This window comes from Acinetobacter sp. ANC_7682, from assembly GCF_056779795.1.
Map to the genome: position 1 here is coordinate 1 of NZ_JBWYIQ010000003.1, position 57,135 is coordinate 57,135.

Consider the following 57,135-nt stretch of genomic DNA (forward strand, 5'->3'; position numbering starts at 1 on the left):
TTGCATGTAACTTTTTAAGATCAATGGGGGGTTCTGATGGAGCTTTTGATTGATCGAAAGCTTGCGAGGAAGCTGAGATCAATTGATTTTTTCAGTCAATAATTTGGTTTTGATGAACATCAAACTCAGAACTCAATTCAGCAAGTGTTTTTTCTGCTTTGATCGCAGCAAGTGCTACCTTAGCTTTAAAGTCGTTTGAATGATTTCTTCTTGGTCTACGTGCCATAAAATACTCCATATATTGATGTTTATAACATCATTTGAGGAGCAGAATATCACTTATAGGAGTTGTTCAAATTTCCGGATCCATCTCTCAATATGCTAGAATTAAAACGACTCCGAAAATTAAAAAAAGAACCTTATAGTGAGTTTGTTAAGGTAAAAGATTTAAAACCTCGTGATATTGAAAAGATGTTCAATATTTACAGTAACTATTATTCAAATACAGTCTTTGAAATTTTTGAAAGAGACCTTTTGGAAAAGACTGGTGTGTTTATCATTCGAGAACCCAAAAAAGATTTTTTAGTGGGTTTCTCAACTGTAATGGAGCGAAATTTTACCGTGAACGGTAAAACTGCCCATGCTTTTTTTAGTGGTGATACCATTATTGAGGAGGCGTATTGGGGTAGTCGAGCATTACAACGTGCGATGTTCCGTTATGTAATGACCTTCAAATTACGTCATACGGGTGTACCGATCTATTGGATGCTGATCTCAAAGGGCTTTAAGACCTACTTACTTCTTGCAAATAATTATTATCACTATTATCCAAATCCAGAAAATAAAGATGAATATTTAAAAGATTATGTTGAAGCATATTGTCGTGAGTATTTTGCAGAATACTATGATGATGAATCAAAGCTGATTGATTTTGGAGAAAACTATCAGTGTCTGAAACCTGATGTGGCCCCAATAACAGAAGAAATGCGCCAGAAAAATCGTAAAATCGAGTTTTTTGAGGAATGCAATCCATCTTGGGTTCAAGGTACTGAATTACCGTGTATTGGTGAGCTGCGTTGGGTTGATATTTTGCAAACAGCGGTAAGGTTTGTGAAAAAATCATCGCTCAAAAAAAATAAGTCGAATCTGAATAAAGATAAATTATCTAAATCGGCTCAAACCAAAGATCAAGATCAAGATTCTAAGGTGGCCTAATGTCTGTGATATTTGCAGCTCATCAAGTTTTAAATTTGGCCTGTAAAAAATCATTTAAAGACTTTTATCAATACGCTGATCAATTGGAAAAAGTTCAGCGTGATAAATTAAAAGTTATATGTGATGATCCAAAGATGGAATATGAGTCGTTTGCTCAACACTTTCCAGTAACACGTTATGCTGATTGGAAGCAGAAAGTTGAAGCATCACGTAATCAAGGCGTAAATTTACTTAATAAAAGTAAAATTATCCGATTCCAGCCTACAAGTGGTTCAAGTGAAGCACTCAAATTTATTCCTTATACCCAACAATTTTTAAGTGAAATAGATCAGACGATTGGTTTATGGCTCACGAGTTTATATCGTCGTTATCCTGAACTAAAACGTACAACACACTATTGGTCTGTATCTTGGTTGCCTGAAAGCCAGCGTCAACTGACGACCACTCATAATTTAAATGATGATAGTGCCTTACTTTCTTTTTCAAAACGAATTTTAACTCAAATTACGCAAGCAGTCCCTGCTGACATTGCTTTGGCAGAAACTGCTGAAGATGCGATGTTCGCTACGGCTGTATATTTAGTCAGAGATGAAAATCTCGGCATGATTTCAGTGTGGAGCCCAACTTTTGCACTGCAACTGATCGAAATTATCCAAGAAAATAAGAGTGAAATCGTTGAGGTTTTATCGACTGGTCAGTGGAGTCGTCAAAGTTTAGATTTTTTAAAAATCAAAAAATCAGTAAAACGTAGCCAGATTCTAGAACAATTAGATTTGGAAGATCCGACTTGTTGGAAAAAATTGTGGCCAAAGCTATTTTTAATTTCATCTTGGGATACCGCAAGCGCTCAGCACTGGGCACAAATTTTAAAAACCAAAATTAAGGGTGTAAGTTTTGAAGGTAAAGGGCTTTGGGCCACTGAAGGCGTAGTGACTATACCTTTAGATGATCATTATCCCTTGATGTATCAAGCTCATTTTTATGAGTTTCAAGATTTAGATACTCAGCAAATTTTCCCTGCTTGGCAGCTTAAACCAGGTCAAATCGTGAGTCCGATTATTACGACAGGGTCTGGCCTAAAACGCTACATTATTGATGATGAATTATTGGTTGATTCTTTTTATCAGGGCATTCCGTGCTTTAAATTTCTCGGTCGAAAGATGACAGTTGATTTGGTCGGAGAAAAGATTGATCAATCTGTTGCTTTGAGTGTGATCGATACATTTAAACAAAACGGTTTTTTACCCATTAGTTTACTCGGTATAGAACAGACCGAATCGAAACCTTATTATGTTTTGCTTTCTGAGGGTAGTGTGAGTGGGCAGCCGTCCGATCAACAGTTAGATCAATTGCTAAAACAAAATTTTCACTATGAATTGGCACGTAATTTAGGGCAATTGGATGAAGCACACGTGATGCATGTGGAAGATGCATGGCATGAATATAAGACAATCGCAATGCGCAATGGCATGATTGAGGGGAATATCAAGCCAGAACCGTTGAAGAAAATGAAATTTATTTAAGAATTTAAAAATGACAGAGCAAAATTTACTATATCGATCAAAAACCTCGCCTGAATTTTATCTACGTTATGCTGCGGAGCAAGATGATCCTCAATTGATTGAGCTGATTTCTGAAAGTATGCCGAGTAACGGTATGGTGATTTCATTTGAGCGGAAACCGAGTTATTTTCGGGCTACACATGCACAATATAATAAGCCTGAAATTTTGGTTGTCGTACATCAAGATCAGCCTGATCAAATTATTGCCATGATGAACATCGGTTGGAAATCGTATTGGATCAATGGCGTCACTGAACAATTACGCTATGTATCAGATTTACGAATCAAACTTACAGCTCGGGGTAAAAAAGCGTTTAATGTATTTATGGAATACATTTTTGAATGTTTCCCTCGTGAAATTATCTTTCAAAGTGTGATTTTAGAAGATAATAAAGTAGCTCGTAATATGATGCATCGTGAAAGAGAAGGATATGCTTTACCTTATATCTTTGATTCGATGACCACTTTTACCATTTCTAAGGTGCCTAAGTTTAAGCAGTCTGCTGAACTTCGCCTTGAAACAATGACCATAGATAAGATTGATGCGGTCAATGGTTTTATACAAGAAATGGCTTCCCATTATAATTTTTTACCTGATTATGACTTTAGACAGTTATTGGAAGCTAATCATCCTTTTTGGTATGGGCTGAGATTAGAAGACTTTCATTTAGTGCTCAATTCAGATCATAAAATCGTAGGTTTATTTGGTTTGTGGGATCAAAAAGATTTCAAACAAACTAAAGTGGCGAGTTATTCTACAACGTTAAAACTGTTAAAACCTGTCTATAACACTTATGCTCGTATTACTGGACAGTTAACGCTTCCCAAAGAAGGGCAATCCTTTGATTATCTCATGACGCATAGTTTCCTCTGTGATCCAAGTGCGTTAGACGTACTAAAGTTTATGCTGACCAATGTCAACACATTAGTGAAGGCTCAGGGTAAAACATCATTTTGTGTGACTGTGGTTGAGAATGACCCACGTAAGCAAGTTCTAGAGCAGTGTTCATCACATAAAATGAAAGCAGTTCACACGCTTCATAGTTATGAAAGTAAACCCTATGACGTGATTGATCGTTCTAAATACTCTTACTTTGAAGTGAGTCGTATTTAAGAATATGGTGCGTTCATCGGAATGCGGGTGAACGCACTTGATTAGCTGTAATTAATAAATATATAAATAAAATTACAATAATAATTCTCGAGATAAAAAATGGAATTTATAAGTGTTACTTTTCGACGGTCAATTTTAATTTCTAGCATGCTGATGTGTGGTTTCCAATGGACAACTGCACAGCAATTAGATGAATCTGAACTCATCGAACAGCAAGTGATTGATCAGAATTTGAATGAAAATTTAGTACAAGAATTAAAAAAAGAAGTATCACAGAGCGCTGAGGTACAAATACAGAATCAACAATATTTGGCTCAGACTCAAGCAGAAGAATTTAATCAGAAGCAATTGGTTTCAAATGCAGTTTCTGATTTTGAATTGAGCAAAAAAGCAGATCCTGAGCAGATTAGCAAAACCATTAAACCACTGACGTATTATCCTTATGATACGCTACCACGTACTGTCTATGTTTCAACAGATCCAACCATTATTGTGACAAAGGAATATTCACCTTCAAAAAATTTAAGAAAATAAAAAAGGGCAAACGAATTGCCCTTTTTTTATTGGTCAAGCTCTCTAGTCATTAGGCTTGAAGGTGTCTAATTTTCCATGAACGATGAATTTTAGTATTACGTTTAAAGTCTAGACCAATTGTTTCATGGGTGAGTTCTTCAATGTCATAGAACGCTTTGATTTCGTCATCTAATTCAAAACCACGATAGTTATTTGAGAAATACAGTGTACCACCAGTGGTTAAACGATTCATTGCACGCTTAATCAGGGATAAGTGATCACGTTGAACGTCAAACGTACCATGGAATTTTTTAGAGTTCGAGAACGTTGGCGGATCGATAAAGATTAAGTCATATTGTTCATGACCTTCTTTTAACCATTCAAAACAATCACTGGCAAAGAACTGGTGTTGTTGGTCGGCATGATCAACCGTTAAACCATTTAAGACAAAGTTTTCTTTAGACCAGTTCAAATAAGTATTTGAAAGGTCGACACTGGTCGTGCTCGCAGCACCACCTAACGCAGCATGTAAACTTGCAGTTGAGGTATAACTATATAGATTAAGGAAATGTTTACCTTTCGCTTCAGCAGCGATGCGTAAGCGAATTTGGCGATGATCGAGGAAAAGGCCAGTATCCAAATAATCTGTGAGGTTAACCAAAATTTTCGCTTTGCCTTCTTGAACGATAAAGCGTTTAGAGGCAGTACTTTGTTTGGTGTATTGGTTTTTACCTTCCTGACGAGCACGAGTCTTGATAAAAATGGCATCACGGCCCAAACCTGTGACAGCACGGATTGCTTGCAAAGCAAGATTAAAACGTTTTTTCGCTTTTTCAGGATCGATTGATTTTGGTGGGGCATATTCTTGAACATGCAGTCGGTCACCATATAGATCTACAGCGACATTGAAGTCTGGTAGATCAGCATCATAAATTCGCAAACAATAGATATTTTCTTTTACAGCCCATTTTTTCAAATTCTGCATATTCTTTTGCAAACGATTTGTAAAATCTTCAGCACCTTCAATTTTATCGAATTGAAGTGGTTGCCAATTGGCTAAGAAAGGTTGTGTCACAACAGGTGGCTTAATCTTACCTGAGCGAATATAAATAGGTAGCTTACCATTCATTAAGCGAAGCGTTTGAGTTTCGCTAAATGCCAACACGTCTGCTTGTTCAATTTGAGCTGCAATAACTGCGGCAGTTTGGTTGGCAAAGTTCTTTTGAAGTAAGCCAGATAGACCAAGATAGAATGAACGGCTAGAGCCTTTATCCCCAAGACGCTCACCATAAGGTGGGTTAGTGACAACGACCACAGATTTACCTTCTGCCTTAAAATCTGGCCAATCAGAAAGGGTGCGCTCTTCGATTTGAATTTGATCTAGCAATGCCTCAAATCCTGCAGCGCGGATATTATTTTTGGTTGCTTTTACTGCTTCCCAATCTGCATCAAAGGCATAGAATTTTGGAAGCGGTTTTTCTAAGGCAACCTTGTGACGTTCCGCAGCTTCACCTTTAATTTGCATCCAAAGATCATGATCATGACCATTCCAGCCATTAAAGCCAAAACGACGAACCAAACCAGGCGCGCGGTCAGTTAACATCATTAAAGCTTCAATAATGAATGTTCCTGAACCACACATTGGATCAAGAACAATATCTGGATTATTTTCAATTAATTTTGCATGTTGAAGAATGGCTGCAGCCAAGTTTTCTTTGATCGGTGCATCAGTCATATAGTGGCGATAGCCACGTTTATGCAATGAATCGCCAGACAAATCTAAACAGAAAGTATGTTCTTTTTTACCAGCCAAAGCGTATATGGTTATTTCTGGTTGTTTGATATCGATGCTTGGACGCTTACCGACAGCCTCCATGAAGGAATCTACGATACCGTCTTTCACACGTAAGGTGGCGAATTGGCTGTTGACTTTGATCTCACGTTCGACATGTAAACGCACAGCAAATGTACTTTGAGGTGCAAAAATAAGCGACCAGTCAAAACTATTTGCACCTTCGTAGAGTTCTTCAGCTACATCGCGTGCATCGTGAGTAAATTCAACTTCAAACGTATGGATAGGCGTCAAAACACGTGATGCAAGACGAGACCACATACAAATCCGGTAGGCATCAGCCAATTGACCTTTGAAAACCAATCGCCCAGGGAAACGTTCAACGTTTTGTACTCCTAAACCTTCAATTTCTTCTTGAAGTAAGGTTTCAAGCCCATCTGCACAGGTAACCCAATATGTAGAAAGACGAGGTTTAGAATTCATGAACATTCCCAAAGACAAATAAAGCAATCGCGTATTTTAACTTATTTTTGATTTTAAAACTGCTTTAATGCGCTGATACAACCATTTTAAAAATAATTTAAATTTAAAGATTGATTGAAACTGGTTGATATAGCCTCATAAAACTAAAAACACTAAAAGATAAAAATATGCTGGCTTTAATTTTCTCTATGTTTACTTTTTCATTATCGATGTCTATCTCTCCTGGACCTGTTAATTTAACTATTCTCAGTAGCAGTATGAACTTTGGTGTTCGAAAAACTTTTGCTTTTATTTCAGGTGCAACCATTGGATTTACTGCTTTACTTGCAGCAGTTTGCTTTGGTCTATATCAGATTATTTTATCGTATCCGGTTCTTTTGGATGCTATTGCGCTGTTAGGAACGGCTCTATTGGTTTGGATTGGCTGGAATATTTTAAGCGCTAAAGGCGAAAAAAATCGAACAGATCACAAAGATCTAGAGAAGATTCCAAATTTTACGCAAGGTGCGTTAATGCAGTGGCTGAATCCAAAAGCTTGGATTGCCGCCGTTTCAGGTACAGCCCTATTTTCAGCTTCAGAGAATAGTGTTTATTTAGCGCTTTTTGTTTTGATTTATTTTATGGTCTGCTATGTCTCTTTATGGCTTTGGGGATATGCAGGGGAAAAATTGGCTCAGTTTCTTAATGTGGCAAATCGAGCAAGAATTTTGAATAGGGTGATGGGAAGTCTTTTAATCGTGATTGCTATACAGATGTGTCTCACTCATTTTTTAACATATCCATAAAACCATGAGTAGATCATTTGTTGAAATTTCTATTTTTAAAATCTAACTCACTATTTCAGGGAAATTTGATTGAATATATGTATGAAAATAAAGATAAACAAGCTTTTATCTAGGAGTTATGAGCCTTATTTTTAAGGATTTAGACGATTTCAATCAAATGCTTTTGGTTAAATTAAGTTTTTGAAAATTTTTATGAAACACCATAAGTCGTGATTAAGTTAGTTATTGATCAGCTGCGGTGTGGGTCACTGCCAAATCATTTTAGAATCTGTATAATACGTTGACTTAACGTATAAGGAATCTCTCATGCACTTCGCTGCATTGCATACACCGAGCCAGATTCAACTCAACCAAGATGGGAATCTCAAACACTTCCTCACCATCGAAGGCCTTTCAAAAGAAACTCTTACAAAAATATTGGACACTGCACAGTCCTTTTTTAATGACCAAAATCAGCTCATTACCAATAATTTGCTTGAAGGCAAAACGGTAATGAATCTGTTTTTCGAAAATTCGACACGTACACGAACGACATTTGAAGCAGCGGCAAAACGTCTTTCTGCCAACGTACTCAATATTGATATTGCTCGCTCAAGTACTTCAAAAGGCGAAACACTGAGAGATACACTGTGGAATTTAGAAGCAATGGCGGCCGATATCTTTGTGGTTCGACATTCTTCATCAGGTGCTGCACATTTTATTGCGAAGGATGTTTGTCCAACTGTTGCCATTATCAACGCGGGTGATGGACGTCATGCGCATCCAACTCAAGCAATGTTGGATATGCTTACAATTCGCCGTGAAACCAATAAAAAATTTGAAGATATTTCCATTGCGATCATTGGGGATATTAAACATTCACGTGTTGCACGTTCTGATGTGGCTGCATTGCAAACATTAGGTTGTAAAGATATTCGTGTGATTGCGCCGAATACGTTACTTCCTTATGGCTTTGATGAATATGGTGAAGGTGTTCGCCTATTTAACAATATGGAAGCTGGGATTAAGGATTGTGATGTCATCATTACTTTACGTATTCAAAATGAACGTATTGATTCTCCTGCATTATCTTCACAAGCTGAATTTTACAAAATGTATGGTTTGAACAAAGAGCGTTTGGCTTTGGCCAAACCTGATTGTATCGTGATGCATCCAGGGCCGATGAATCGTGGTGTTGAGATTGATTCAAGTATTGCAGATGGTCCTCAATCAGTGATTTTGAATCAGGTGACCAATGGTATTGCGGTGCGTATGGCAGTTCTCGCTCTGGCGATGCAGGGTCAGTTACAAGAACAAGGTTTAATTGAAGCAGTTGCGGTATAAGGAATCAGTCATGTCTATTGTTAAAGTCGAAAATGTACGCGTCCTAGATCCAATTGCTCAAACTGATCAAATAGAAACTATTTTTATTCAAGATGGAAAACGCATCGAAGCGACTTCAGAGGTTCATGAGAGCATCGATGGGCAAGGCAAATGGCTGATGCCAACGATGGTTGATTTGTGTGCTCGTTTACGAGAGCCAGGTCAACAACAGCATGGAACGTTGAAATCTGAAGGTAAAGCAGCACGTGAAAATGGCATTTTACATGTATTTACCCCACCAGATTCAAAACCTATCGTTCAGGACAATGGTGCGTTAATTCATGGTCTTGTTGAAAAGGCAATGTTAGATGGTGGGATTTACCTTGAAGTGATTGGTGCACAAACACAAGGGCTTCAAGGAAATCAACCTGCCAATATGGCGGGTTTAAAAAAAGGTGGTTGTACAGCTGTATCAAATGCAAATGCACCTTTTGCGAATGACGATGTGGTGCTTCGTACGCTTGAATATGCTGCAGGTTTGAATTTAACTGTCGTATTCTATGCTGAAGAGCCTCAAATTGCGAAAGATGGCTGTGTGCATGAAGGCTTTATTGCTTCACGCCAAGGTTTACCAATGATTCCTGCTTTGGCAGAAACGGTCGCGATCGCAAAATATCTATTAATGATAGAGGCGACAAAAGTCCGCGCACACTTCGGATTACTGTCTTGTGGTGCTTCGGTTGAGTTAATACGTATCGCGAAGGAAAAAGGATTGCCAGTCACGTGTGATGTTGCAATGCATCAGTTACATCTTACGGAATCTTTAATTGATGGATTCAATTCCTTGGCACATGTACGTCCACCTTTGCGCTCAGAATCTGATAAAGAGTTACTTCGTCAGGGAGTGAAATCTGGAGTGATTGACGCGATTTGTACGCATCATGAACCACTCAGTAGTTCTGCAAAAATGGCACCTTTTGCAGAGACTTTGCCAGGTTTTACTGCTTTTGATTCATATGTTCCTTTTGGAATCAAATTGATTGAAGAAGGTTTATTTAGTCCATTAGAGTGGGTTGAAAAAGTAACGAGTGCGCCAGCTGCTGTTGCACAAATGACTGAGACATGGAAAGCACAGGCTGGATGGGTGCTGGTTGATCCAGATTTGGAATGGACACTTGATAAATCTTCTATTATTTCTCAAGGTAAAAATACACCGTTGATTAATCAAAAAGTCAAAGGTAAGGTAATTCGTACTTTCATAAAATAATGTGAATTCAATCATTTAAAGGTCGATTAATATCGGCCTTTTTTATTATGGATGATTGAATAATTCATGATTCAGTATATTTTATGAAGATCTGTATTTTTTAATAAAATTTAACTGAGAGCTTCAAGAAGAATAAAAAAAACTAATGAGGTTTGGTATTAAGAGCTTGAGCATGATTGGGGGAGTAGCATGAAACTTCAGATGAAAACATTGACCACATTGTGTATGGTTGGTGTGTTGTCAGGATGCCAACAAGTGTATTCAATCATGTATGCTTTTAATCGTTGTGATCAACCTGAAGTGCAATTAAAACTCGAACAAGTCATCCATAAAGACATCGCGAATATCTCAGCGACTCAACTCAAAAGTATTATAGAAAATGATCAAGTTATTATAGATGGTCAACTCTTACAGCGTAGTTTGAAACCAGTTCAATTTAAAATTGAAAACATTGATAAAATAAAGAAAATGAGATCCTCTGATCAGACGAGATGTGTACAGCAAGAGTCACTGCTGAACTACCATCAAATTATCTGACGGATGCTGATGTATCGCGCGCATTAAATCGAGAGTCAAATGTTTTAGAATCAGCTGCACTTTCTCAATTAAACTTTGAGAACAATCAGATTTCTACTGAGTTAAATTATAGTGTACGAATTTCAGAGCATGAAGTAACTGTACAATTGGTGAATGCACTACATTTCACCAGCTTTATGCAAAAAGTTCTAATAGATGCCCATTTAAAACCTTCACGTTTGACGGCTTTAGCGTTAGATCGTCAAAAGAAACAAGCACTTTTAAATCACCAAAATAAAACCTCAGATGATTATCAATCCATTCTTATTGCTGAAGCACAACTTAAATTAGATCAAGCCAATGAAGATCTAAATTCTGTATGGAGTAGAGCTTCACTTCAAGCACGCCAAAAAATACAATACGAGCAAGAACTGTGGGCAAAAAAGCGTAATTTAGAATGCAAATTTAATAGTGAAGGCGCCGATAATCCTGAAGTTTTTCGATTGAATTGCGAAACAAATATGGCGATTAGTCGAACATCTGAATTACAGCAAAAAATTTTCACTCTAAGTTAGGCATTGATTAAACAGGGTTGTTGAGCATTAGCTTTTACGCATCAAATTTTAAAAAAATAAAAATGTGATGGAGTTGTTGTTTTTAATTTGATTAAATATGTCAAAATTATAAATATGCGGTATAAAAAATGACGTATAAGATTAAATTGGCTTTGATTATCTCTACCATCTTCGTTGCAGGTTGTGATCTGAATAAGAAAAGCAAAGACACCTCACAGAATGTAGAAATTGCTGATTGGAGTTGTACTTCTCCTACGAATGTCAAAGAAATTGAACGCTTTGCGCAACAGGAATATAACAACATTTTAGATCGTCGTTTAAAAGCAACAGATCAGTATGAGTCAGATTTAAAATTACTTTCCCAAATCAACTCATCGCTTAGATTTGAACTCAAGTCGATTACAACAACGAATGATCCTTCAAATGCAACAAACAAACTGACGTGTTCAAGCCAGTTGGTTATCCACCTGCCGAAGGGGCTTCAACGTCGTGCTGAAAATGCATACCTTGAAAAACCTTGCGAATATGAATGTGAACATGACGAAGGTAGTTATACGCTCCAACATTGGATTAATGATGTTCATGGCAATATCAGTTATGGGCAAGATAAGCTCACAGGCACTTTGAATTATGAGATTATCAAGACAGATAAAGAAGGTTTAATGCTAAGTGTGCAACCTGATAATGCATTGTTAGATATTGCTGCAAGTATGACGAGATATGCTGTTCAATTTGAAGCATTTCGTAAAGCAAATCAGAATGAATCAAAAGCTTACGAAGAATATGAGGCAGTACAACAAAAACAAAAGGCCTTGGCACTCAAAGCCATGCAATTGAGAAAATCTGATTTAGATAAAGAGCAAGCACGAGCTGTCGAGCGACTTAATTTAACTTGGGATAATTTGAGCGGCGAACAAAAAGAACAGCTAAAGAGCGATCAAACTGAATGGTTCGAACGTCGTGACGTGGATTGTAAAGTGGTCTCTCAAAAGTCAATTGAAAGTATCCCAGAAAAAGAACGCGAAACTTATCAGCAACATTATCAATATTGGGACAATGAAATGAATCAAATAAATGTTGAGATGCAATATTCTAAATGTTTCATTCAAAAGACCAATGAGAGAATTGTGTACCTAAACAATGTGTTTAATTAATTCATTACAATATAGCAAAAGGGCGAATTGATTCGCTCCTTTTTTATCGGCATGCTTAGGTATACAGAATATATGTGGAAGCGATATGCGTATTAGTGTGATTGGAGCAGGGCGCGTAGCTCATCATTTGGCTCAGGTATTGAGTCAGCATCATGAGATTGTCCAAGTGTTTAGTCGAGAGCAATCTAAAGCCAATTTGTTGGCGGCTTTAGTAAGAGCTAGACCATGCAATGCAATTGAAGATCTCGAAGACACTGTTGATATTGCATTATTGGTGGTGAGTGATAAGGCAATTGAAGAAGTTGCTGAAAAAGTTGCAAAACAGCTTCCTCAGGCTTTAATTGTACATACGTCTGGCAGTACACATATCTCGAAAATCACGCAATATCATGAGCGTGCAGGTGTGTTCTATCCACTACAAACCTTTAGCTTTGAAAGTCAAATTGATTGGTTGAGTACGCCAATATTTGTTGAAGCGATGAGCGACCAGGATTTAGCATCCTTGACTCAAATGGCAAAAGAGTTGAGTCAAAAGGTTTATCAATATGACTCAACACAGCGCTTGAGTTTGCATTTAGCAGCTGTCTTCGCGTGTAACTTTACCAACTACTGCTATGACGTCGCTAAGCAGCTTGTAGATGCACAAAAAGTCGATTTTAATTTATTGTACCCATTGATTTTGGAAACTGCGAAAAAAGCGACTTTAAATCCCCCAAAACAGGTGCAAACTGGTCCAGCGATGCGTGGTGATCAAAACATTATCCATATGCATCAAGAGATGCTGGCGCAGGCTGGACGTACGGATTTAAGCCAAGTGTATAGTGTGGTGAGTGATCAAATTTATAAAAGACAATCAGAATAAAAAAACAGGACTTAAGTCCTGTTTTTTTATTATTGAATCTTTTTAAATAAGAAGTCGTTAATTTTATGGCCTTCTTCAATTCCACGACGTTCAAACTTAGTTTGAGGACGCCAGTCAGGACGAGGATAACTGTTACCTTTACCCGCCATATTTTCTAAACGAGGGCGGTTATCTAATACATCTAATATCCATTCTGCATAGGGTTCCCAATCGGTTGCAGCATGGAATGTTCCACCCATTTCAAGTTTTTCTTCAACTAAAGGCATACGATCGTGTGAGACAAAGCGACGTTTATGGTGACGTTTTTTCTGCCAAGGATCGGGGAAATAAAGTTGAATTGCATTGATACTGTTATCTGGCATTTCACGCAAAACTTGAATTGCATCCGCATCAAGTAAACGTAAGTTTGTCAAACCAGCCATACCCGCTTCATATACACATTGTGCAATGCCAGGAACATGTACTTCAATGCCGACATAATTGCGTTCAGGATTGGCTTTTGCCATAAGTACAAGAGAGCGCCCCATACCGAAACCGATTTCAACCGTCAATGGACGTTCAGGATGCTCAAATTGCTGACGTAAATCACCAACAGGATATTCCAAAATTAAGTGACCATATTGTTTAAGCGCAGTTCGTTGAGAAGTATTCAACGGAGATGAACGGCGCATAAATGTGACAATTTCGCGATGCTCGTTCAAGTTGTCTAATTCTACAACTTGCGGGTCTAATTGATCGTTCGACATAACTTTGGCAAATGAGAAAAAATTCGAATGCGGTATTTTAAGACCTGAGACTCCTAAGTCAAACCTTTTTCTACCTGAAAGCGCTACGTAGCTATCAATGATTTGTCGATCTATTCATGAACTTTTTCAAAATGTCATGAATTGTTCATCTACTTGTCATGCCTGTACACTAGGCTTGGAAAATAATATGAACAATGAATAAGACTTAAAATGAATAAACTCATATTATCTTTATGTATGATCGGATTTAGTTCAACGCCGTATGCTGAACTCATGATCAGCCAGTATGTGGATGGTAATAATAACAAGAAAGGTATTGAACTATACAATCCAGATGGAGGTGTTGTTGATTTATCCGCATATCAATTAAAAATATTTCCGAATGGTCAAACCACTGCGAATTTGATGGTCAAGCTGCAAGGAACTTTAACAACTCAGCAGCACTTTTTAATTGGACATTCAAATTTAAAAACTGAATTGGGTGAAGCTGTTCAGCAAACTGCTAACCTTTCATTTAATGGCGATGATGCAATTGTTCTCTATAAAAACAATGTGGCTGTCGACCGTTTTGGTGCGATTGGAATGCAGCAAAACTGGGCAACCGGTTTAAGCTTTGAACGTACAAAGAAAACACATGATGTCGTTTCGATAGATCCATCTGCACCCTTTGAAATTCAAAAAGAGTGGGCTAAATGGTCGGATCGCAATGCTTTTAACCAGTATTTAGCGATTAGTACAAATGAACCAATAGAGCCATCTCCGACGACTCTAAGTTGTAACTCTGCGAATACACCTATCGCTGAACTCTCACAAGCAGCTAAGAATCAAAACTATACTGTGAAGGGGGTGATTACTGCGGATTATCGTTATGCGAATGGATTCTCAGGTTTCTATATCCAAACCCCTGATGCCAAAGCAAAACCCGATCTAACTAACGCGATTTTTGTATATGCTCCTGCTTCAAGTCCTATAAAAGGAGGAAAAGTCGGAGAAGAAGTCGTTCTTAAAGGTCGATTAACTGAATATCAAAATCAGTTACAGATTGATAATTTATCCGAAAATATTTTAACTTGTAATCAAGCGGCAAGCGCTTGGATAACGCCATTATCAATCGAGTTACCATTTGAGAGTTTAACTAACGCTTCAGGGCATGCGCCAAAGCGTTATCAAGGTATGTTGGTTAAAATACCTCAAACATTAACGGTAAGTGAAAATTACAATTATGGTCGCTACGGACAACTGTCATTAAGTCTAGGACGTTTGTTTATGCCGACCAATATTTATCCAGCTAAATCAGCAGAAGCAACGGCATTGGCGCAAAAAAATCTTTTGTCCAAAATTGAACTTGATGATGGATATAATGCACAAAATTTAACGCCTACATTGCCAAGTCAGTTTAGTGCTTTAAATACCCTACGTGCAGGTGATCAGTTAAATGCTGTTGAGGGTATTCTAGAATATCGATTTAATTCTTGGCGTATTCAACCTGTACAAGGTCGTACTCAAATCCAAATTAAAGCCAATAACCCGCGGCCACCAATGATTCAGAAAAATTCAAACCAAACCCGTGTCGTGGCTTTCAATGTTTTGAACTATGATAATGGTTTAAATGGTTTTCCAACTGAGCGAGGTGCTAGCAGCAAAGCTGAGTTTGAGAAGCAACATACCAAAATAGTCAGTGCAATGAAAGAAATCGATGCTGATGTATTTGGTTTAATGGAAATTGCGAATAATGGTTATGGTGAAAATAGTGCGATTGCATATTTAACACGAGCACTTGGATCGGAGTGGAAATATATCACTCCGCCAAATTCAAATCGATTAGGTGATGATGCGATTGCTGTTGCGATTATTTACAACAGTAAGCGTGTAAAACCTGTTAACGCTGCTGCAGTGTTTGATGACCAGTCACAAAGAAATCGAGTGACCCTTGCTCAAAGTTTTCAACCAGTGAGTGGCGGTAAAATCTTTACGGTTATTCCGAATCATTTGAAGTCTAAAGGAAGTTGTCCTTCAAATGATCAATCTGCTGATGCGGATCAAGGTGATGGTCAGGGGTGTTGGAATGCGACACGAGTTAAAGCGGTACAACAACTCATGCAGTGGATTGCAAAGAATCCAATGCAAATTACAGGTCATCCGAATACGCTCTTGATTGGAGATTTAAACAGTTATGCAAAAGAAGATCCTATCTTGGCTTTAGAGCGTGCTAATTATACGAATGTACTGGCGGACAAAGTTGTAGGGCTCGGCGAACAGGCGTATACCTATGTATTTGGTGTCGACAGTAACAAAGCTGGATTTGGTGGAGCCGGTAATTTGGATCATGCTTTAGCTGATGCTTCGTTATTTCCTGCGGTTAAGCGTGCATTTGTATGGCACATCAACGCTGATGAGCCAACGAATCTAGATTATAACGAAGAATTTAAGACTACAGAGCAGAAGTCGCTCTTTTATGCTGATCATGCATTTAGATCATCTGATCATGATCCAGTGATTGTCGACTTAGAGCTCAACAGCTCAACAAATGCTGAGCAGCCACAGCGTGACACTAAGTCAGGTGGTGGTTCGTTGAACTGGCTATCCATTTTAGGATTAAGCCTGTTAGCCTTGGTTGGTTGGAGACGCAGAAACTATTCCTAAAACTTAGCAGTAAAAAAAAGAGCCATTTGGCTCTTTTTTTAAGTGTTTGAGATACGTTCTATCAATGTTACGCTCGCTTGGTTTAAACCAATCACACGTACCTGAGTCCCTTGAGCTTCAAATTTAGCTACGACATTCGCTAACATATTGACAGAAGTGATGTCCCAAATATGAGCATAGCTGAGATCTATTTCTACTTGCTTGATATCTTCTTTGAAATCAAAAAATGCATAAAAAATTTCTGCGCTACTGAAAAATATTTGACCTTTCACCGTATAGTAGCGCACGTGATTTTCTAATTCAGATTGAACTTTTACTTCACTCTCGAGTTTATTAATGAGAAATAGGGCTGACAGAATTACACCAATCAATACGCCTAGAGCAAGGTTATGTGTTGCAAGAACAATCATCACGACAGTAAGCATGACAACATTACTTTGCACGGGATGTTTGCGGAAATTTTTTACTGAATCCCAATTAAATGTCGTGAACGCGACCATGATCATAATGGCGACTAAAGCAGCCATAGGAATATAAGCCAACCAATCTTTAAAGAAGACCACGAGACATAGCAAAAAAACACCAGCCACTAATGTCGATAATCTTGTTCTTGCACCTGAGCTGACATTGATGATGGATTGCCCGATCATTGCACATCCAGCCATCCCCCCCATAAAGCCACTTACCATGTTCGCGATCCCTTGACCGCGACATTCTTGATGACGATCTCCTTCAGACTCAGTCATTTCATCAATCACAGTCGTAGTCATCATGGTCTCAAGCAAACCAACTGTGGCGAGCGTGAGAGAGTACGGTAAAATAATAAGTAAAGTGTCGAGATTGAATGGAATTTCAGGAACTAAAAATACAGGTAAGGTATCTGGGAATGCACCTAAATCACTAACTGTTCTCATGTCAGCGCCAAGTAGAAGTGCCAATACACTGAGTACAATAATACACACTAATGGCGATGGTATGATTTTTCCGATTTTGGGTAAATAGGGAAATGCGTAAATGACCAATAAACCAATCGCTAAAAATATATAGCCTAAGCTATTCATTTGAGCAATTTCTGGAAATTGAGCGATAAAAATGAGAATCGCTAAAGCATTTAAGAAACCATAGACCACTGACTGGGAAACAAAACGCATGAGTTTTGCGACTTTGAGATATCCAGCGATAATTTGAATTACACCTGTCAGAATCGTAGCTGCCAATAAATATTGTAATCCGTGTTCTTTAACAAGAGTGATCATCAGCAGCGCCATCGCACCTGTAGCAGCCGAAATCATAGCAGTCCTACCACCAAAGAAGGCGATCGTAACAGCTATACAGAATGAGGCATACAGACCTACCTGAGGATCAACGCCAGCTATCGCCGAAAATGCGATTGACTCTGGAATCAAAGCTAAGCCTACGACTAAGCCTGCAAGTACGTCAGTTCGAATGTTAGAAAACCACTGATCTTTCTTTAAATAAATCACAATTTGCCTTTCACAAAGATGTAGCAGCGCTATGGTAAAACATCACACAAATAAAAGCTGAAAAAAGCTTGAAAATTAATTCAATCTGCACAATATTCATAAGGAGATCATCGATGTTTACGCTTGCTTGCAATTTAAAAAACAGTTCTTATTGAAAAAAAGCGTGAAGCAATTTAAAAATGATAGTAGTTAGATAACAAGGAAAAAGTATGAAGTTGTATTATTCGCCAGGTGCATGTTCACTCGCAGCGCATATTATTTTAAATGAAATTAATGTTGATTTTGATTTGGTTCGTGTTGATCTTAAAACTCATACCACTGAAAAAGGCGAAGATTACTTCGCAATTAATCCTAAAGGCTATGTGCCGGCGCTAGAAATTAATCCTGGCTTAATTTTAACGGAAAATGTCGCAATTTTACCATTTTTGGCACAGCATGATCCTGCTCAAGATTTAATTCCACCTTCTGGATTAGGTCGAGCAAAAGTACTGGAGTGGCTTGGTTATCTAAATTCTGAATTACACGATGCTTATGCAGTGTTTTTTGGTGCACCACTCACGGAAGATGCTAAACAAAAAGCGTATGCCGAAGTTGATCGTTTACTGACTTTCATTGATAAAACCATTGGTGAATCTAATAATGATTATTTGGTAGATGATAATTTTGGACCTGCAGATGCGTACTTATTTGTACTCACCAATTGGTCTAATCATATTGAACATGACTTGAGTCATTATAAAAATATTATTCATATACGCAATAAAGTTGCAGAGCGTCAGTCTGTACAGATTGCGATGCGAGATGAAGGATTGATTCCTTAACAGGTAAGGTTTCGTTCCGTTTGTTTCGAGAAAGAGCCGAAAGGCTCTTTTTTTACTCTAAAATTTTCAAAGAAATTTCACAAATATTTTTCAGAAATAGAGAGCATTAAAAAGACAAATTTTTCATCATAATTCGTTTCAGATTCAGTGGTAATTCATTAAATAAGATATCGTTATTCATGATATTTTTTGAACTAAACATTATTTAAGTTGCTGATTTAAATCTGATATTTATATTTTGTATTTAAATCGTTGGACTAAAAAATGAGTTTGAAATTATATTCTTACAACGAATCAGGTAACAGTTATAAAGTACGTCTGTTAGTAGCATTATTGAAAGTGGATCTTGAAATTGTAGAACTAGATTATTTCAGTGATGAACAGCATAGTGAGAAATTTTTAAAAATTAATCCTAAAGGCGAAGTGCCAGCATTAGTAGATGGCGATATTGTTTTAACTGATTCTGCCGCAATTTTGGTGTATTTAGCAGGTAAATATTCATATAAAAACACATGGTGGTCTGAAGATTTAGTAGAACAAGCTAAAATTTTAGATTGGCTTGCCTTTGCTGCCAGTTGGGTGCAATTCGGGGTTTTCACGGCACGCGCGATATTGTCTTTCAAAGGTCCATACAATGGTTTGGGATTAGAAAGTACTGAGCAAACATTTAAAGAGGCGAAAATACGTGGTCACAAATCTTTGGCTATTTTAGATGGTGTGCTCAAAGACCGTGAATGGTTAGCGAATAATAGACCAACTATTGCGGATATCGCAGTGTTTGTCTATGTCGCGTTAGCACCTATGGGTGATATTTCTCTAGAGCCTTATCCAAACGTACGCGCTTGGATTGAAAGAATAAAAGATTTACCTAACTTTATCAAAATTGATGGATTGGATGATCCTTTGTATCGTCGAGTGAGTTAAGAAAAAACCCACTTTAAAAAGTGGGTTTTTTTTATTTAAAAAAGTATCCAGTTTCTGGAGAGCTTGCATTTGCCATACGTTTGCGTGGCATACGACCAGCAAGATAAGCCTCGCGTCCAGCTTCAACGGCTTTTTTCATAGCAGAAGCCATTAGAATCGGATTCTGTGCAGCAGCAATTGCAGTGTTCATGAGTACGCCATCACAACCTAATTCCATCGCAATAGCAGCATCACTAGCTGTACCAACCCCAGCATCCACCAATACAGGGACTTTGGCATTTTCTTTGATGATAGAAATGGTATGTGGATTAAGAATACCTAAACCAGAACCAATTAAACTCCCCAAAGGCATAATAGCGACACAGCCCATACTCTCAAGTTCTTGCGCGACGATAGGATCATCAGAGGTATAAACCATGATTTCAAAACCATCATCGATCAATGTTCTTGCAGCTTTTAAGGTTTCAGTAATATTAGGATAAAGCGTTTTTTCATCACCTAATACTTCAAGCTTGACTAAATTGTGACCATCTAAAAGTTCACGTGCGAGCATACAAGTGCGAATGGCACTATTGGCATCAAAGCAACCAGCTGTATTGGGAAGAATGGTGTATTTTTCCGGTGGAATCACTGAGAGTAGGTTAGGTTGATCTGGATTTTGACCAATGTTTACGCGACGGATTGCAACAGTAACGATCTCAGCACCACTGGCTTGGATTGCTAAGTCAGTTTCCTGCATATCCTTATATTTTCCAGTGCCCACTAATAGTCGTGAACTAAATGAACGTGATCCTATGATCAACGGACTATCTTCCATATTTACTCCGAGTTAACCACCGCCAACAGCATGAATTATTTCTATACGGTCAGCATCTGAAATAGGGGTATCTGCTAGTTTACTTTTTGAAATGATCATTTCATTTTTTTCAACAGCAAATCGTTTACCTTCTAGCGATAATTCTTGAACCAGTTCTAATAAGTTTTGGCATTGCGTTTGAATCGACTCGCCATTTAAAAAAATATTCATCAGATGACCTTCAAATTAATGTTGAATTTTGAATGCTTGCCATGCTAAAAGTAGCCAGCCAATAATCATCAATGCTCCACCAAGAGGTGTAATTGCCCCTAACCCGCGCGGGAGCCCTAAAGCCATGAGATATAGAGATCCACAAAATAAAATGATACCGAACTGGATGAAGATAAAGCTGAATTGAGTTGAAAAGTTTGGAATTATTTTTGGTATGAGTGCGAGTATTAATAATCCAATTGCATGATAAAAGAAATAATCAGTTGCAGTCTGCCACCATGTCAGTTGGGCTTCGGTTGCACGAGCTTTAAGGCCATGAGCGCCGAAAGCACCTAGCATTACGGCAAGCGCTAAATTAATGGCTGATATTGAGATCCACATCAGGTTATTCCCAATCGAAAATTGCGTCATACGATAGCATACATGACGTACGATTTTTTTAAACTTGCATAGCGTAAATACAAAAAAAGAGCTTATAGCTCTTTTTTTGTAATCGTATTAATTTGATGACATGGCGATCTTGATCTTGTCCATGGCATTTTTTTCAAGCTGGCGAATACGTTCAGCGGAAACATTATATTCGGCTGCTAGTTCATGCAACGTAGACTTATCATCATCTAACCAGCGGCGCTGTAAAATATTGCGTGAACGATCATCCAGCTGATCCATTGCTTCATGTAAAGCAGAGGTGCTCTGAGATTCATAATCTTCTTCCTCTGCTAAACGAGCAGGGTCATAACGATTATCCTCTAAGTAAAGCGCAGGAGCGACATGAACTGAGCTTTCATCATCTTCATCAGATTGAGCTTCGAAGGCTGCGTCATAAGCTGTTAAACGACCTTCCATTTCAAGAACTTGTTCAGCTGTTACATTTAAATCAGCCGCAATAGATTGCGCTTCCTCGAGCGTTAATTTCTTGCTCGATTTTTTTAAGCTTCTTAAGTTGAAGAACAGTTTACGTTGAGCTTTAGTTGTCGCAATTTTAACAATACGCCAGTTACGAATCACATATTCGTGGATTTCAGCTTTAATCCAATGTACTGCAAAAGAAACTAAGCGTACTCCCATATTGGGATCGAAGCGTTTTACAGCTTTCATCAAGCCTAAATTACCTTCTTGGATTAAATCGCCTTGAGGTAAGCCGTAACCTGCGTAACTGCGGGCAATATGCACAACAAAACGAAGGTGGGACATCACCAGCATTTTAGCTGCGTCTAGATCTTGGTCATAAAAATAACGTTCAGCTAACTCTTTTTCTTGTTCAGCTGTCAAAATAGGGATCTGGTTTACAGTACTAATGTAAGCACCTAAATTGACCCCGGGCGCAGACAATGACAGGGGCATCAATTGATTGCTGCTGTCAGTCATGAGTACTCCTTATAGGAAAATAGTTTAAAAAACCAATTACATTCATCTTAATCCTTATAGCATACAGAATTAAGCGAATTTGGGTAGTGAAATGTAAATTTAAATACAATATTTATCCATGATTAATTTAGATGAAAACACCTAAGATTCAATCACGTAATGAAATTCAGAATCCGAAACTTGTTTAAATGCGCATGTCAATTTATGTAGCTGACAATAACGTTGAATATCGATTTGACTGTTCGGATCTGAAGCTTTTAATAAAAATTGCTGAGGTGCACTATTTTGTTTCATCGATTTCTTAAGTAGCAGTAAAGGTAAAGGGCAAGGTTTACCCATCGCATCGATTAACACTTGAGACATAGTAAAACACGAGATTGAATAATAAAGTTGGTCATTATTCTAGCAAAAGTGTGACTTAAGAATAAAATTAAATGATTTAGATGAACTGTTCAAATAAAGTGCAATTTTTGCACTAAATTTGTGTGATTAATATACAAGTTTTAGTTAGATAATTAGCTAAAATTTTTCTATTAATTGTGTTGTACCCATGTTAAGCTCAATGCGTACTTAAGGATTGCGTAGAGAAATTTGTTCTCTAAGCCTTATTTATAATGGATATAACCGGGATTTTGTTAATAGTTTTACAGAATGATTACAAGCTTTGAAATAAAAAATGTTTTAAAATTTGTTTGCTCTGCTGTTTGCAACACCGGGTGGTCCCTTTTCTTACCAACTGAGGATTAACTTATGACAGCTCGCGAACAAGGCGTTGTTAAGTGGTTTAACGATACTAAAGGTTTTGGCTTTATTCAACGCGCAGGCGGTGATGACGTATTCGTTCATTTCCGTGCTATTCAAGGTGAAGGCCACCGTTCACTTCGTGACGGTCAACGCGTAGAATTCAGCGTTGTACAAGGTCAAAAAGGTTTTCAAGCTGAAGAAGTTCAGCCTTTAGACTAATCCTACTTTTCACTGAAAATTAGGTTGCGCTCCAATTTTGATAAATTGGGGCGTTTTTTGTTTATACTATAGACCATTATCAAATATTGATTGTAGAGCCCCTTATATGTCATCAGGTTTCGAAACCCTTAATTTACATCCGCAACTTAAGCAAGCGATTGATGCTTTAGGGTTTAATGAAATGACCCCCATTCAACAGAAAGTATTGAAATATACGTTGGCAGGGCATGATGCAATTGGACGTGCACAAACAGGCACAGGAAAAACCGCAGCATTCTTAATTAGTGTTATTAATGATTTATTGAACAATCCGATACAAACACAGCGTTATCGTGGTGAACCCCGTGCTCTAATTATGGCACCAACGCGTGAGCTTGCGATTCAAATTGAAAACGATGCACGTGATCTGACTAAGTTTACCGACTTAAATGTTGTGACTTTGGTGGGTGGTGTAGACTTCGATAAGCAAAAAAAACAACTGGATGAAAATTTCGTAGATATTCTTGTCGCGACACCAGGTCGTTTGATTGATTTTACTGAACAAAAAGAAATTTGGTTGGATCAAATTGAATTTTTAGTCATTGATGAGGCAGATCGTTTACTAGATATGGGATTTATTCCTTCTGTTAAACGCATTGTGCGATTCTCTCCACGCAAAGAACAACGTCAAACTTTAATGTTCTCTGCTACGTTTAGTTATGATGTACTCAATCTTGCTCAACAATGGTTATTTGAACCTGTTACTGTCGAAATTGAGCCTGAGAAAAAAACCAATGCTGACGTAGAGCAACGTGTTTATGTGGTTGGGAAATCAGATAAATACAAATTGCTGCAAGAAATATTGCGTGATGAGCCCATTGAAAAGGTCATGATATTTGCAAACCGCCGTGATCAGGTCCGTAAGCTGTATGATCATCTTAAGCATGATGGTTACAAGGTAGTGATGTTATCTGGTGAAATCGCGCAAGATAAACGTTTAAAGATGTTGGATCAATTTAAAAATGGCAAACACAACATTATGATCGCAACAGATGTGGCTGGTCGAGGTATTCATGTGGATGGTGTGTCACACGTGATTAATTTTACTCTGCCTGAGCAGTCTGATGATTATGTACACCGTATAGGTCGTACAGGTCGAGCAGGAACAAGAGGGGTGAGTATCAGTTTCTTGTCAGAAGATGATGCTTTTTATTTACCTGAGATCGAAAAAGCGATTGGTCAAAAGATTCCATTGACACGTTTAGATGGTTATTGCTAATTACTCAATAAAAAAAGTCCCATCAAAGGGACTTTTTTTATAGGAAATTTTAGCGGGTTGAATTACAGCTGAAGGTGATTGTTGTTTGGTAGTCAGTGTCTTTTTCGATTGTATTTTTAGTGCCGATCACAGAGCCAAGAACTGATGAAGCTGCAGTAATGAGTTTACCAGTCTGTTCATCCACAACACCTTTTAGTGCGCCGTTATATTCAGTTTTTTCGTCAATTAAGACAGGCGCAGAATTCTTACCACAAGTTTTGTTCGCGGCAGAAATTGCATTATTTTTTGCAAGAACTTGGGTTTTGCCTAATCCTGACACTTCATATTGATTGTTTGGTTTTTGAATAGCAAGTGTTTCAGTAGGTGTTGATGCACAAGCACTCAGGAGAATTGTTGTAGTCGCTACAGAAGCCAATGTCATTAATTTTTTCATTTTATTTTTCCTCTAGCGTTGCAATATTAAGTTTGGAGCTCAGTCATGTATGCTAGGGCTTAAATTCCAAAGAATTAAGCATGTTTTGTATCGATTTTGAAGTGAAATGCCTGATTTATGTTTGATTGTAATTATGCTGCATGCCTCGTGTATAAGTATAACTGTAGAGTAGTTTTCAATGTTTGTGCTAAGCTTAAGTATATAGTGTTAGTTTAAAGATTAGTCTTCAAATGTCAGATCAATTTTCTCAAGTAGTGCATGACAATATTCATCAGCGTCAATCCGTTGGTCATTTGGTAGAACCTCATCCTAACGCAGAACAATTAGAATTAGCTTTTAAAGCCGCTTTAACCGCACCCGATCATCATCGTCTGAAACCGACACAATTTATTGTTGTGAAAGGAGAGCAACGTGAAGCATTTGGTGTTTTACTCAGTGAAGCAGTAGCAGACCTTGGTGAAACTGATTCAATTCAAATTGAACGCGTACGTCATCATCCTATGCGTGCACCTATGCTGATTATCGCTGTAACACGATTTCATGATCATGCGAAAGTTCCATATTTTGAGCAAACTTTAAGTTCAGGCGCTGCAATACAAAATCTTTTGCTCAGTTTACAAGCTCAGGGTTTCAATACCATGTGGCGCAGTGGTGCTGTTGTGGAGTCAGATCTATTTAAAAGAAAGCTGGGGCTACAAACGCATGATTTAATTTCAGGTATCATTTATGTAGGGACTGCTTTTAAGGCGATTGCACCACGCGCTGAGATTGAAACAGATGCATTCGTCAGTTTTTGGCAGCCGTAATTGCAACATTGCAAATTTAACGATTAGAAAAAGAATGTTTAGGATTTAAAAGAATGTCGGAATTAAAGTTTTCAGATTTGGTCGAGCCAGTTGCAATTGATCATAAAACAGCCTTGCGTGTTACGATTCTTGGTGGTGGTAGTTTTGGTACAGCCATGGCGAATACGGCAGTGCGAAATGGTTGTGACACCATGATTTGGATTCGTGATGAGGAAATTGCGAATGAAATCAATCGAACACATGTTAATTCAAGATATTTGCCGGATTACAACCTTGAGCCAGCATTAAAAGCAGAATCCAATCTTGAAAAGGCTGTTCGAGATCGAGACATTATTTTGGTCGCTATTCCGAGCCATTCATTCCGAGATGTACTCAAACAGATCAAGCCCTTTATCACTGCTCAGGCGGTTGTATCACTCACAAAAGGGATCGAAGCTAAAACCTTTAGTTTCATGAGTGATATTATTCGTGAAGAGCTTCCAGAAGTGCCTTATGGCGTCCTTTCGGGCCCAAATTTAGCGAAAGAAATTATGTCAGGAATGCCTGCTGGAACAGTGATTGCCAGCCATTCTGAATTGGTGAGATATGCAGTGCAGCAAGCATTACACAGTGCACTATTTCGTGTATTTGGAAGCGATGATGTACATGGCGTGGAGCTTGGAGGCGCACTTAAAAATATCTATGCTGTCGCAATGGGGATGGCTGCAGCCTACAACGTTGGCGAAAATACCAAAAGTATGATTTTGACACGTGCGTTGGCGGAAATGAGTCGCTTTGCTGTACAGCTAGGCGCAAATCCACTGACATTCTTAGGTTTGTCTGGTGTTGGCGATTTATTCGCAACGTGTAATAGTCCTTTAAGTCGAAATTATCAAGTTGGATTTGCTTTAGGTTCAGGTAAAACCTTAGAGCAGGCAACGACGGAACTGGGGCAAACGGCTGAAGGGATTAATACCATTGTGCAAGTGAATGCAAGAGCCAAAGAGCTTGATGTCTATATGCCAATCACCACAGCACTTTATGAAGTGATTTATGAAGGTGCACCACCATTACATATTGCATTATCTTTGATGAAGAATGGTCATCGAAGTGATGTTGAATTCGTATTGCCGCATCATAAAGTTTAAGATTAATGAATGGTTTATCATCATTGTCATAATGTTTAGATATGATGGATGACACATGGTTTAGGGAAAACAAATGCAACTCACTTTAGTTCGTCATGGTGAAGCCGCTCCACCAATTAATGGTAATGACTCGAAACGACCACTGACTGAGCGGGGTCATATTCAAGCTGAACAAACTGCGCACTTTTTAAAAGACGTAGTAGCACCTGATATATTTGTAGTGAGTACTTTGCTCAGGGCGCAGGAAACTTTAAAACATATACAGCAACTCTTTCCAAATGTTGAAGTTTTAGTATGTGATAAAATTAAACCTGACGATGATGCTAAAGTTGCAGTTGAGTGGTTATCTCAACTACCTTTTGAGAATATTGTGGTTGTATGTCATATGAATGTTGTGGCATATATTGAAGAAATTATTACGTCTGAATTTTTTAATCCTTTTTCGCTTGCTGAAGCGCGGATTTATGATCAGACAGTCATTGCTGCGGGACTTTCCACAAAATTAAAACATTTTGTACCGTCAGCTTAATAACCATAAGTGTTTAATGAATAAAACGGCAGAATAAAATTAATGTTGTATTTATGGATGCCAGTGTCGAATGGGGTTTGGCTCTGGTCAAATGGTGAAAATTGGAATTCATCAACAACGCTAGAAGAGTTGATTCAAGATACTCAACCGTATCATGGACAAGAAGCTGTTGTATTCTTTTCAAGCCATGATGTACAAATTATTCAACAAAATATGCCCAAAGCTCAATTCAAGCAAATTGGAAGCGAAGGCGCTAAATATTTACTTGAAGAATATACCATTCACTCCATTGATCAGATGAAAGTGCTTACTCAATTTGAGGCACCAGACCAATTGTCAGTAATGGGGATCAGTCAATACCAAGTCCAAACAATGCAACATGCTCTGAACTTGATTCCGGTGAAAGTGGTTGCGCTATTACCCGATTTTTTGGTCTTACCAGTGCCAGAACAGGGGCAAACTATTTTAGCTAATATTCATGGGCATTTATTGGCGAGAACAGGATCAAATCAAGGTTTTGCGATTGATGATTTAGCATTGTTTTTGGATCTATTGCCAAAGCCTATACATATTTTGCATGATCGGTTAAATGATGATCAGATGATGAGTTTGATTCATGCAACGGAACAAAATGAGTGGGAAAGCTTTAATTATGTATTTAAAGCTGAAAAAAAATTAAAGAATCATCCATTCAATGTTTTGCCTAAAGCAAAAAACACAGAGGGTGGAATCTCAGGCTATTGGAAAGCATGTGCAGCACTGCTTGTGGGCTTGCTTGTAGTGCAATTCAGTTATGATTTAGTGCGTTGGGTAAAGTTAAAAAAAGTATCTGATCAAACGGCTTTGGTTGCGGTAGAGCAATATCAATCGTGGTTTGGACCCAATAGTCGTCTCAATGAGCAAAATTTGCGAAGCCAATTTGAAAGTAATTTGCGGATGAGTAAACCTGCAAATACTGAGGTCTTACAGTTAATCAGCCGTGTAGGTCCGATTTTAATGCAACATCAAATTATCGCAAATCGTGTTTCTTATGAAGCATCTGGTTTAAGTATGGATTTGGTGGCGGACTCATCCGAAAAATTACAAAATCTAATTCAGCAAATGAATCAGCAAGGCTTCAAAGCTGAACTTGGGAATGTGCAAACTCAGGATAAAATGGTCGTTGGTTTGGTGAAAGTACAATAATGAAAACTTTAGAAAAATTTCAAAATCAATTTGATCAATTATTTGAAAAGATTGATGACTATTTATCGTCATTGAGTGTGCGTGAGCGTGTACTTGTCATCGCTGCAACGATTATCGTTGTCGTCGCATCAATTGGATCTGCTTTGTGGAAAATGCACGAAGCAGCAGATAATCAGCAAAAAAGATTGAATGAACTGAAAGACACATTGGTGTGGATGCAATCCAATGTGGTGACAATGAAATCTTCAACAGATTTAAGTCTAACACCTTCGGATAAAATTCAGCGTGTGGCACAACAAGCAGGATTATCTGTGGTCACACAACCAAGCGATAATAAATTAATGATCAGTGCTGAGCATGAAAACTACGCGATCCTCGCAAATTTTCTTACCCAATTGGTTCAAATGGGTTTAAGTGTTGAAAAATTGGAACTTATTAAGTCTGGAGCTGCGATTAAATTAACAGCATCAGTACAGTAAGTGGTGAAAATAAACCTATGACAGGCATAGCGTTTTGGGCATACTCAGCCTATAATGTGGCAACTTAAAAAACCGCAGTTTTTGAGATATGTTATATTCGCTTGCTCGTCCATTTCTATTTTCATTGGCGCCTGAGCGTGCACATGATTTGACATTATCAATGCTTAAATCGACATATAAGTTTGGCATAATGCGTCAAAAAATAGACCCAAAGCCAGTGACTTGTATGGGTATTCAATTTCCAAACCCAGTTGGTTTGGCTGCAGGTTTAGATAAAAATGGTGCATATATTGATGCACTTGCGAGTTTAGGTTTTGGTTTTATCGAAATTGGAACCATTACCCCTCGACCTCAGTCTGGTAATCCTCAACCGCGTTTATTCCGCCTTCCAGAGGCTCAAGCGATTATTAATCGTATGGGTTTTAATAATGATGGTGTAGATCAGCTGATTGAGAATGTTAAAGCAGCAAATTATAAAGGTGTATTAGGCATCAATATCGGTAAGAACGCCGATACAGCAGTTGAAGATGCTGTAACTGATTATCTCATTTGTTTAGAAAAAGTTTATAATTATGCATCTTATATTACTGTTAATATTTCATCTCCGAATACCAAGAACTTACGTAGTTTACAAAGTGGACATGCATTAACAGAACTTCTTGAAACTTTAAAAAATCGTCAACTTGAACTTGCTGAACAATATCAACACTATGTTCCACTGGTATTAAAGGTTGCCCCAGATTTAACTGAGTCAGATATTGAATTTATTGCATCTCAATTAATTCAATTTAAAATTGATGGTCTGATTGTGACCAATACGACTTTGTCACGTGAGGGTGTAGAAAATTTAGCGCATGGTGATGAAGCAGGTGGTTTATCTGGTGCGCCTGTATTTGAAAAAAGTACACAATGTCTATCTGCATTTTCAAAATTACTTCAAGGTCAAATCCCATTGATTGGTGTTGGTGGTATTCTTAGTGGTGATCAAGCCGCGACTAAACAGCAAACGGGTGCGCAATTGGTTCAAATTTACAGTGGTCTAATTTATACAGGGCCAAAACTGATTAAAGATTGCGTACAAGCTATGACCTAATCTATGAATACCATCGATATCTTTATACTGATTATTCTGCTCATTGGAGGGCTTAACGGTTTGCGTCAAGGATTCGTTAAAGCCTTTGCGAACTTGGTAGGATGGATTTTTGCACTCATTATGGGTGCAAAATTTGCGGGTAAAATTGCGCCTTCAATGTCCGCACTCAGTCAAGATCCTGTGGTTCAAAAAATAGCGGCATTTGCTTTTATTGTTCTGATTATTGTTGTTTTGACTTGGATCGTCACTGCAATATTAAATCGGTTGCTGAAAAGCTTAAAGCTTGGTCCATTAAATCGATTGGCAGGTGGTGCATTTGGCACCTTGAAAGGTCTCTTAATCGTCCTCATTACTATGCAAGGGATTGGTTCATTTGTAGAGAGCTCTCCACATTGGAAACAATCTAAGTTTATTCAAACTTTATTGCCTTACGCGCCTTTAGCGACTGAGTACACCAAAGAGACAGCGTCAAAAGCTTTAAGTCATATGAAATCAGAAGAGTCGAATCAATCATCAGATTCTTCTCGTCAATCATCTTCTGAACAAGATGATTCGTCATCTCATTCAACGAATAATCCTTTTTATTAATCCTAGCTTGTCTGCGAGGTTGCTATGTGTGGAGTTGTTGGTATAGCTGGTAAATCACCTGTTAACCAAATGTTGTTTGATGCATTAACGATGTTACAACATCGTGGACAAGATGCTGCAGGGATTGTGACATGCCATAATGGTCGTCTCTTTTTGAGAAAAGACAATGGCATGGTGCGTGATGTATTTCATACACGTCATATGCGTGCATTGTTAGGTAATTACGGAATTGGTCATGTCCGATATCCAACAGCTGGCTCATCGAGTAGCGCTGAAGCACAACCATTTTACGTAAACTCTCCTTATGGTATTACTTTAGCGCACAATGGTAATTTAACCAATGCTGACGAGATTCATGATGATCTGTTTAAAACAGATTTACGTCACATGAATACTGATTCAGATTCAGAAGTGTTATTAAACGTTTTTGCACATGAATTACAAAAACGCGGCAAACTTACACCGACTGCGGATGATATTTTCCATGTAGTCACTCGTGTGCATGAGCGTTGTAAAGGTGGTTATGCTGTTGTTGCGATGATCACAGGTCATGGTTTAGTTGGCTTCCGTGATCCAAATGGTATTCGACCTTTAATTTTGGGATCGCGTGATACCGATGATGGTGTTGAATATATTCTTGCTTCCGAATCAGTTGCTTTAACAGCGCTTGGTTTTAAAGTTGAACGTGATGTGATGCCAGGTGAAGCAATTTTTATTGATGATGCGGGTAATCTATTCACGAAGCAATGTGCGGCTAACCCACATCATAGCCCATGTATTTTTGAGTATGTTTATTTTGCTCGTCCAGATGCCATCATTGATGGAATTTCGGTATACAAAGCACGTTTGAAAATGGGTGAGAAGTTGGCGCAGAAAATCCTGCGTGAATGGAGTGAGGACCATGACATTGATGTTGTCATTCCTATTCCAGATACTTCGCGTACATCCGCTTTAGAACTTGCCAATACACTCGGTGTGAAATTCCGTGAAGGTTTCATGAAAAACCGTTATATCGGTCGTACCTTCATTATGCCGGGTCAGCAGTTGCGTAAAAAGTCTGTACGTCAAAAGCTCAATCCAGTTGAATTAGAGTTTAAAGATAAGAACGTATTGCTTGTAGATGACTCAATTGTGCGTGGCACAACGTGTAATGAGATTATTCAAATGGCGCGTGACGCCGGTGCTAAAAAAGTTTTCTTTGCATCGGCTGCACCAATGGTGAAATACCCGAATGTCTACGGTATTGATATGCCAGTTAAAAACGAATTAATTGCTTCAAATCGTGATGTTGAAGAAATTCGTGAAATGATTGGTGCTGATCGTTTGATTTTCCAAGATTTGGAAGATTTAAAGCAAGCTGTTCGTACGAAAAAAGTACCTGAGTTAACTGACTTTGACTGCTCAGTATTTGACGGTATTTACGTTGCGGGTAACATTGATGAGTCATATCTCGATGGTTTAGAGCGCAAGCGTAATGACTCTGCCAAGAAAACCAAAGATGGTTATATCGATCTAAATATTGATGCAGCCTCAGTTGATCTGAGTGGTATTAAAGAAAATTAATTTATAGTTTTCTATTTGAAAAAGCGGGTATTTCCCGCTTTTTTAATTTATGATCACAACACAATGTAATGAGGAAATTTTACATTGAAAGATGTTAGTGGTTACTTTATTAAAAACAAAAATATGCTGTGGTCATTAAGCGTATGTTTAATTGTTATTGTGCTCGCAATTATCATTTTAAACACGACGCTCGGATTGTTGGTTCATTATATTGATCCTTCTGAGTCCATTTGGTGGCATTTTCTCAGTCCATATATGATGGTGCTATTGATTAGCATTATCGGTGGTTCTGTCGTTTATGAGTTTTATGTCTTCCGCTCGGGTGGTCATACGCTCGCAAAACAATTGAAAGCACGACAACTCACTTTTATTGAAAGTACTCCAGAAGAAAGTACAGCGCTTAGGCTTGCTGAAAAATTAGCACATCGTTTCTCAATTGATACACCTACACTCTATGTCTTACCCGATGAAATAGGGGTTAATGCACTGACTGCGGGTTTTCATCCCAAAGATACTGTGATTATTCTGACTTGGGGGGCGCTACAAAATCTCGATGAGTTAGAGCTTTATGGATTGTTGGGTCATGAATTCCATAAAATTTTATCGGGTGAAACTCGAGAAAATACTCGTCTTAAAATTTTATACAGTGGGTTAATTACCTTTAGTCAATGGGGCAGTAAAATCGCGAAGCAGGGATTTCGACGTAATCGGGATCAATTGAGAGATAGTTTGGAAACAACTTTTGTGGCGATCGGTGGAGTCATATGGTTAATTGGTAGTTTAGGCGTCTTTATTACGCGTCTGATGAAATATATTACTTTGGGTAGTCGAACATTGTATAACGATGCAATGACAAGACAATTATTGAGTAGTAATGCAAATATTCAAACCTTATTAAGAATCTATGTTCATCACGCAGGATCACAGATTCATAGTGAATATTCTGAAGCTATTTCTCATATGTGCTTTGCTAACTCACTTAGTCCTCAAAGTTGGTTGAATATCCAACCTTGTATTCAAGATCGTATATATGAATTAAATCCGAATTTACTTGAAGATATTCAATTAGAAAATTTACAAAAATTACGAAATCAACCACTATTTAGTTTAATGCGTTCTTTAGAGGAGTCTATTGCTGAAGAATATAATCCATGGATGTCACCACAGCCACTTCCATTATTAAGATTATCACCGATCAGCTTTGCAATTAAGGATGCCATCAAACCCTTAAATAGTGAAGTTAGACAGCAGATGAAACGTCCAGAACTCATTCAAAGGGCTTTGCAAACTTCGACTGGTGCGCGTGAAGTGATGGTTGCGATTTTAATGATTCGGCAGTACCGTGAATTTATTCCTTCTGATGCGCCTGTGAGTCGTGCAATTGTCGACTCACTGTTAAATATAGATGGTCGAGTGCATATTCAAATTTTTCATGAGGCATGTAAGCAGTTGGGAAATATGCCTGCTACAAGTGCGCGTCAGTTTATTACTAAATTGGCTAAAATTATTCAAGAAGATGGTGAAATTGGACTTTTGGATGCTTTGCTGATTGAAAAGGTGAAGTCTCAACTGGATTTATTGCCAATACATCGTCCAACATCAATCGAGGATGCTAAGCCGCAAATTGTTAGGCTAATAGATGCGTTATTACATGTTCAGCAGTTAAATACTGCTAATCAGCTTGAAGTTAGAACCCAAATCTTAGAAAGAATTTTAGCTCGTGATGAAATTGAGTTTTATGAAGAAATTTCAGATGAACCTATCGACTTAGGTGAAATTCTCAATGATATTGCTGGATTATTGTTGAGAGATCGGTTGAGTATTTTGGGTGTTGCTGAATTATGTTTATGGAATGATCGAATCATTACACAAGATGAGTTAGATGTACTTGAATTATTATATTGGCGACTTGGATTTGAAAGTGATGAAATTGTGGATCAAATGCATAAGAAAAATAGCGTTATTATTGTTTAGCTATCAATGCATTCTGAGTTTAAAAGGCGCAAGGATATTAATGCGTCAGAAATGAAATTAAGTTATGATTGTTTGCGGATTAAAAGTTCAGTAAAAGATTAAAAAAGTGGGTAGAATACCCAGCCCTCATGTCAGTCTATCTGTAATGAATGTGAATATGTTAGAGCACCAAAGAAGCCTCTTAGCTGTGATGGGAATCGATATATGGATTCCACAAAATACGGCACAAACACGTCATTACAAACCTTCCTTATATCGCGATCAGGTTGAAGAAAATCATCCAATAGATGTATGTTTTCCTGAATTTGCGCAAGCTCAATCAGAACAGTTCTTCACAAAACCAGCTTCACAAGCTGAACAGCTAAATATAGAGGATTCTTCGCTTCAATTAAAAAGTAATCCAGACGGTGTGCAGCTTCCTCGAGAATCTGTGGAAAATGACAAACAGTCTCAAGATGAGGTTGCTGAGCGTCAACCGCTTGTAATCGATGCTTTTGAAATTCAAGCCATGATCACTAAAACACATACTATTCTGCTAGATGCTACAGCGCTCACCACAGATCAAGAAAACTTATGGGTGAATATCCAGCGTAGTGTGAGTTCACAGTTTTACGATTTAAAATGGCCATTTAATTTCGCACAATTCCAAGATGGAAGAGGTGCTGAGGTATTTATACAGGGTTTTATCGATGCATTATCTGTTGATAAAAAGATATTGAGCTTAGGGTGTTTGCCGCATATATCGACGACTCAGCATATGCAGATTGCAAGTTTACAAGACATGATTAAGCAGCCATTGTTAAAACGTCGCTTGTGGAACTTAATTAAAAATTAAATCGATACTGGATCTAAAGAGGGAGTTTTATGAAAAAAAAGGTTGTGGTATTTAGTCAGATAGATCCGAAAATATTAAATCAATTAGAATCGAAATATCAGGTCGTTCAAATTAATCCAAAACAGGGTGACATTAATGAGCAACTTTTAAGAGAAGTTGCGGATGCAGATGGGATGATAGGCGCTGGGCGTCGTTTAAATCAAGACAACTTACAGACCGCAAAAAAACTTAAAATTATTTCTTCGGTCAGTGTGGGCTATGATAATTACGACGTTGAATATTTAAAACAACAGGGTATTTGGTTGACCAATACGCCTCATGTGTTGACAGAGACGACTGCTGATTTGGCTTTTACCTTATTGATGAGTGCGGCTCGTAAAGTGACACATTTAGATTCTTGGACAAAGCATGGACATTGGACGCGTACCGCTGGTGTTGCACAATTTGGTCAAGATTTTTATGGGAAAACGCTCGGTATCATTGGCTTAGGTCATATCGGTGCTGCGATAGCTCGACGTGGTTTTTATGGATTTAATATGAATATTCAATACCATAATCGAAAACCATGTATAGAGCGAGCTGAGCCTTTAAAGGCGAAATATTGTGATCTTGATACTTTACTTTCAACGTCTGATTTTATCGTCATTGCAGTCGATTTAAATGAGCAATCGAAAGCGCTGATCGGTCAAGCTCAATTTGAGAAAATGCAAAAACATGCTGTGTTTGTGAATATTGCCAGAGGATCAGTTGTGGATGAGTCGGCCTTGATTGAGGCGCTTGAAAATCACAAAATTTTTGCTGCTGGTTTAGATGTTTATCAGAAAGAGCCGCTCCAAGAATCACCATTGTTTCAATTGGAAAATGTAGTGACATTGCCGCACGTAGGTTCGGCGACAGCAGAAACCAGAATGAAAATGGCAAATCTTGCTTATGATAATCTGGTAAAAGCCTTAGATGGGGATGAGCCTCAATATATTGTGAATAAGTAAAGTCTGTTGAGCATGATAATAAACGTAACAGTTCATCATTAATCTTCACATTATTCAATGTTATAGTCGATGAAGTACACGTTTAGGAATACAGGTTTGAAGAAGATCATTTTGGCTTTATTGATAGCGAGTTCGAGTTTTTCAGCGGCGGCTGATGAACTCTACAATGCCAATAAAATTCAATTTGAAGTGCCTGATATTAATAGTGGTGTTGGATTTATCGATCAACAAAAAGAAAAAATGATCGGTGAAAAAGTCTATCGTCAAGTACAGCAACAACTTCCAGTGTTAAACAATGTTTGGTTGGAAGATCAATTTATGGCTGTATTCCGAAAAATTATTGCGCAAACACAGTTGGGTCAACCAATTGCTTTGGTGATTGTAAACGATCCGCAAATTAATGCCTTTGCTGTACCTGGCGGTTTATTTGCATTGAATAGCGGATTAATTACGTCGGCAAAGAACATGGATGAAGTTGCGGGTGTGGTTGCTCATGAGGTGGCACACGTCTCGCAAAGACACTATAGCCGTTCTCAAGAGGCTTTTAAAGGGCAGGGATTGCTTGCACTCGCTGGTATCATAGTGGGTGCTGCAATTGCATCACAAGCTGATGGTAATGCAGGTGCTGCCCTGATGATGGGAACTCAAGCTGCATTGGTGGATCGACAGTTAAGTTATAGTCGTAATCAAGAGCGTGAAGCAGACCGTATTGGAATGCAATTAATGTATCGTGCTGGATATAACCCGTACAGTATGTCTGAGTTTTTTGAAACCATGAATCGTGCGACTCCAAAAATTAGTTATCTTCCTGATTTTTGGTTAACACATCCTTTGACTACTCAGCGTATGAGCGAGGCTCGATTACGTGCAGATCAACTTCCTAAAGTTCCATATAGCAACACACTCTCTGAGTTTGATCAGATCAAGTGGTATACCGCAGTTGTGACCAATCAAACCAACGAGGAACAGTTAAAGGGAGTGGTGAGAGCAAATGCATTGGCTGGAAGAATTGCACTGTCTGCTTTTTATTTAAAGCGTGGTGATTTTGATCTAGCACAAAAAGAAATTGAGCTTGCTAAGAAAGTCCAGCCAAATCATCAGCTTATCGCGCTTATTCAAGCAGATATCTACTTGGCGACCAATCAATTTGATTCTGCGCAGGAAACGATATTGGTGCGCCAACGAATAACACCTGAAAATCGTGCTTTAAGTTATAAATTAGCTGAAATTTATATTCGACAGGGAAATTTTGTTGCTGCTGAAAGGTTGGCGAATAAATTTATCCAAATCAATAATCGTGATACTCAAGCATGGTTCATTCGACAACAAGCGGCAAATTTAGATATTAAAAATCCTTTACGTACTGTAAATGTATTGCGATATCGGGCTGAAGTTGAATATTGGAAGGGAGCGGAAGAGAATGCGATTCGCTCACTTATTCATGCTCAGCGTTTAGCCAAGGAGAATAACTCTATGAGTGCAGTCATCAATCAAAGACTGCGGATGATGCAGGATGAGCGTCAACAAAAATTATAAGAGGTTTAAATGATAAAAGGTCAATGCTTATGTGGAAAGGTGCAATATATTTATCATGGTAATCTTGAGAAAAGTATCTTGTGCTATTGCAAGCACTGTCAGTTGGCTCAAGGCGGTTTTGCTGCATGGAATAGCCCGATCCCGCTTGAAAACTTCGAGTTAATTTCTGGTGAAGATGTGCTTAAGTCTTATTTTCATACCGAGTTAAAGGCAAGAGTATTTTGCGGTGAATGTGGAAGTCCTTTATATTCACATCGGCTTGATTTACCAGGCGTTATACGTTTAAGGCTCGGTTCTGTGGTTGAAGGGAAAATACCGCCACCTTATGAAGAGTTTTTCCAGGAATACAAACCTAACTTTATTGAAACTATTCATTCTTAATGGTTAGATTGTTTTAGAATGATGAATGAATAAATATTTTAAATTATGTGATTGAATCTAATAATGAAATTGCCACTATTTTTTATGATGTTGTTTGGGGTGGGTGTGTTCACTCATGCGGAAACACTTCCTGTTAAATTTACACAAGAGATTGAAGTTGTATCGCAAATATATAATGCCGATATGAGGCATTTTCTAAAAACACTAGCGCCAAATACAACACAGTTTAGTGTTGATCAGACTCAAAGATATTGTGTCATTGTTGGAACTTATGTCGATGGCTTTTATCAGGTGGTGGATAAATATCGAAAGGATTTACCATTTTCCTACTCTAGAATGAGTAAGCAGGATGTTGTTGTGAAAGTGAAGCAATCGAAAGAAATGCAGATTTTACAAAGATATAATATTCAATGTGAGCTTAAATAATCAGAAAGTGAAAAACTAAAAAGTATTGTTGTAATAATATCGGGGATACGTGATTTAGACTGGACTATTTAATGACATTATTAAATAGACCAAATCAAACATAATACGAAAACTTAAGAAAGTTGAGCTTTAATTTTACTCGAAACTTGTGCAGGATCGGCACGTCCGGCTATGATCGGACGTAGAGAATTCATCACCTTACCCATATCTTTCATGCTAGTAGCTTGTTGCGCAGCAATCGTTTGCGCAATAATTGAATCAAGTTCTTCCTCAGTCATAGCTGCTGGTAGAAATTGAGATAAAACCTCAACCTCGGCTTGTTCCTTACTAGCTAAGTCTTGTCGATTAGCGCTTTCAAAAGCTTTAATCGATTCTTTACGTTGCTTGATTTGTTTTTCAATGACCGCGAGAACTCGACTATCATCTAGTTCTACGCGTTCATCGACTTCGATTTGCTTAATTGCTGCTTGGAGACTACGAATCACCGTTAACTTATCCATTTCTTTAGCACGCATTGTTGCTTTCAAAACGTCAGTAATTTGGTTTTTTAAAGTAGTCATTTATATATCCGAGCAGTCAATCACAAATTAATCTTAGTAAAGGCGAGTAGTACGTACTGATTCACGCGCCAATTTCTTTTGGTAGCGTTTAACAGCAGCAGCTTTTTTGCGCTTACGTTCTTGAGTTGGTTTCTCGTAGAATTCACGTTTACGAACGTCAGCTAAAACACCCGCTTTTTCGCATGAACGTTTGAAACGACGGATAGCTACGTCTACTGGTTCGCCTTCTTTCAATTTAACTTGTGGCATGAAGAATCCTCTAGTTTATGGATAAGACTAAGCACCGAATTGCGCTGAGTCACAAGTGAAGGTCAGTATTTTACTCATTTACATCTCATATCACAAGTCTATAATAGCTTTAGCAATATTTTGAAATGGGTTAAAGGCAATTTAATGATCGTTTTAGGCTTAGAAACGTCGTGTGATGAAACTGGTCTCGCACTCTATGACAGCGAAGTCGGCTTAAGAGGACAGGTGTTATATAGTCAGATTAAATTGCATGCTGAATATGGTGGAGTGGTACCCGAATTGGCGTCACGCGATCATGTTCGTAAATTAATTCCTTTAATCAATCAATTGCTTGAAGAAAGTCAAATCAAAAAATCTGAGATTGATGCAGTGGCTTATACACGTGGTCCAGGCCTAATGGGTGCACTCATGACCGGAGCATTGTTTGGTCGTACGCTTGCATTTGCGTTAAATAAACCAGCCATTGGTGTGCATCATATGGAAGGGCATATGTTGGCGCCTCTTTTATCAGCCACTCCACCGGAATTTCCGTTTGTCGCCTTGTTAGTCTCGGGTGGGCATACACAATTAATGGCGGCATATGATATTGGACATTATGAAATCTTAGGTGAGTCAATCGATGATGCAGCGGGTGAAGCATTCGATAAAGTTGCTAAAATGATGGGGCTGCCTTATCCAGGTGGTCCAAATATCTCTAAACTTGCTGAACATGGTGATGCCACTGCTTTTGAATTTCCACGTCCTATGTTGCATCAAGGTTTGGAGTTTTCATTTAGTGGCTTAAAAACAGCGGTTTCTGTCCAAATGAAAAAATTAGGTGATGAAAACCGAGACGCTGATATTGCTGCGAGTTTTCAAGAGGCTATTGTTGATACATTGGTCAAAAAATCAGTTAAAGCATTAAAGCAAACTGGTCTTAAGCGTTTGGTCATTGCTGGTGGTGTGAGTGCCAATAAGCGTCTTCGTGAACGTCTTGAAGCAGATTTAGCTAAAATAAAAGCTCAAGTATATTATGCTGAACCAGCTTTATGTACGGATAATGGCGCCATGATTGCTTTTGCTGGATATCAACGCTTAAAAGCAGGACAGCATGATGGCTTAGCCGTGACAACGACGCCACGTTGGCCGATGACGGAACTCAAAAAACCGACTGAAGCATAGATGTTTGGTCACGAGAAAAAAGAGGCTTATAGCCTCTTTTTTTATATTTACACTATTGAAAGAATTTGCATGTCTTCTGGTGAGAGTTGAAGATTCACTGCATTTGAAAATTGGGTAATTTGTTCAAGGTTTGTTGCACTGGCGATTGGTGCTGAAATATGCTTTTGCGCAAGTAACCAAGCCAAAGCTACCTCAGCAGGTGCCGCATTGTGGCGCGATGCCACTTCTCTGAGCTTATCTAAAAGGTTTAAGCCTCGCTCATCAAAATATTTTACAAGCGTATCTGCACGTTGACGCCCTTGAATATTGTCTAATGACGAATATTTCCCAGATAGAAATCCACTAGCCAGACTATAAAAACTTACGACACCAATTTGATGGCGTTCACAAATGGGTTGCAGTGTTTGTTCGAATACATCGCGATCGTAAAGATTATATTCAGGTTGAAGAACCTGATAATGTTGCACACCAATCTTTTGTGCAGCTTGAATAGAAGCGTCTAATTGATCAGCTGAAAAATTAGAAGTGCCATAGGCGCGAATTTTTCCTTGATCTTTGAGCTTTGAAAATACTGATAATGTTTCCTCATGAGGTGTGTTTTCATCAGGCCAGTGTGCAAAATAAAGATCAAGATAATCTGTTTTTAAACGACTAAGTGAGTCTTCAACTGCTTGCATAATCCATCGTTCAGATAAACCTTGATGTCCGGGAATCCCCATATCTAAACCGACTTTAGTAAATAGCACGATGTCTTCACGTTTACTTGGATTTTGTTTTAACCAATTACCAATGATTGTTTCTGACTCGCCACCATGATTGCCTGGTGCCCAAATGGAATAGAAGTCTGCTGTATCAATGGTGTTAAATCCACGCTCATACAGTGCATCTAAAATTTTGAAACTTTGTTTTTCATCAACCGTCCAACCGAATACATTTCCTCCGAAGATGATGGGTGCGATGAATAAATCAGTTTGTCCAAGTTTTCTTTTTTGCATGAAACATCCTAAGTAGAATAATAAGACTTACTCTAGCTATATAGGATTTGTCTATTTATCGCTATCCAAATAATGTATAAACATTATCCAATGATTTTGACAAAAAAGAGGCAAAAAGCCTCTTATTAATTCTCTATGTATTCAAGCAGAATCAGAAACGATAACCTGCGCTGATGTTGAACCCATCAAATTTAGCCCCATCAACTTTAGTACCTTCATAACCGATATTGATCGCATATTGCGGAGCAGGATTAATATTAATACCAACACCATATGCAAACGCTGTTTCACTTAGATCCATGTTTTCGTATATGTTCAAGGCGCGATATGAGCTTTCAACTTTTGAATGCGCGATCCCGACAACACCATAAACACTGAAATTCTCATTAAGACGATATGCAGGGCCTGCTAGCAAAGAAAAATGCTTTACATCTGTATCTTGGCGTTCACCTGGTTCAATCCAAGTTTCATCACCAGTTTGATACGACATTGTTGCCATAACGCTTAAAGGAGTCTCGAGTTCATAGCGATATTGAGCGTGAACACCACGAATATCAAACGCATTTTCAATTTCAGACTGAGCATAACCCAATGAAACGGTGTGTTGTTGCGCAAAAGTTGTCGTTGTTAAAGTGGTCATCGAGAGGATTAAACCCAATTTTAAAAATTTAGTTATCATGGCGCATGCTCATTATTTGTGATTTATTTATCATTAAATGCTAAAAATGGCGATCATTTTTTGGCAAACTTTATTGTACTGTCTATTTTATTATTGTAAATAAAAACTAAACAAATAATTTTATTTGTATTATAAATGGTGTGAGAATGTATTTATTGACTCGCAATTGAGTTTTTAAATCGTTCTTTTAATGCAATATAGTGGGAATGCTGTTTAGCTTCATCCCATTTCACTTTAAAAATTCGTGCTGCTGCAGCCTTAATAGCGTCTTCTTGTTGGCGTGGTAGTTCTTCACGCCCGTGAGCACCACTTAAACCTTTTTTGTCATTAGGTACAGGACCTTTATATTTTTTTCCACCTTTATGGTTGGCATAACGTCTCGCTCGGGTATAACCCATTTGTAAAAATTTACGAGCCATATCTGCACCGACAAAATCATCGACTGCTAAATATGCAAGAAAGAGTTGATAAATCTTATTAGAACTCTCTCTAGCTTTATCTTCATCTGCAAATTTCCAAAAGGGCAGAATTTCAGATTTGTAGGGTTCGACGAGTAATACACCCTGTTCACCACGACCAATTCGATAGAGTTCTGGTCTTTCTCTGAAATTAATTTTTTTAAAGTCCAAAGAGTAGTCAAAACTTTGAGAATAAACACGAGTGCTTCTATGTGGGATGGTATCAAGGTCGTTATGATTGCGAGTCATCACGTTCTCTTTTGTACTTTTAAAAAATATATTAGGTGATCTGAAATGAAAAACGATTATAGAATTGTGAGTGATATTTTAAAATTGTGATTAGTTGTTTTAAAGAGATGCGCTAAACACGCCGAAAGATTGAAATTGAACTGTACGAGAAATCAAAACAACGAATTAGACTATGGACGATAGCGGGGCGAAATTAAGTTTTAAACTTAAAATCTAGCAGACACAAATGATTAGACATGACGATGCTCAATAAGAAACATTTTGTCATATAAGTTTTATATCTATGAATTAATCTAAGCGATACGTATAAAAATAATTTTGGAAGACTGATTGGATCTTATCATCATCATTTTTGGCTATCTATATGGTCGTAAATTTCATCCCAACAAGTACATTGAACAAGTATTTTTTTTAGCCCTGATTTTATTTATATTTTTTTGCACTGTTTACGCAGCGCCAAACCTACTCGCATTAGAAAATCCTAAAGCTGTTTTGAGCAAGTTAGTTATTCTCGCACTCGGGGTATGCGCATTTACTTACTGGTTTAGTTCACTATTTTATAAGAAGAAACAGCAGAAAAACAGCAAACGTAAATCAATCCAAATTAAGGATATCATTAAAATATTGACAGTATATCTTTTGCTTATTTTGGTGTTTGTAGGAGGGATCTTCACTTATAGAATGGATTTAATAGATGAGCAAATAGCTTTAAGTATTCAAAACGTTCTGATCTACATTATTCTATTTTTGATCGGAGTCTTTATATCAGCATTTAACATCAAAACATTGCAATGGCATGATTTTAAACTCCCAATCATAATGGTATTGGCAAATACAATATTTGCCTGCTTTATGCTGATAATTTGGAAGGAAAGTGCTGTATTGCTTTCTGGATTCGGTTGGGCAAGTCTGTCTGCTGCGATGATTTCACAAAAACTAAATCCCTTATTGGCAGTTCAAGCTTTAATTGTGGATATGATTCGAGGGATGTTTTCCATCATTTTTCTACAGCTTTTTGGAAGACATCAACCACAAGCAGCAATTAGCACCACAGGTGTACTGTCCTGTGATGCATTCTTACCGATGATTAAGCAACATTGTGGTGAGCAATATGTGCTAGATGCGTTTAAAGCGGGACTATTGTTGTCGCTGTTTTGTCCATTGAATATATTTATTGCGATTCATTTTACTCAAAGTGTGACAAGTTAAACGGTAAAACACCTCAAAGACAGTGATTTTGGCAATCACTAACATACCATCACCATTGATATATCCGGCATTGTGATTCAAAAAAAATGCAGCATCCTCATTCATGTTATCGTGTTCATGCTTACAACCGCGTGTTCCTCCAAGGCCATCGTTATAAATAAAAACATGGCCAGATTTTGAAAGTTGATAATTGAATTGCTGAGAGAATAGGGTGCAAAGGTCTTGCATTTCTGTATTGTTATCGAGGTTTAAGCGAGTAGGCCATGTATTTTTTTTGAAAGCATATCGTGTAATTGCACGATAACTTGAGGGATGTAAACACACAGCAAAAAAATACGATGGTGCTGGGTGGCGGAGCATTTGAGAAATAATGAAATAAATGTATTGGAATTTTAACAGATTTGATTTTCGATAGGCGCTAAGAAGACCTGCTTGACCACGAAAAACATTCATTGTCTTGTCATTCTTTTTGACTTCATAACGTTGCATACATAAAAATCCAACAGGTTTTTCTTCATCAAAATAGATCAAAACCCGTTTGCTTGCAGCATCATCAGGGGCATAGGCTTGAGCAATGTCATTCAAATCACAACCCTCTGGTGTCATGAAGATCGCTTGATGAAGCATTTTTAATATATTTTGAACTTCTGGGAATTGTGTATGTTGGTTACTATATTTTTAATTTGAAGCATGGATGCAGCCTTTTTCTATAATTATTTGCGTCCCTCATACTATTTTTGAATTGTTAAGTTTGGGTTACATTAATTTTTTTGAAAACAAAAAATGGTTGTTATGTTATATTGTTTTAAATTATTTTTTTTAATTCTTATTTAGTCAATAAATTTTATTTAAATTAATAACCTAAAGTAATATTTGAGCTTTTTTTTATTTAAAATTTTTTGATATCGATATAGAGCAATGAGTTAAATTATTAATTTTATCTTTATAATTATTCATGAATAATTTATCAACTTTTATCGTAATAAAAGCTAATAACTTAGATTAAAGAGTGAAAGTCGAGAAACTAAGACGTTATTCCATCTTAGTTTCTTATTGCAGAAGCTGATGTAAATGCTTAATCACGCTTTAATTGAGTAGAGCCGATCCAATGTTTTGAAAATTGGAATGCAGAACGACCTGAGCGTTGACCTCTGGCTTGGCACCAACGTAGCGCTTCAGCACGTACTTCAGGTGTCATTTCAATACCAGATTTTTTTAAATAGTGCTCTACAATCTCTAAATAAAGATTTTGATCCATCGGGTAGAATGAAAGCCAAAGACCAAAACGATCAGACAATGAGATTTTTTCTTCGATCGCTTCTTGCGGATGTAATTCAGTATATTGAGGCACGTCTACTTTAGTGATCGGGGTGTTTTCATGCATAAATTCTGGGAGTAGGTGGCGGCGGTTACTGGTCGCATAAATAATAAAGTTGCCAGAACCTGACTCTAGTGAACCATCTAACACACTTTTTAAACTACGATAATTTTCGTCTTCAGCATTAAAGGCTAAGTCATCACAATACACGATAAATTTTTCGGGACGACCTTCAATAATTTTTTGTATTTCTGGTAGGTCTGACAGATTATCACGCTCAATTTCAATGATGCGTAAACCACGGTCAGCATATTTTGACAGTAAAGATCTTACGATAGATGATTTTCCGGTTCCACGAGATCCAGTCAATAAAATATCGTTTGCAGGTAAACCTTGTAAAAATTGTTCAGTGTTTTGCAGTATTTTTTCTTTTTGTTTTTCGATACCTTTTAAATCATCAAGATGAATTATTTTAGGTTTTTGAATGGGGATCAGCCGTTTATTTTGCCATTTGTATCCTAGTGCTGAGAAATCAATTTCCTGACTCGGTTCAGATAATGTGTGATTAAGTTGGTCAATAAGTTGAGAAATTTTTGTTAACAGTTGATCTGGTAGTTCTAGAGTCGCCATAGGTATTCGTGAAATACAATTCAATAAAATCAAGTTTAATCTACATGATGACGACAGCGATGTGAACTGATCTAAGGGATAAATCTATGATGACTGGTCGATACAAGAAATAAATTTTATTAAGTTGATTATTTTCTGCTTTTTTTGCATAGTTTAAAAACTGAACAAAACTAATTGAACTAATAAAAATCAAAGGACTAGCTCAATGATTTTAGGCACTCGTAGTCAAATTAATCCGCATCAAGCGTATCGAATTAAAAAAATGCAACATGAGCTTGAACGTGCGGAGAGCTATGAAGAGTGGAAAGACATTGCCTTAAAGCTGGATGAGGAGACGGGCGCTCAGGAATGGAAGTTTGATAATACTTCACCCTATTTTGATGCTGAAATTATATCGCATCGTTTAAATCTCTTACGCCGTTACAAGCTGAATCATCGTGTAATTGATCTGATCTATATTTTGCGAGAAGGCCTGAGTCATGATGTCGCCAATATTGGTCATCCAATGCTGTTCACACAAACATATATTGGCACTAAAAAACTTATTGAGGACTATATTGAAGAGGTTTCACAGAGTTTAATTTATATCGCTTCAAATGAATGTTCGGGTTTGACGTATCAAGAAAAATTTGATTTTTTTAAAAATTGTCAACTGACCTATGGTCAACCTGCAATGATGTTTTCGGGTGGGGCCTCATTAGGTTTGTTTCATACAGGCGTGTGTAAGGCGCTGATGGAACAAGATTTGATGCCGAAAGTTTTATCAGGTTCGAGTGCTGGTGCGTTGATGACGGCGATGTTAGGCGTTTCTGATCAAAAAGATATTGATCAGCTGCTGACAGGAGAGAGCTTTTATAGTGAAGCATTCCATTTCAGAAGTTTCAAAGAGTTGCTTAGAGGAAATGGTGGTATTGCTGATGTGCGATATCTTAAGAAATTTTTAGTGGAAAATTTAGGGGACTTAACGTTCCAAGAAGCGTATGAAAAGTCTGGACTTGATATTAATATCAGTGTCGCACCTTATGATGTCGCTCAGGAAGATGCTCGTATCATGAATAAATATACTGCGCCAGATTTACTGGTATGGAGTGCAGTATTGGCATCATGCGCGGTTCCTATCTTATTTCCTCCAGTTCGACTGACCAGTAAGCGTTATGATGGGGTGCATACACCATACTTGGCAAGTATTCGTTGGGTGGATGGCAGTGTGAGAAGTGATTTTCCACAAGAGAAAATGGCTCGTCTCTACAATATTAATTACACCATTGCCAGTCAGGTGAATCCACATATTGTGCCATTCATGCAAAGTGATGCGGAGCGTTTTAGAACAGATCTACTCAGCTGGCCGCAACGTTTAGTGCGTAAACATGGTAAAACGATTGCGATGGATGTCATGAATTTCACTCGTGACCGAATGGGCAGTGTGCCGACGATTAGACGACTATTGGATCACGGTTATGGTATTGTTGATCAGCGTTATTATGGTGATTTAAATATTGTAGGTAATTATAGTCTGCGACATTATCATTATATGTTACAAAATCCGCGACCTCATTTGTTTAAAGTCCTTCAAAGAGAAGGGGAACGGGCAACTTGGTCAAAACTGTCCAGTATTGAAACACATGCGCGTATAGGAAAAACCATTGAACACTGTTTGGATATGCTGACGCAACTGAAACAGCAAAATGAATCTCTTGAAAAACAATCTACAGTGGCAAACCATTCAGCCTCTGCTCAGGCAACCAGTTAATTCTGAACAAAGTCAGCAGTATGGTCGTCTAATTTATTGTATCGAAATAGACGACCAAACGTATTGGGTTAAGCGACAACAGCAGGGTATCAGTTCACAGCATGAGCAGTGGTTCGACAATGAGATAAAACACTACCAATCACTCAGTACTTGCTCTTCAAAGATCTTAGTGCCGTTTGAGATCGTGTATGACGAAAACAGTAGATTCAATACACCTACATCAAAACATGATTCTTCATCATTGATTCTGATTGAAAATGCGGCGCCGCTATTTGAAGTAGAAAATTCTGTCTATACTCAAATGCAGACCTTCCCACACAATGAGTTTTCAAATGTGGTCAATTTATTATTACATAGTCTAGATGCATTACTATCGATTCATGAGCAAGGATGGGTTCATGCAGATCTTAAAAGAGAACATTTTAGAATATTGAATGGTCAACCCAAATTAATTGATTTTGAACAGATGTTTCACTTTGAGTGCCATCCTCAAGTTTCTACACATGGAACACCAAGGTATATGGCGCCTGAGTTGTTTCATGGTGAGTCAAAATCACAAGCATCAGATATATATGCACTCGGTATTATTTGGTTAGAATGGTTAAATCAGTACTCAATCCGTAAAAAAAGCTATATAGATTGGGCAAAATGGCATTGTCAGCAATTAAAAGTTGAAATTATTAGGCCTTTTTCTGACTTAACACCAGTACTCCAGCAGATGTTGATGAAAAATAAATCACAAAGATTGGACAATATTTATCAATTAAAACAGATATTAAGCGAATTTGTCTAAAGAAAAACCAGTAAAATGGATAATTGTTTTATATTTAGTCAAACAATAAGGTTTTTCAAAAAAAGGGCTTGTCATGAGATAATGATCTCTATAATATACACAGCCATCGGGGACGTGGCGAAATTGGTAGACGCACTGGATTTAGGTTCCAGCGCCGCAAGGTGTGAGAGTTCGAGTCTCTCCGTCCCCACCAAGTAATTTACTAGGTGGAGTGACCGAAGTAAGTGAAATAGAGGATTGGTGTAATGGTAGCATGACGGTCTCCAAAACCGTTCGTCAAGGTTCGAATCCTTGATCCTCTGCCAAGTTTTATGAAGCTCAGTAATATAATTGAGTATTCAAAGGGGACGTGGCGAAATTGGTAGACGCACTGGATTTAGGTTCCAGCGCCGCAAGGTGTGAGAGTTCGAGTCTCTCCGTCCCCACCATATTAAGGCAAGGTTTGATACCTTGCTTTTTTATTGCCTATATTTTTATATAAATACAGGCTGAAATATCTAAACATAAAAAAAATCGCCTACAAAGAGGCGATATTAATATTTAAATGATCTATTCAGTATTCATTCCTTTGAATTAAGCTGAAATTAAGCCTTCAAGTGATCCTCGAATTCTTCACCTAATTGCATTGCCAACGTATTTCCAGATAAGTCACATGTCACTAAACCATATTCTTTTTTAAAACTGAAAGTGAAGCCTTGGTTATCCTTTAAATTTCGAACGGAATAACCTAATTTTTCTAACCAAATTCTGAATGCAATTAAATTTTTTGCTTTGACCACTTTCTTCATGAGACAACTCCTTTGACTAATGAAATATTAATAAGGTTAATGATGTTGTTTTTAAAGGGTTTGAACCTAAATTAATGTAAATATATTTTAATTCTATAGAAATGTATATATTTCATGCAATTAAAAGACAGAATTTGATCATGTTGTTAAAGCTTTAAGATAAAGAAGAGAATGTATTGTCTGAAGGGTTTAAAAACTGAGCGAATATCGCTCAGTAATAAACACCTGTAATTTGAACAGATAATGCTAAATTTAGAAATTATCTTTCATTTCCCGAATACGTTTAAATTCTTCAGCACTGTTGACGCGCAAGAAAGGATTGGTCTCAAGTTCAATTTCAATGGTGGAAGGTAAGGTTATTTGATTTTGATCTCGAAGTTTCTGAACTTGCTCAAATCGTTCTTGCAATGCCTTATTCTCAGGTTCTACTTGTAAAGCGAATTGTGCATTTGAGAGCGTGTATTCATGGGTACAGTAGACTTGAGTTCTTGGAGGGAGCGCTGACAGTCGGTTAAGTGATTGATACATTTGTTCAGCCGTTCCTTCAAAAAGGCGCCCACATCCCATTGCAAATAAGGTATCTCCACAGAATAAACTGTCGATTTCATCTGCAAATATTGTGATATGACCTAAGGTATGGCCAGGAACAGCGATGACGTCAAGTTTTAAGTCATTAAAATAAAATTCATCATCATGATTGAGTGGACAACTGATAAATGGAATTTTAGATAATTCTTCGCGTGGACCATAAACTTCAATATTTTTTTCCGCGATTAACTCTGGAACACCACCAATATGGTCTTTATGCCAGTGGGTAAGCCATATTTGCTTAAGTGTTAAACCATTCGAGTCACAATAGTTGACCACCAAATTGGCTTCTGTAGGGTCTACCACTGCAATTTCTTGGGTTTCAGTATCTTCAATAATCCATATATAGTTTTGTAGCGCATTGTTAACATCAATTACGCGAACTTGATAACGCATCCTAAACGATCCTAAAACATGTGACTTATTTGATCTCATCCTAGATCAAGCTTATCAAATTGTAAAATTCACCCAAATTTTAAACAGCGATGTATTGTAAATATTGATTTCGAATTTGATGAGGTGCAATGTTGTTAGCTTAAGATTATTTGATCTGATCAATAAATTTCGAGTAAAAAGTAAATGAAGATAAAAGTGAGATTGCGTTTTTGCATCAGCGCAGTGATGAGTTCGATTGTTCTTGTTGGTTGTATGCAAAACTCTCAAGTTGGTCAACTGCAAAAGTCTCAATTACACGAGCGTCCAAGCAGCTGTAAGGTCAATGAGACAATTGAACGTAAAGCGGTTCCTCAAACACCTAACCAAATGAGCCTTCCGAGTTTTGGGCAAGGGGTTATCGGTTGGGCAACAGGTCCAGAAGGTGCTCAAGCACGCTTAGAAAGTGTATCTAAGCAAGACATCCATCAGTTTAAAGCTCAAGGTGTTAGTTTGGAAATGATACGCGAATGGCAAGCGTTTTATACGCATGAAGCAAAGCGTAATCCATGCAATCCGACTGCGCCGTTACGTGCGCAATTAATGGAAAAAATCGCTTCACTTTGGATGGATTGATATTAAAAAAGATCTCAGTTGAGATCTTTTTTTAATTTACTATCGCATTTTGGCGAGCTTTTCGCCTGTCATTTGCACCAATTGTACCAGTACTAAAAGCACAATGACGGTGAGTATAACGACACTGGTATCAAAGCGTTGATAACCATAGGAGATCGCAAGATCACCAATGCCGCCTGCACCGACCGCGCCAGCCATGGCTGTTGCACCAATTAAGCTGATTGCAGCTGTAGTTAAATTGAGAATGAGGGAGCTACGTGCCTCAGGCAGAATAAACTTGAAAATAATTTGTAGGGGTGTTGCGCCCATAGCTTGCGCTGACTCCACGATACCTTCGTTAACTTCAAGGAGTGAAGTTTCAACCAAACGACCAATATAAGGTCCTACATAAATGGTTAAAGGAACAATAGCTGCCCATGTCCCAATAGAAGTACCCACAATCATTTTTGTCAGTGGAATAACCGCGATCAGGAGGATAATAAACGGGAGGGAACGTAATGCATTCACAATAGGGTTTAATCCATAGTAAATCACACGATTGGCTAAAATCCCGTTTGGTCGTGTAACAAGTAGGGTTATTCCTTGAATTAAACCCCAAATCGTACCGAATAGCATTGCAAAGAAAACCATATGGAAGGTTTCTTGTAGGGCTGTCACAAATTGATCAATTGAAAGCGAGCTTTTCCAAAAAGGTTCAGTAATTTCTGTTAGCCATTGAACAATCATATCTCTCATGCACGTACTCCTGATTGCTCAACTTTAACGCCATGTTGTTGGAAAAAGCTGATGGTTTCTTTAATAATGTCTGGATCACCCAGTAATTGCACAAACATTTGCCCAATCACAGCGCCATTAATTTCGGTCATGTTGGCAAATAAAATATTGAGACTAATATCAAATCGTTTAATGGCAGCTTGTACAACAGTTTCTTGGGCCGAAGTACCTAAGAACTGCAAGCTATAAATACTGTGGTGATTTTGATTTTCTAAGTTATTTAAAATATTGATAGGTAATTGCTGCTGTAAAACAGTTTGAATAAATGTTTTGGTCGTCGGGTGTTGAGGTTGACTAAAGATATCGAGAGTTCTGCCGTGTTCAATCACTTTGCCTTGTTCCATAACTGCAACAAAGTCGCAAATCGACTCAATAACATCCATTTCATGCGTAACCATAACAATGGTGATTCCTTGCTCTTGATTGATTTTTTTCAAAAGGGCAAGTACAGACTTTGTCGTTTGAGGATCAAGCGCTGATGTTGCTTCGTCACAGAGTAGAATTTTTGGATGATTGGCAAGTGCCCGAGCGATACCTACACGCTGTTTTTGACCACCAGAAAGCTCATCTGGAAAAGCATCGCGTTTATGTTTTAAATCGATAAACTCAAGTAGCTCATCTAAGCGTTTTAGACGCTCAGCTTTACTCCAGCCAAGGAGTTTCATTGGCATTTCAATATTGGCTGCAACGGTTTTGGTTTGTAGTAAATTGAAATGCTGGAAAATCATACCAATATTGGCGCGTTCTTGACGTAATTTTGAAGCGCTCAAAGCAGTAAAATCTTGACCGTGGATGATCATTTGACCTTGATTGGGTCTTTCTAGTAAATTGATCAAACGGATCAGTGTACTTTTACCTGCACCACTATAGCCTATAATTCCGAAGATACTTCCATCTGGAATCGTCAGATTAATATTGTCTAAGGCGTGAATAGTTTGGCCTTTGAGCTGATAATATTTACTAATATTTTTAAATTCAATCATAACGTCAAGAACTATTAAAAATGAAAAACAGGCAAATTAAATTTGCCTGTTAAAAATACAGAAGTCTAGAATTATTGAGCTTCTGTGAGATATGTTGTTGGTTTATCAACATTAACCTTAGTGCCACCAAAGTTTTCTTTCACATATTGCTTAACTGCATCTGTATGATATAGCTGACCTACCTTTTGCAATACAGGATCATTCTGACGGCCTTCAGCTACAGCCAGTACATTCACATTCATTTTTGTACTTTGATCGATTGGCTCGTAGTAGATCGCATCTTTTAATACGTTCAGACCACCTTCCATTGCTAAGGTGTTGCCTAATACAATGGCGTCCACTTCATCTTTCACACGTACCGCAGTTGCCATTTGAATCGGTTTGATGGTGATCTGTTTAGGATTCTCAGTTACATCAGAAGTTGTGCCTTTGACATTGTCAAATTGAGGTTTTAACTTTACTAAACCAGCAGATTGCAATAATAAAAGGGCACGTGATTCATTAGCACCATCGTTTGGAATTGCAATGGTCGAACCTGTTTTGAAATCATTTAGATTTTTAACTTTGCTTGAGTAAATCCCCATTGGCTCAAGATAAGTCGTAGATAATGGCGCAATTTTTTGAGTATTAGCATCATTGTATGCAACCATATATGCATATGATTGGAAGGCATTGATATCAATCTCTTTATTGGCTACCGCAGTGTTCATTGAAACATAATCAGTAAAGTTTTTAACATCTAACTTTAAACCTGCAGCTTCAGTTTCTGGCAATTTAGCAATGAACTTCCAGATATCTGCATCTGAACCTGTAGAAGCGATTGTAATGGTTTGAACTGAATCTTTATTCGTGTTGTTTGCAGCGGTTTCTGGAGCATCTTGTTTTGAGCATCCAGCGATACCCACTGATAGGCCCAAAACTAAACCAAGAATTTTCTTCATGATATTTCCTGAGTATGTTGAAACGATCTTCAACTTACATATGCAGTGAGGTGAATAGTGAAATGAACTGTCCTTGTTTCAAGAGCACTTCAAGCTATTCATCTGTTAGAGATAATTCGGTATTTAGCTATCAATTATTTAAGCATTGATAACAAAAAAGTTGGTTGATGATAACAATTTTTTTTTATTCAATATAGTGATGTTAATGAACTAGCTTAGCATAAAGCGTCATATACAATTTATGAGAATGTATAAATAAACTTTAAATATCATACGTATAATTTGAGTGTTTAAAATTAGAAAGACCCGTTATCAGCCGAACACCTTATAATGATTTAATATATTAATATGAAAAATATGGATTTAATTTAATTTAGAAATTTGCTTGGTAAGATCATTATTGTATTTCTGCCGATATTGGCTAGGGGTCATACCAAACCAACGCTTGAATGCTCGTCTGAAATTTGAGGCATCGTGATAATTAAGAAGCATACCAATTGTTTCAATCGTGAGTTGCGTATGCTCAAGAAAATAAGCACTTTGCTGTGCAAGAACTTGATCTTTGACTTCTTTAAAAGTTAAACCTTCTTTTTCTAAATGACGAGCTAAGGTTCGCTTGCTCATGAACAATGAAGCGGCAATCTCAGATTCATTTTTGGGATCTGATAAATGCTCAATCAGCATTTTTTTGACACGAAATTGATAAGTATTTTGGGGTGTAAGGAGTTCCTTAAGTACATTTTCACATTGTTTTTTTGCAATCAGATAATTCTCCTGACTTGCTGAAGCATTCGGTATTTCACACAAAGTCAAGGGTATCTGAATGCCATCAAAAGATTTTGAAAATGCGAAATCACATTGAAAAATTTTTGTATAAGCAGCATGGTAAGCCGGTTTAGGATAGCTAAAAAGCAACTTCGCCTCAGTTAATGGCTTACCTAAAATAAATTCAGCACACTCTTTAAATACCACCATGCAAGACTCGATCATGCTTTGATATACAAGGGTGGAGCAATCGATATTAAATTGAATTTTACAATTCATCTGCTGATCACGCTTTTCGAGAATGACTTCTGCAAATCCAATCCGAGTAGGTAGATAATGTTGAATCGCTTCAAGTGCAGCATAAAGGTTTGGGCAACTGTGCATCAAAAAGCCCATTGCGCCATGAGTAGTGGGTTTAAGGCGATGTCCAAGTTCTAAACCGAAATCGGGAACATCTGTCATGTTCAATGCATTTTCAAATATACGAATAAAATCAGATGCTGAAATCCGAGAATCTTCTTGTTGAATAAATTCAGCAGTCAGTGATGTGCCATTCAATAAAGTTGGGAATACACGCAGCCCACCTCCCAATTGTTGCGCAATAATTCTGACATAGGCGCAGGGAATCAATGCCCGAATTGCATTATCGTCCTGATTGCTATGTTCTATTCCTTTAGAAATCATACTCAAGTCCAGATAGCGTGATATTGATCTTTCTTAAATCTAGCCTCATTAGAGCTGCTAATTTGGATAAAAAGAATGTCAAAAAATGACTTATTAATGTCAAAAAATGACCTGATTGTGTATTTTTAAAATTCTATGCTCAAACACAGATCATCAGCTTAATGGAATAAAGGCTGAATATAAATTTAATGATGAGATCACATAGGACACATTGTCATGAATAATTTAGTCAAAAAAATGAATGCTGTTCGAGTAGATTTGGTGAATTTTAGCGCTCGCTATATTCCCTTAGAAAATCACATCAAAGCTGCTCATGTATACCATAAATTAAAAAGTAGCTTTTTTAAGAATCCTGATTTTGATCAAATTGAAGAAACTCAACTTCCAGATCCAAATGTTTGCACCTTACAAGAGCTTGATGTCAGTAGCCCTTTTTTATACAAGCAAGGTGTATGGAAGGATACTTTTAAGCGACTACGTAAAGATGCGCCGATACATTATCAATCAAACAGTTTATTTGGTCCTTTTTGGTCGATGACACAGTACGAAGATGTCATGTACGTTGATAAAAATCATCAGCTCTTCTCTTCAGAACCGATCATTATGTTGGGTGAGCAACCGCAAGGTTTAGAGCTTGAAATGTTTATTGCGATGGATCCACCGAAGCATGATATTCAGCGTAAAGCTGTGCAGGGGGTTTTTGTACCTAAAAACTTAAAAGACATGGAAAGCTTGATTCGGACACGTACCCAAGACGTACTTGATCACTTGCCTTTAAATGAAGCTTTCGACTTTGTAGATCGGGTTTCAATTGAATTGACTTCAAGAATGTTGGCGACATTGTTAGATTTTCCTTACGAAGAACGACGTAAATTGGTGTATTGGTCTGAAATTGCATCCTCATCGCCAGGTACGACAGGCGGTACGATGACCATTGAAAATACTTTTGATGGTCTAAAAGAGATGGTGAGAGATTTGTCACAACTTTGGCATGATAAGGCTGCACGTATAGAAGCAGGTGAGGCTTCAAGCTTTGACTTGATGAGTATGCTTATTCGGAGTGATGAGACAAAGGATCTGATTCAGCGACCATTAGAGTTTCTGGGGAATTTGGCATTATTAATCGTAGGCGGGAATGATACGACTCGTAACTCGATGTCGGGCGGGGTTTACGCAATGCATTTGTTCCCTCAGGAATTAGACAAGCTGAAGAATAATCCTGATCTGTTGCCTAATATGGTTAGTGAAATTATTCGTTGGCAGACACCATTGGCGTATATGCGCCGTGTAGCGACTCAAGATCTAATTTATAAAGGTCAGTATATCCGTAAAGGTGACAAAGTTGTTATGTGGTATGCGTCTGCTAACCGTGATGAAACTGTGTTTGAAAATGCGGATGAATTTCGTATTGACCGTGAAAATGTGAAAAAACATCTATCATTTGGTTATGGAATTCATCGCTGTATGGGTAGTCGTTTAGCTGAGATGCAATTGACCATTCTTTGGGAGGAGATTCTCAAACGTTATGACAGAATTGAAGTGCTTGAAGAACCCGAAATTGTTCAGTCTAATTTTGTTCGTGGGTATTCTAAGATGATGGTAAAGCTGCATCCTAAAGTAAATCAGGAATAAGGAAAAGCTGTTTCTAAGGGTTTAAGGACTACTTTAGATTATGATTTAACTATTTATTAATTATTGTGTATTTGTTGAAATGAATTGGAATGTTAGATATTGTTGCAAGCAATATAAATATTTTCAATAAATCCTAATATTAAGCACAATTTATAATTATGAGGTAGTGATGGGTAGTTACATTGAGTCTAATCTAGCTAGAGACGAAAAAATATTAGAAAGGGCACATGTGTCTTGGATGTCTCAAATTGGCTATATTATTATAGGGGTATTATTGTTACCTATGGCTGGAATTGGTCTAATTTTTATTTTAGTAGCTATTATTAACGTATGGACCACAGAGCTAGCTATAACGAATAGAAGGATTATTGCTAAAACTGGGTTAATTCGCCGTAATACAATTGAACTTAAAATCAATCGTGTAGAGAGTCTTGGTGTAGATCAAGGTATCCTAGGTCGCATATTTAATTTTGGTTCAATTATTGTTAGAGGAACTGGTGGTTCTAATGCCCCAATTCCATATATTGCTAAACCATTAGATTTTAGAAAATCAGTCAATCATTATCTTGATGAATTAGATGATAAAACATCAATTGAACTTTAAGAAATTAATTAAAAACCCCGCACAAAGCGGGGTTTTTAATACTTAATCTGTATTAAGCA

General features: G+C 37.7%; 60 protein-coding genes, 3 tRNA genes and 1 pseudogene (1 of these 64 only partly in view). 40 read left to right on the plus strand and 24 right to left on the minus strand.

Features of this window, described 5'->3' with window-relative positions; genetic code table 11:
- Positions 1-238 (minus strand): annotated as a pseudogene (locus AC1M9D_RS01610) (transposase); the annotation flags it as partial.
- Between the two features lie 80 nt (positions 239-318).
- On the opposite strand from AC1M9D_RS01610, the gene AC1M9D_RS01615 reads away from it, so the two are divergent.
- The 4 genes from AC1M9D_RS01615 (at position 319) to AC1M9D_RS01630 (ending at position 4,365) form a co-directional block, all read left to right on the plus strand.
- Positions 319-1,155, plus strand: a complete 837-nt coding sequence (locus AC1M9D_RS01615) for a hypothetical protein (protein ID WP_481588431.1) — start codon at positions 319-321, stop codon at positions 1,153-1,155.
- The gene (locus AC1M9D_RS01620; protein ID WP_481611364.1) at positions 1,155-2,678 is read left to right on the plus strand and encodes a GH3 family acyl-acid amido synthetase; all 1,524 of its coding nucleotides are present in this window, start codon (positions 1,155-1,157) and stop codon (positions 2,676-2,678) included. Before AC1M9D_RS01615 ends, AC1M9D_RS01620 begins: the two co-directional genes overlap by 1 nt.
- A gap of 10 nt (positions 2,679-2,688) precedes the next feature.
- Entirely contained in the window at positions 2,689-3,831 is a 1,143-nt protein-coding gene (locus tag AC1M9D_RS01625) for a GNAT family N-acetyltransferase (protein ID WP_481611365.1), read from the plus strand.
- Positions 3,832-3,930: 99 nt separating this feature from the next.
- Positions 3,931-4,365 carry a hypothetical protein gene (locus AC1M9D_RS01630; RefSeq protein ID WP_481611366.1) on the plus strand — a complete coding sequence of 145 codons (435 nt, stop codon included), beginning with the start codon at positions 3,931-3,933 and terminating at the stop codon, positions 4,363-4,365.
- 49 nt (positions 4,366-4,414) lie between these two features.
- Here the strand turns inward: AC1M9D_RS01630 and rlmKL are convergent, their stop codons facing one another.
- Positions 4,415-6,619, minus strand: coding sequence for a bifunctional 23S rRNA (guanine(2069)-N(7))-methyltransferase RlmK/23S rRNA (guanine(2445)-N(2))-methyltransferase RlmL (rlmKL, locus tag AC1M9D_RS01635; RefSeq protein WP_481588427.1), 2,205 nt, complete (start codon positions 6,617-6,619; stop codon positions 4,415-4,417).
- Positions 6,620-6,786: 167 nt separating this feature from the next.
- On the opposite strand from rlmKL, the gene AC1M9D_RS01640 reads away from it, so the two are divergent.
- The 7 genes from AC1M9D_RS01640 to AC1M9D_RS01670 all read left to right on the plus strand — a co-directional run bounded on the left by AC1M9D_RS01640 (position 6,787) and on the right by AC1M9D_RS01670 (position 13,080).
- Positions 6,787-7,404 (plus strand): LysE family translocator, encoded by a 618-nt coding sequence (locus tag AC1M9D_RS01640; protein WP_481588426.1) that lies wholly within the window; start codon positions 6,787-6,789, stop codon positions 7,402-7,404.
- 306 nt (positions 7,405-7,710) lie between these two features.
- Positions 7,711-8,727: an aspartate carbamoyltransferase catalytic subunit gene (locus AC1M9D_RS01645; protein WP_035265895.1), complete on the plus strand. Its 1,017-nt coding sequence runs from the start codon at positions 7,711-7,713 to the stop codon at positions 8,725-8,727.
- 10 nt (positions 8,728-8,737) lie between these two features.
- The gene (locus AC1M9D_RS01650) at positions 8,738-9,973 is read left to right on the plus strand and encodes a dihydroorotase (RefSeq protein WP_481611367.1); all 1,236 of its coding nucleotides are present in this window, start codon (positions 8,738-8,740) and stop codon (positions 9,971-9,973) included.
- A gap of 189 nt (positions 9,974-10,162) precedes the next feature.
- Complete coding sequence (locus AC1M9D_RS01655) at positions 10,163-10,510, plus strand: hypothetical protein (protein WP_481611368.1); 348 nt, start codon at positions 10,163-10,165, stop codon at positions 10,508-10,510.
- Positions 10,465-11,064, plus strand: a complete 600-nt coding sequence (locus tag AC1M9D_RS01660; RefSeq protein ID WP_481611369.1) for a lysozyme inhibitor LprI family protein — start codon at positions 10,465-10,467, stop codon at positions 11,062-11,064. The genes AC1M9D_RS01655 and AC1M9D_RS01660 overlap by 46 nt, the downstream gene beginning before the upstream one ends.
- Before the next feature lie 128 nt (positions 11,065-11,192).
- On the plus strand, positions 11,193-12,218 hold the full coding sequence (locus AC1M9D_RS01665) for a lysozyme inhibitor LprI family protein (RefSeq protein WP_481611370.1): 1,026 nt from the start codon (positions 11,193-11,195) through the stop codon (positions 12,216-12,218).
- Between the two features lie 85 nt (positions 12,219-12,303).
- Entirely contained in the window at positions 12,304-13,080 is a 777-nt protein-coding gene (locus AC1M9D_RS01670) for a Rossmann-like and DUF2520 domain-containing protein (RefSeq protein ID WP_092766132.1), read from the plus strand.
- A 29-nt stretch (positions 13,081-13,109) separates the two neighbouring features.
- Here AC1M9D_RS01670 and trmB read toward each other — a convergent pair whose 3' ends face one another.
- Complete coding sequence (trmB, locus tag AC1M9D_RS01675) at positions 13,110-13,826, minus strand: tRNA (guanosine(46)-N7)-methyltransferase TrmB (protein ID WP_481611371.1); 717 nt, start codon at positions 13,824-13,826, stop codon at positions 13,110-13,112.
- 210 nt (positions 13,827-14,036) lie between these two features.
- On the opposite strand from trmB, the gene AC1M9D_RS01680 reads away from it, so the two are divergent.
- Positions 14,037-16,469 carry an ExeM/NucH family extracellular endonuclease gene (locus AC1M9D_RS01680; protein ID WP_481611372.1) on the plus strand — a complete coding sequence of 811 codons (2,433 nt, stop codon included), beginning with the start codon at positions 14,037-14,039 and terminating at the stop codon, positions 16,467-16,469.
- Positions 16,470-16,507: 38 nt separating this feature from the next.
- On the opposite strand, the gene AC1M9D_RS01685 is transcribed toward AC1M9D_RS01680, so the two are convergent.
- A complete protein-coding gene (locus AC1M9D_RS01685; RefSeq protein WP_481589793.1) occupies positions 16,508-17,953 on the minus strand; it encodes a SulP family inorganic anion transporter in 1,446 nt (481 codons plus the stop codon).
- Positions 17,954-18,162: 209 nt separating this feature from the next.
- On the opposite strand from AC1M9D_RS01685, the gene AC1M9D_RS01690 reads away from it, so the two are divergent.
- Entirely contained in the window at positions 18,163-18,774 is a 612-nt protein-coding gene (locus AC1M9D_RS01690) for a glutathione binding-like protein (RefSeq protein ID WP_180027603.1), read from the plus strand.
- 264 nt (positions 18,775-19,038) lie between these two features.
- Positions 19,039-19,698: a glutathione S-transferase family protein gene (locus AC1M9D_RS01695; protein ID WP_481589794.1), complete on the plus strand. Its 660-nt coding sequence runs from the start codon at positions 19,039-19,041 to the stop codon at positions 19,696-19,698.
- Positions 19,699-19,729: 31 nt separating this feature from the next.
- On the opposite strand, the gene AC1M9D_RS01700 is transcribed toward AC1M9D_RS01695, so the two are convergent.
- From AC1M9D_RS01700 to AC1M9D_RS01720, 5 genes are all read right to left on the minus strand, one after another.
- Positions 19,730-20,515: a thiazole synthase gene (locus AC1M9D_RS01700; protein ID WP_092766137.1), complete on the minus strand. Its 786-nt coding sequence runs from the start codon at positions 20,513-20,515 to the stop codon at positions 19,730-19,732.
- A 12-nt stretch (positions 20,516-20,527) separates the two neighbouring features.
- Positions 20,528-20,725: a sulfur carrier protein ThiS gene (gene thiS, locus AC1M9D_RS01705; protein ID WP_035265912.1), complete on the minus strand. Its 198-nt coding sequence runs from the start codon at positions 20,723-20,725 to the stop codon at positions 20,528-20,530.
- Positions 20,726-20,740: 15 nt separating this feature from the next.
- Positions 20,741-21,106 carry a DUF423 domain-containing protein gene (locus tag AC1M9D_RS01710; RefSeq protein WP_035265913.1) on the minus strand — a complete coding sequence of 122 codons (366 nt, stop codon included), beginning with the start codon at positions 21,104-21,106 and terminating at the stop codon, positions 20,741-20,743.
- 117 nt (positions 21,107-21,223) lie between these two features.
- A complete protein-coding gene (rpoH, locus tag AC1M9D_RS01715; RefSeq protein ID WP_035265916.1) occupies positions 21,224-22,093 on the minus strand; it encodes an RNA polymerase sigma factor RpoH in 870 nt (289 codons plus the stop codon).
- A 141-nt stretch (positions 22,094-22,234) separates the two neighbouring features.
- Positions 22,235-22,456 carry a sulfurtransferase TusA family protein gene (locus AC1M9D_RS01720; protein WP_035265917.1) on the minus strand — a complete coding sequence of 74 codons (222 nt, stop codon included), beginning with the start codon at positions 22,454-22,456 and terminating at the stop codon, positions 22,235-22,237.
- Between the two features lie 387 nt (positions 22,457-22,843).
- On the opposite strand from AC1M9D_RS01720, the gene AC1M9D_RS01725 reads away from it, so the two are divergent.
- A complete protein-coding gene (locus AC1M9D_RS01725; RefSeq protein WP_004824348.1) occupies positions 22,844-23,056 on the plus strand; it encodes a cold-shock protein in 213 nt (70 codons plus the stop codon).
- Positions 23,057-23,162: 106 nt separating this feature from the next.
- A complete protein-coding gene (gene rhlB, locus AC1M9D_RS01730; protein WP_035265921.1) occupies positions 23,163-24,314 on the plus strand; it encodes an ATP-dependent RNA helicase RhlB in 1,152 nt (383 codons plus the stop codon).
- 49 nt (positions 24,315-24,363) lie between these two features.
- On the opposite strand, the gene AC1M9D_RS01735 is transcribed toward rhlB, so the two are convergent.
- The gene (locus tag AC1M9D_RS01735; RefSeq protein WP_481611373.1) at positions 24,364-24,747 is read right to left on the minus strand and encodes a hypothetical protein; all 384 of its coding nucleotides are present in this window, start codon (positions 24,745-24,747) and stop codon (positions 24,364-24,366) included.
- Between the two features lie 230 nt (positions 24,748-24,977).
- Between AC1M9D_RS01735 and AC1M9D_RS01740 the strand changes: the two genes are divergently transcribed.
- The 14 genes from AC1M9D_RS01740 (at position 24,978) to AC1M9D_RS01805 (ending at position 38,258) form a co-directional block, all read left to right on the plus strand.
- The gene (locus AC1M9D_RS01740; RefSeq protein ID WP_035268783.1) at positions 24,978-25,553 is read left to right on the plus strand and encodes a nitroreductase family protein; all 576 of its coding nucleotides are present in this window, start codon (positions 24,978-24,980) and stop codon (positions 25,551-25,553) included.
- Positions 25,554-25,606: 53 nt separating this feature from the next.
- Positions 25,607-26,680, plus strand: coding sequence for an NAD(P)H-dependent glycerol-3-phosphate dehydrogenase (locus tag AC1M9D_RS01745; protein ID WP_092766141.1), 1,074 nt, complete (start codon positions 25,607-25,609; stop codon positions 26,678-26,680).
- 73 nt (positions 26,681-26,753) lie between these two features.
- The gene (locus tag AC1M9D_RS01750) at positions 26,754-27,209 is read left to right on the plus strand and encodes a phosphoglycerate mutase family protein (protein ID WP_035268776.1); all 456 of its coding nucleotides are present in this window, start codon (positions 26,754-26,756) and stop codon (positions 27,207-27,209) included.
- Positions 27,210-27,251: 42 nt separating this feature from the next.
- Positions 27,252-28,394, plus strand: a complete 1,143-nt coding sequence (gene gspL, locus AC1M9D_RS01755; RefSeq protein WP_035268771.1) for a type II secretion system protein GspL — start codon at positions 27,252-27,254, stop codon at positions 28,392-28,394.
- Entirely contained in the window at positions 28,394-28,873 is a 480-nt protein-coding gene (gene gspM / locus AC1M9D_RS01760) for a type II secretion system protein GspM (protein WP_035268769.1), read from the plus strand. The genes gspL and gspM overlap by 1 nt, the downstream gene beginning before the upstream one ends.
- Positions 28,874-28,961: 88 nt before the next feature.
- The gene (locus AC1M9D_RS01765; protein ID WP_035268767.1) at positions 28,962-29,966 is read left to right on the plus strand and encodes a quinone-dependent dihydroorotate dehydrogenase; all 1,005 of its coding nucleotides are present in this window, start codon (positions 28,962-28,964) and stop codon (positions 29,964-29,966) included.
- Between the two features lie 3 nt (positions 29,967-29,969).
- Positions 29,970-30,554, plus strand: a complete 585-nt coding sequence (locus tag AC1M9D_RS01770; RefSeq protein ID WP_035268765.1) for a CvpA family protein — start codon at positions 29,970-29,972, stop codon at positions 30,552-30,554.
- 24 nt (positions 30,555-30,578) lie between these two features.
- Entirely contained in the window at positions 30,579-32,117 is a 1,539-nt protein-coding gene (purF, locus tag AC1M9D_RS01775) for an amidophosphoribosyltransferase (RefSeq protein ID WP_035268762.1), read from the plus strand.
- Positions 32,118-32,201: 84 nt separating this feature from the next.
- Positions 32,202-34,091 carry a M48 family metalloprotease gene (locus AC1M9D_RS01780; RefSeq protein WP_481611374.1) on the plus strand — a complete coding sequence of 630 codons (1,890 nt, stop codon included), beginning with the start codon at positions 32,202-32,204 and terminating at the stop codon, positions 34,089-34,091.
- Positions 34,092-34,248: 157 nt separating this feature from the next.
- On the plus strand, positions 34,249-34,926 hold the full coding sequence (locus AC1M9D_RS01785) for a hypothetical protein (RefSeq protein WP_481611375.1): 678 nt from the start codon (positions 34,249-34,251) through the stop codon (positions 34,924-34,926).
- A gap of 29 nt (positions 34,927-34,955) precedes the next feature.
- Positions 34,956-35,915 carry a 2-hydroxyacid dehydrogenase gene (locus AC1M9D_RS01790; RefSeq protein WP_092766150.1) on the plus strand — a complete coding sequence of 320 codons (960 nt, stop codon included), beginning with the start codon at positions 34,956-34,958 and terminating at the stop codon, positions 35,913-35,915.
- A 96-nt stretch (positions 35,916-36,011) separates the two neighbouring features.
- Positions 36,012-37,451 (plus strand): M48 family metalloprotease, encoded by a 1,440-nt coding sequence (locus tag AC1M9D_RS01795; RefSeq protein ID WP_257227566.1) that lies wholly within the window; start codon positions 36,012-36,014, stop codon positions 37,449-37,451.
- 9 nt (positions 37,452-37,460) lie between these two features.
- On the plus strand, positions 37,461-37,832 hold the full coding sequence (locus tag AC1M9D_RS01800) for a GFA family protein (RefSeq protein WP_481611376.1): 372 nt from the start codon (positions 37,461-37,463) through the stop codon (positions 37,830-37,832).
- A 63-nt stretch (positions 37,833-37,895) separates the two neighbouring features.
- A complete protein-coding gene (locus tag AC1M9D_RS01805) occupies positions 37,896-38,258 on the plus strand; it encodes a hypothetical protein (protein ID WP_035268745.1) in 363 nt (120 codons plus the stop codon).
- Between the two features lie 113 nt (positions 38,259-38,371).
- Here the strand turns inward: AC1M9D_RS01805 and AC1M9D_RS01810 are convergent, their stop codons facing one another.
- Together AC1M9D_RS01810 and rpsU are read right to left on the minus strand one after the other, a co-directional pair.
- Entirely contained in the window at positions 38,372-38,818 is a 447-nt protein-coding gene (locus tag AC1M9D_RS01810) for a GatB/YqeY domain-containing protein (RefSeq protein ID WP_035268744.1), read from the minus strand.
- Positions 38,819-38,851: 33 nt separating this feature from the next.
- A complete protein-coding gene (rpsU, locus tag AC1M9D_RS01815; protein WP_001136722.1) occupies positions 38,852-39,067 on the minus strand; it encodes a 30S ribosomal protein S21 in 216 nt (71 codons plus the stop codon).
- Positions 39,068-39,211: 144 nt separating this feature from the next.
- On the opposite strand from rpsU, the gene tsaD reads away from it, so the two are divergent.
- Positions 39,212-40,228 (plus strand): tRNA (adenosine(37)-N6)-threonylcarbamoyltransferase complex transferase subunit TsaD, encoded by a 1,017-nt coding sequence (gene tsaD, locus AC1M9D_RS01820; RefSeq protein ID WP_035268741.1) that lies wholly within the window; start codon positions 39,212-39,214, stop codon positions 40,226-40,228.
- A gap of 47 nt (positions 40,229-40,275) precedes the next feature.
- Here the strand turns inward: tsaD and AC1M9D_RS01825 are convergent, their stop codons facing one another.
- The 3 genes from AC1M9D_RS01825 to AC1M9D_RS01835 form a co-directional block, all read right to left on the minus strand.
- A complete protein-coding gene (locus tag AC1M9D_RS01825; RefSeq protein ID WP_481611377.1) occupies positions 40,276-41,223 on the minus strand; it encodes an aldo/keto reductase in 948 nt (315 codons plus the stop codon).
- A 151-nt stretch (positions 41,224-41,374) separates the two neighbouring features.
- Positions 41,375-41,902, minus strand: a complete 528-nt coding sequence (locus AC1M9D_RS01830; protein WP_092766154.1) for an Ail/Lom family outer membrane beta-barrel protein — start codon at positions 41,900-41,902, stop codon at positions 41,375-41,377.
- A 152-nt stretch (positions 41,903-42,054) separates the two neighbouring features.
- Complete coding sequence (locus tag AC1M9D_RS01835) at positions 42,055-42,609, minus strand: DUF4385 domain-containing protein (protein ID WP_481611378.1); 555 nt, start codon at positions 42,607-42,609, stop codon at positions 42,055-42,057.
- Positions 42,610-42,939: 330 nt separating this feature from the next.
- On the opposite strand from AC1M9D_RS01835, the gene AC1M9D_RS01840 reads away from it, so the two are divergent.
- On the plus strand, positions 42,940-43,818 hold the full coding sequence (locus AC1M9D_RS01840) for a LysO family transporter (protein ID WP_481611379.1): 879 nt from the start codon (positions 42,940-42,942) through the stop codon (positions 43,816-43,818).
- Here AC1M9D_RS01840 and AC1M9D_RS01845 read toward each other — a convergent pair.
- Both AC1M9D_RS01845 and AC1M9D_RS01850 read right to left on the minus strand, forming a co-directional pair.
- Positions 43,747-44,424, minus strand: coding sequence for a hypothetical protein (locus AC1M9D_RS01845; RefSeq protein WP_481611380.1), 678 nt, complete (start codon positions 44,422-44,424; stop codon positions 43,747-43,749). The two genes, AC1M9D_RS01840 and AC1M9D_RS01845, sit on opposite strands and share 72 nt — an antisense overlap.
- A 469-nt stretch (positions 44,425-44,893) precedes the next feature.
- Positions 44,894-45,766, minus strand: coding sequence for an ATP-binding protein (locus tag AC1M9D_RS01850; RefSeq protein ID WP_481591202.1), 873 nt, complete (start codon positions 45,764-45,766; stop codon positions 44,894-44,896).
- A 205-nt stretch (positions 45,767-45,971) separates the two neighbouring features.
- On the opposite strand from AC1M9D_RS01850, the gene AC1M9D_RS01855 reads away from it, so the two are divergent.
- The 5 genes from AC1M9D_RS01855 (at position 45,972) to AC1M9D_RS01875 (ending at position 48,737) form a co-directional block, all read left to right on the plus strand.
- A complete protein-coding gene (locus AC1M9D_RS01855; protein ID WP_481589806.1) occupies positions 45,972-47,516 on the plus strand; it encodes a DUF3336 domain-containing protein in 1,545 nt (514 codons plus the stop codon).
- Positions 47,461-48,309: a protein kinase domain-containing protein gene (locus AC1M9D_RS01860; RefSeq protein ID WP_481611381.1), complete on the plus strand. Its 849-nt coding sequence runs from the start codon at positions 47,461-47,463 to the stop codon at positions 48,307-48,309. Before AC1M9D_RS01855 ends, AC1M9D_RS01860 begins: the two co-directional genes overlap by 56 nt.
- 108 nt (positions 48,310-48,417) lie before the next feature.
- Positions 48,418-48,502, plus strand: a tRNA-Leu gene (locus AC1M9D_RS01865).
- Between the two features lie 38 nt (positions 48,503-48,540).
- Positions 48,541-48,614: transfer RNA gene (locus AC1M9D_RS01870), tRNA-Trp, on the plus strand.
- Positions 48,615-48,652: 38 nt separating this feature from the next.
- A tRNA-Leu gene (locus tag AC1M9D_RS01875) sits at positions 48,653-48,737 on the plus strand.
- A gap of 156 nt (positions 48,738-48,893) precedes the next feature.
- On the opposite strand, the gene AC1M9D_RS01880 is transcribed toward AC1M9D_RS01875, so the two are convergent.
- Positions 48,894-49,097 (minus strand): hypothetical protein, encoded by a 204-nt coding sequence (locus AC1M9D_RS01880; RefSeq protein WP_035267651.1) that lies wholly within the window; start codon positions 49,095-49,097, stop codon positions 48,894-48,896.
- 252 nt (positions 49,098-49,349) lie between these two features.
- Positions 49,350-50,081 (minus strand): hydroxyacylglutathione hydrolase, encoded by a 732-nt coding sequence (gene gloB / locus AC1M9D_RS01885; RefSeq protein WP_481611382.1) that lies wholly within the window; start codon positions 50,079-50,081, stop codon positions 49,350-49,352.
- Positions 50,082-50,306: 225 nt separating this feature from the next.
- Here gloB and AC1M9D_RS01890 point away from each other — a divergent pair, with 225 nt between their 5' ends.
- Positions 50,307-50,693 carry a DUF4951 domain-containing protein gene (locus AC1M9D_RS01890; RefSeq protein ID WP_481594292.1) on the plus strand — a complete coding sequence of 129 codons (387 nt, stop codon included), beginning with the start codon at positions 50,307-50,309 and terminating at the stop codon, positions 50,691-50,693.
- Positions 50,694-50,732: 39 nt separating this feature from the next.
- Here AC1M9D_RS01890 and AC1M9D_RS01895 read toward each other — a convergent pair whose 3' ends face one another.
- The 4 genes from AC1M9D_RS01895 to AC1M9D_RS01910 all read right to left on the minus strand — a co-directional run bounded on the left by AC1M9D_RS01895 (position 50,733) and on the right by AC1M9D_RS01910 (position 54,840).
- Complete coding sequence (locus AC1M9D_RS01895) at positions 50,733-51,428, minus strand: methionine ABC transporter permease (protein ID WP_035267644.1); 696 nt, start codon at positions 51,426-51,428, stop codon at positions 50,733-50,735.
- On the minus strand, positions 51,425-52,450 hold the full coding sequence (locus AC1M9D_RS01900) for a methionine ABC transporter ATP-binding protein (RefSeq protein WP_481611383.1): 1,026 nt from the start codon (positions 52,448-52,450) through the stop codon (positions 51,425-51,427). Before AC1M9D_RS01900 ends, AC1M9D_RS01895 begins: the two co-directional genes overlap by 4 nt.
- A gap of 71 nt (positions 52,451-52,521) precedes the next feature.
- Positions 52,522-53,391 carry a MetQ/NlpA family ABC transporter substrate-binding protein gene (locus tag AC1M9D_RS01905; protein ID WP_035267639.1) on the minus strand — a complete coding sequence of 290 codons (870 nt, stop codon included), beginning with the start codon at positions 53,389-53,391 and terminating at the stop codon, positions 52,522-52,524.
- A 363-nt stretch (positions 53,392-53,754) separates the two neighbouring features.
- Positions 53,755-54,840 carry an AraC family transcriptional regulator gene (locus AC1M9D_RS01910; RefSeq protein WP_481611384.1) on the minus strand — a complete coding sequence of 362 codons (1,086 nt, stop codon included), beginning with the start codon at positions 54,838-54,840 and terminating at the stop codon, positions 53,755-53,757.
- A gap of 216 nt (positions 54,841-55,056) precedes the next feature.
- Here AC1M9D_RS01910 and AC1M9D_RS01915 point away from each other — a divergent pair, with 216 nt between their 5' ends.
- Both AC1M9D_RS01915 and AC1M9D_RS01920 read left to right on the plus strand, forming a co-directional pair.
- Positions 55,057-56,472, plus strand: coding sequence for a cytochrome P450 (locus AC1M9D_RS01915; protein WP_481611385.1), 1,416 nt, complete (start codon positions 55,057-55,059; stop codon positions 56,470-56,472).
- A 169-nt stretch (positions 56,473-56,641) separates the two neighbouring features.
- A complete protein-coding gene (locus AC1M9D_RS01920) occupies positions 56,642-57,076 on the plus strand; it encodes a PH domain-containing protein (protein WP_092766163.1) in 435 nt (144 codons plus the stop codon).
- Positions 57,077-57,128: 52 nt separating this feature from the next.
- Here the strand turns inward: AC1M9D_RS01920 and purD are convergent, their stop codons facing one another.
- Positions 57,129-57,135, minus strand: partial view of a phosphoribosylamine--glycine ligase gene (purD, locus tag AC1M9D_RS01925; protein ID WP_481594296.1) — the final stretch only. The gene runs 1,277 nt beyond the window's last position; the window shows 7 of its 1,284 coding nt (coding positions 1,278-1,284); its start codon lies off the right edge, out of view; the stop codon is at positions 57,129-57,131.

Excerpts from the sequence above, each read along its gene's own strand:
- AC1M9D_RS01615 (WP_481588431.1), top strand. The coding sequence starts at position 319 with ATGCTAGAATTAAAACGACTCCGAAAATTAAAAAAAGAACCTTATAGT.
- AC1M9D_RS01620 (WP_481611364.1), top strand. The coding sequence starts at position 1,155 with ATGTCTGTGATATTTGCAGCTCATCAAGTTTTAAATTTGGCCTGTAAA.
- AC1M9D_RS01625 (WP_481611365.1), top strand. The coding sequence starts at position 2,689 with ATGACAGAGCAAAATTTACTATATCGATCAAAAACCTCGCCTGAATTT.
- AC1M9D_RS01630 (WP_481611366.1), top strand. The coding sequence starts at position 3,931 with ATGGAATTTATAAGTGTTACTTTTCGACGGTCAATTTTAATTTCTAGC.
- rlmKL (WP_481588427.1), bottom strand. The coding sequence starts at position 6,619 with ATGAATTCTAAACCTCGTCTTTCTACATATTGGGTTACCTGTGCAGAT.
- AC1M9D_RS01640 (WP_481588426.1), top strand. The coding sequence starts at position 6,787 with ATGCTGGCTTTAATTTTCTCTATGTTTACTTTTTCATTATCGATGTCT.
- AC1M9D_RS01645 (WP_035265895.1), top strand. The coding sequence starts at position 7,711 with ATGCACTTCGCTGCATTGCATACACCGAGCCAGATTCAACTCAACCAA.
- AC1M9D_RS01650 (WP_481611367.1), top strand. The coding sequence starts at position 8,738 with ATGTCTATTGTTAAAGTCGAAAATGTACGCGTCCTAGATCCAATTGCT.
- AC1M9D_RS01655 (WP_481611368.1), top strand. The coding sequence starts at position 10,163 with ATGAAACTTCAGATGAAAACATTGACCACATTGTGTATGGTTGGTGTG.
- AC1M9D_RS01660 (WP_481611369.1), top strand. The coding sequence starts at position 10,465 with ATGTGTACAGCAAGAGTCACTGCTGAACTACCATCAAATTATCTGACG.
- AC1M9D_RS01665 (WP_481611370.1), top strand. The coding sequence starts at position 11,193 with ATGACGTATAAGATTAAATTGGCTTTGATTATCTCTACCATCTTCGTT.
- AC1M9D_RS01670 (WP_092766132.1), top strand. The coding sequence starts at position 12,304 with ATGCGTATTAGTGTGATTGGAGCAGGGCGCGTAGCTCATCATTTGGCT.
- trmB (WP_481611371.1), bottom strand. The coding sequence starts at position 13,826 with ATGTCGAACGATCAATTAGACCCGCAAGTTGTAGAATTAGACAACTTG.
- AC1M9D_RS01680 (WP_481611372.1), top strand. The coding sequence starts at position 14,037 with ATGAATAAACTCATATTATCTTTATGTATGATCGGATTTAGTTCAACG.
- AC1M9D_RS01690 (WP_180027603.1), top strand. The coding sequence starts at position 18,163 with ATGAAGTTGTATTATTCGCCAGGTGCATGTTCACTCGCAGCGCATATT.
- AC1M9D_RS01695 (WP_481589794.1), top strand. The coding sequence starts at position 19,039 with ATGAGTTTGAAATTATATTCTTACAACGAATCAGGTAACAGTTATAAA.
- AC1M9D_RS01700 (WP_092766137.1), bottom strand. The coding sequence starts at position 20,515 with ATGGAAGATAGTCCGTTGATCATAGGATCACGTTCATTTAGTTCACGA.
- thiS (WP_035265912.1), bottom strand. The coding sequence starts at position 20,725 with ATGAATATTTTTTTAAATGGCGAGTCGATTCAAACGCAATGCCAAAAC.
- AC1M9D_RS01710 (WP_035265913.1), bottom strand. The coding sequence starts at position 21,106 with ATGTGGATCTCAATATCAGCCATTAATTTAGCGCTTGCCGTAATGCTA.
- rpoH (WP_035265916.1), bottom strand. The coding sequence starts at position 22,093 with ATGACTGACAGCAGCAATCAATTGATGCCCCTGTCATTGTCTGCGCCC.
- AC1M9D_RS01720 (WP_035265917.1), bottom strand. The coding sequence starts at position 22,456 with ATGTCTCAAGTGTTAATCGATGCGATGGGTAAACCTTGCCCTTTACCT.
- AC1M9D_RS01725 (WP_004824348.1), top strand. The coding sequence starts at position 22,844 with ATGACAGCTCGCGAACAAGGCGTTGTTAAGTGGTTTAACGATACTAAA.
- rhlB (WP_035265921.1), top strand. The coding sequence starts at position 23,163 with ATGTCATCAGGTTTCGAAACCCTTAATTTACATCCGCAACTTAAGCAA.
- AC1M9D_RS01735 (WP_481611373.1), bottom strand. The coding sequence starts at position 24,747 with ATGAAAAAATTAATGACATTGGCTTCTGTAGCGACTACAACAATTCTC.
- AC1M9D_RS01740 (WP_035268783.1), top strand. The coding sequence starts at position 24,978 with ATGTCAGATCAATTTTCTCAAGTAGTGCATGACAATATTCATCAGCGT.
- AC1M9D_RS01745 (WP_092766141.1), top strand. The coding sequence starts at position 25,607 with ATGTCGGAATTAAAGTTTTCAGATTTGGTCGAGCCAGTTGCAATTGAT.
- AC1M9D_RS01750 (WP_035268776.1), top strand. The coding sequence starts at position 26,754 with ATGCAACTCACTTTAGTTCGTCATGGTGAAGCCGCTCCACCAATTAAT.
- gspL (WP_035268771.1), top strand. The coding sequence starts at position 27,252 with ATGTTGTATTTATGGATGCCAGTGTCGAATGGGGTTTGGCTCTGGTCA.
- gspM (WP_035268769.1), top strand. The coding sequence starts at position 28,394 with ATGAAAACTTTAGAAAAATTTCAAAATCAATTTGATCAATTATTTGAA.
- AC1M9D_RS01765 (WP_035268767.1), top strand. The coding sequence starts at position 28,962 with ATGTTATATTCGCTTGCTCGTCCATTTCTATTTTCATTGGCGCCTGAG.
- AC1M9D_RS01770 (WP_035268765.1), top strand. The coding sequence starts at position 29,970 with ATGAATACCATCGATATCTTTATACTGATTATTCTGCTCATTGGAGGG.
- purF (WP_035268762.1), top strand. The coding sequence starts at position 30,579 with ATGTGTGGAGTTGTTGGTATAGCTGGTAAATCACCTGTTAACCAAATG.
- AC1M9D_RS01785 (WP_481611375.1), top strand. The coding sequence starts at position 34,249 with ATGTTAGAGCACCAAAGAAGCCTCTTAGCTGTGATGGGAATCGATATA.
- AC1M9D_RS01790 (WP_092766150.1), top strand. The coding sequence starts at position 34,956 with ATGAAAAAAAAGGTTGTGGTATTTAGTCAGATAGATCCGAAAATATTA.
- AC1M9D_RS01800 (WP_481611376.1), top strand. The coding sequence starts at position 37,461 with ATGATAAAAGGTCAATGCTTATGTGGAAAGGTGCAATATATTTATCAT.
- AC1M9D_RS01805 (WP_035268745.1), top strand. The coding sequence starts at position 37,896 with ATGAAATTGCCACTATTTTTTATGATGTTGTTTGGGGTGGGTGTGTTC.
- AC1M9D_RS01810 (WP_035268744.1), bottom strand. The coding sequence starts at position 38,818 with ATGACTACTTTAAAAAACCAAATTACTGACGTTTTGAAAGCAACAATG.
- rpsU (WP_001136722.1), bottom strand. The coding sequence starts at position 39,067 with ATGCCACAAGTTAAATTGAAAGAAGGCGAACCAGTAGACGTAGCTATC.
- tsaD (WP_035268741.1), top strand. The coding sequence starts at position 39,212 with ATGATCGTTTTAGGCTTAGAAACGTCGTGTGATGAAACTGGTCTCGCA.
- AC1M9D_RS01825 (WP_481611377.1), bottom strand. The coding sequence starts at position 41,223 with ATGCAAAAAAGAAAACTTGGACAAACTGATTTATTCATCGCACCCATC.
- AC1M9D_RS01830 (WP_092766154.1), bottom strand. The coding sequence starts at position 41,902 with ATGATAACTAAATTTTTAAAATTGGGTTTAATCCTCTCGATGACCACT.
- AC1M9D_RS01835 (WP_481611378.1), bottom strand. The coding sequence starts at position 42,609 with ATGACTCGCAATCATAACGACCTTGATACCATCCCACATAGAAGCACT.
- AC1M9D_RS01845 (WP_481611380.1), bottom strand. The coding sequence starts at position 44,424 with ATGACACCAGAGGGTTGTGATTTGAATGACATTGCTCAAGCCTATGCC.
- AC1M9D_RS01850 (WP_481591202.1), bottom strand. The coding sequence starts at position 45,766 with ATGGCGACTCTAGAACTACCAGATCAACTGTTAACAAAAATTTCTCAA.
- AC1M9D_RS01855 (WP_481589806.1), top strand. The coding sequence starts at position 45,972 with ATGATTTTAGGCACTCGTAGTCAAATTAATCCGCATCAAGCGTATCGA.
- AC1M9D_RS01880 (WP_035267651.1), bottom strand. The coding sequence starts at position 49,097 with ATGAAGAAAGTGGTCAAAGCAAAAAATTTAATTGCATTCAGAATTTGG.
- gloB (WP_481611382.1), bottom strand. The coding sequence starts at position 50,081 with ATGCGTTATCAAGTTCGCGTAATTGATGTTAACAATGCGCTACAAAAC.
- AC1M9D_RS01890 (WP_481594292.1), top strand. The coding sequence starts at position 50,307 with ATGAGTTCGATTGTTCTTGTTGGTTGTATGCAAAACTCTCAAGTTGGT.
- AC1M9D_RS01895 (WP_035267644.1), bottom strand. The coding sequence starts at position 51,428 with ATGAGAGATATGATTGTTCAATGGCTAACAGAAATTACTGAACCTTTT.
- AC1M9D_RS01900 (WP_481611383.1), bottom strand. The coding sequence starts at position 52,450 with ATGATTGAATTTAAAAATATTAGTAAATATTATCAGCTCAAAGGCCAA.
- AC1M9D_RS01905 (WP_035267639.1), bottom strand. The coding sequence starts at position 53,391 with ATGAAGAAAATTCTTGGTTTAGTTTTGGGCCTATCAGTGGGTATCGCT.
- AC1M9D_RS01910 (WP_481611384.1), bottom strand. The coding sequence starts at position 54,840 with ATGATTTCTAAAGGAATAGAACATAGCAATCAGGACGATAATGCAATT.
- AC1M9D_RS01915 (WP_481611385.1), top strand. The coding sequence starts at position 55,057 with ATGAATAATTTAGTCAAAAAAATGAATGCTGTTCGAGTAGATTTGGTG.
- AC1M9D_RS01920 (WP_092766163.1), top strand. The coding sequence starts at position 56,642 with ATGGGTAGTTACATTGAGTCTAATCTAGCTAGAGACGAAAAAATATTA.